Below are 43,614 nucleotides of genomic sequence, written 5' to 3' on the forward strand. Positions count from 1 at the left end.
GCGGCTGATCCGGTCCGACCGGGCCGCGCGGCAAGGAGATATATTGCCAGACCGGAGGGGCGCCGGGGGCGGGAATCTGGGTGTACACATTTCCTACACAATTTGGGATCCGACTAACGTTTGCCAGCCGTTAACTACCGCTCACCGAGCATCTCTTTATATAAGGCAGTCTCATGGTTAAAGCGGATACGTTCCCCTAGCTAAAGCACAGCCAGCATCGAGCAACTCATCACGTTCTTCCACCGAGAACCCCTCGGCGTAGACGCGCACCACTGGTTCGGTCCCGCTAGGACGGACCAGCAGCCACGTGTCATCCTCGAATGCCAAACGCAAGCCATCCATATGACTAACGTTTTGCGGCACCTTGCCACAAATCGACTTGGGGTTTACGCCCGGCAGCAGCGTTCGTAACGTTTCGGCATCTTCGGCCTCAAGGCGCAAATCGCGTCGACCGTAACTCGTCTTACCAAAACTGTCCTCGAGTTGGTCGACCAGAACGCCCAAAGGCGCGTCCGTCTTTGCCATAAGCTCACACAGAATCAGACAGGCGAGGATTCCATCGCGCTCGGGCATATGCGCGGCGATGCCGATACCACCGGCTTCTTCGCCGCCCATGAGGACGCCGCCCTTCTTCATCTCCGCCGCTATATATTTGAAACCGACTGGTTTGACGGTCACGCGGCAGCCAAGCGCCTCGGCAATGCGACGCACGAGCGTCGAGCACGAAAGATTGACGACGACGCGCCCCTCCAAATTACGAAATTGAACCAAGTCACCCAAAACGAGCGCCATGATCTGATGCGGATGTATATATCTGCCGCGCTCGTCAACCGCGCCGATACGGTCGGCGTCGCCGTCGGTCACCAGGCCAGCGCAAGCTCCGTCCTCGATAACCGTATGCTCGCAAGCGTCCACCCACGGCTCAACGGGGTCGGGGCAGATATCTTCTTGGTCAGGCGCCTGCCCGGCGTGAATCTCGTGCACCTCAACGCCAAGCTCGCGCAGCAAGTCGGCTAGATAGCCCTGAGCTGCGCCGCCCATGGGGTCAACAACCACGCGCAGGTGCGCGGCGCGGATGGCTTCGGCATCGACAAACGATGCCACCGCTTGCATATAGTCAGGAATGATATCCGCGGTGCGATATTGCCCCTCGATCCCCATTGGCTCGGGAGCCATGGTCTCTTCGAGCTCTTCGATGACATCCTGGTTGGCGGTCGAGCCGTCACCCATGCGAATCTTGAGACACAGATAACCCTGCGGATGATGGGACCCCGTCACCATGAGCGCGCCGCACGCCTCACCGTCATAAGCCGCCGCCCACGTAAGAGCAGGGGTCGGAACAGGTCGCGAAGCGAGCACGGCGTCTAGCCCGTGCGCTGCTAGCACACCCGCCGCAAGCTCAGCGAACTCGCGCGCCAGGGGCCGAGTGTCGAACCCTATATATACCGTTTTGCCCGGATTGGTCTTTTGCCACAACTCGCCGACGGCATCGGCGATACGGGCAACGTTATCGGCAGTGAAGTCCTCATCGACGCGAGCGCGCCAACCGTCAGTTCCAAAATGAATTATCGCGCACACGCGCAGACACCTCACAGTGTTTGGATCATGGTACGCATGAGGTATACCCGCGATACACACTCGGCAACCTGCCGGCACCAGCATTCACCATTTGGGCAAATGCTGCCGAAGACATGCAGGCAATAAAAAAACCGCCCCGTATGGAGCGGTTTTGCCCTTTATATATCGAGCGCCTCGGCCATCGCTGCCGTAGTGATTGCCGTGGTTCCACAGCAACTGCCCACCATTGCGGCACCGGCATGTCTCCATTCGATGCATGCGCGCGCGAAAGCTTCGGGGTTCTCGTGCCATACGGGGCCATCCTGAGTCTGGACCGGATCGCCCACGTTGGGACGCACCGTGACGGGAGTAGTCGCCGATGCAACCATCCTAGGCACCGCCGCGTTCGCGGCCGCAAGCGAACAGCAATTAACACCAACCGAGTTTGCGCCGTGTTTTTCGGCGTACAAAACGGCTGCCTCGATGTTGAGGCCATCGCCCAACAGGTCGCCCTTGTCATCAACGACAAAACTCACCAGGACAGGCATGCCGTCAGCGGCATCTCGAGCGCCGGCAAGCATGGGCTGCAAATTACGGATAGACGTCACCGTCTCGATCAGCAGACCATCAACACCAGCATTGAGCAAGGCGTGCGCCTGTTCGCGCGCAATGCCTCGGATCTCACGAAACTCGGCAGAGTCCTCGGCAAACCACTCAATACCGATCGGACCCATCGAGCCCAGCAGCAGCTGAGGGTGCGCCTGGCGGGCATCGTCGACGGCTCCGCGATTGACCTCCGCCACGGACGGCGCAATCTGGTCGTGCTTGAGGGCATAGCTTGATGCCTGAAAGGTATTGGTAATGAGCACCTGCGCACCGGCGGCGACATACAAGCGATGGATACGAGAAACGGTCTGCGGCTCCGCCAGATTCCAAAACGCCGGTGGAATATCGGCGGCGTCGTACTCACTCAACAGAACACTGCCCATGGGGCCCTGCGCCAACAAGGTCTCGCTCGACAAGCGGCGCGTAAGTTCCTCGGCACCAAAGCGGTTGTAATAACTCGTATCCATATATATCCCGCTATTCCTCGACGCTGATTCCCTGCTTTTCGAGATAGGCGAGCCAGCGGCTCATCGTGTCCTCGGATAGCGCATGCTCCATCATGCAGGCCTCGGAATCGGCTCGCTCAAATTCGACACCGAGCTCCTGAACCAAAAACGTGCGGATGAGGCGATGACGGTACCAGATAGCCGTGCCAACCTCGCGGCCGCGATCGGTCAGGATTACCTTGCCGTAGTGCGATTGCTCGACAAGCTCGGATGCCTTGAGCGCCGAAACCGCTTTATTGACCGATGCCTTGGAGACGCCAAGGCGCTGCGCGATGTCGACCGATCGCACGCCGTTGGTTTCCCCCTCTTCGCTTTCAATGCGAACCATGCACTCCAAGTAGTCTTCGTTCGCCACCGTCAGATGTAGTTCGCGCGAGCTATTTGTCGTATCCATGATCTTCCGTCCCTTCTGCATTCAATGGCTGATTCTACCCCATCCAAGCGTCGCGGTATGCCGTGGCATACCGTGCTAGAGTTCTTGTTGCACACGACGACCAAGATTGGAGCGGTCTTTATGGAAAACACCACCACGAACCCCGATGTCCTCGAGCGCTTTTTGCGCTACGTCCAGATCAACACGCAGTCCGAGGATGCAAACTGCGACCAGGTACCCTCGAGCGTCGTTCAGTTTGACCTTGCCAACGTGCTGGCTGAAGAGCTGCGCGAGCTTGGTGCGGAAGATGCCCACGTGACCGAGCATGCCTATGTCTGCGCGCATATCCCCGCAAGTGCGGGCGCTGAGGACAAGCCCGCCCTTGGCCTGATCGCCCATCTCGACACCACCGAAGTTGCACCGGGCGCCGGCGTGAAGCCGCACATCGTACACTACGAGGGCGGCGACCTGGTCTGCGGCACGGTTGACGGTAAGCCCGTTGCCATGAGTACCGCCAAGCTTCCCGCCCTGAACGACCTCGCGGGTGAGGACCTGGTCTGCAGCGATGGCACCACGCTGCTGGGCGCGGACGACAAGACAGGCGTCGCCGAGATCATGTCGCTTGTCGCGCGTATCGCTCAGGACCCTTCTCTGCCCCATCCCGCACTCGGCATTTGCTTCTGCCCTGACGAGGAGATCGGCCACGGAGCCGAGCTGTTGGATATCGATACCTTTGGCTGCAAGTATGCCTACACGGTCGACGGTGGCCCCATCGGCGAGCTGGAGTGGGAGTGCTTTAATGCCGCTGAGGCGACCGTCTGCTTTGAGGGCCAGTCCATCCACCCGGGCGACGCCAAAGGCCGTATGGTTAACGCAGGCAATCTGTTCTGCGACTTCAACGCGTTGCTCCCCTACGTGCAGCGCCCGGAGTATACGGAAGGCTACGAGGGCTTTTATCACCTTGAGGGTGTATCTGCAACCGTCGATCACGCCACAGCGCGCTATATAGTCCGCGACCATGACGCAGCCAAGTTCCAGCAGAAACTCGACCTTATTGATGCCGCCGCCTCGATGCTCAACCAGCGCTTGGGTGACAAGCGCGTGACGGTCGAGATTAAGCAGCAGTATCGAAATATGGCCGAGATCGTTCGTGACTATCCCGAGCTTATTGATGTTGCCAAGGAAGCCTACCTTGCCTGCGGCGTTGAGCCCCAAGTGCTGCCGATTCGCGGCGGCACCGACGGCGCGCAGCTGTCGTTCCGCGGTCTGCCCTGCCCCAACCTTTCCACCGGCGGCTATTGCTACCACGGCGTCAACGAGTTTGTCCCGGTCAGTTCGCTCGTCAAGATGACCGACGTCCTGCAGGAGCTCGTCGCCCGTTTCGCATAAGCCTGGCTGCATAAGCCCAAAAGACGAATCGCCCCGTCCTCTACAGAGAACGGGGCGGTTTTTGATACAAGGGGAGTAGTCAACATCGCAGGTTGAGCCAACGTCAGCGAGCGACGTCCAAGGCGAACAAGTTGGCATGAAAAAGGCAGGGCATTGACCTTCTGGTCATGCCCTGCCTTTTGAATGACAAATTGTCGCCTTGGGCGGCGCGCAGCGTCGAGTCGTTACGGCGTTTGGTAAAACGCCGTAACTTAGTAGTTGGCCTCGTAACCGTTGCCGTCGCCGGTGGGCTGTTCGTAGTAGTCCGAATCGCTCGAATCGCTTGAGCCATCGGAATCGTCAGAGCTGACCGATGAGGTTGCGGTGCCGTTTGCGTAGTCGTCAGACGTGTTGTTGCTGAGGTCGCCGATCGTAGAGCTGGAGCCGTCGGAAAGACCCATGGTGTTGGGACCCTTGGGATCCTTGCCGGCATCGACGCGCTCCATCATTTCCTTGAGCTCGTCCTCGTAGACAAAGACGTAGCTCACACCGTCAATCATGGTGCTGTCGTCGGCGTACGAAGGCAGGTTGGCCGAGTAGATACCGTCGACATCCATACCGCGCATGGCGTTGACCGTAGAGACGATATCCTGAACGCTCATATCGGTCACGAGCATATCGGACAGCGAATTAACCAGGCCAAAGATCTTCGTGGCATCGAAGTTATTGAGAATCTGGTTGGCAAGGGCGCCAAGCACCTGACGCTGGTGGCGCATGCGCGTGTAATCGCCGTCGGCATAGGTGTAGCGGCAGCGGGCATAGGTAAGGGCGGTGGCACCGTCCATATGCTGCTGGCCAGCGGTAATCTTAATATCCAGGTGCTCGGGGTCGTCAACATCATCGGTTGCGTTAATGTCGATACCGCCAACCGAATCAATCAGCGCCTGCATACCGTCGAAGCTAACCTCGGCATAGTGGGAAATCTGAACACCGCACAGCTCGTTGACCGCCTCGACCATGGCCTCGGCGCCGCCAACGGTATGGCAGGCGTTGATCTTCATGGTCTCGCCCTTGTACTCGACCTTGGTGTCGCGCGGAACGGAAATGAGCGTCGCCTGCTTTTGCGTGGGGTCGATGCGTGCCAGGATAATCGAGTCGGCACGATACGTATCCTCGCCCGGACGGCCGTCGGTGCCAAGAAGCAGCACGTAGAACGGATCCTTTGCCTCATCGGTGTCAACCAGAACCCGACGCAGATTGTCAGTAATGACATTAGAATCGCCGAGCTTGCCCATAATGGTGGCAAACCACAGGCCGGCAGCGGTAGTGGCACTCAGCAGCACGCCAAGCACGACAATGAGCGCGACGTGACGAATCGTGTGGCTACGGCGACGTTGACGAGCGCGCTCGGAATAGCGAGCCACGTTATCGCGACTGTAGATCTTGGCCTGCGCACCAGTTGAGGGTCTTCGGGTGGTGGTATCCGCGAGGGGCTTTTTATTAAACATAGGCAACCTGTATTAGTAGATGACGGGATCGGGGACGGTAGCATGCTCGACATGCGCGCCAAGCGCCTGCAGCTTTTCGACAAACTGCTCGTAGCCGCGCTTGATGTGATGGATAGCCGAAACCTCGGTCGTCCCGTCGGCGATCAAGCCCGCTACGACGAGGGCCGCTCCGCCGCGCAGATCGGGCGAGGTAACCTGTGCACCCGAGAAGCCCTTGACGCCATGAATCATGGCATGATGGCTCTCGATACGAATGTCGGCACCCATGCGCACCAGCTCAGAGGCAAACATAAAGCGATTCTCGAAGATGTTCTCGGTAATAACGGAACTGCCGCCGGAGAGGGCGGAGAGCACCATAATTTGTGCCTGCATGTCGGTCGGGAAGCCGGGGAACGGAAGCGTCTGGATGTCGACAGGCTTGATACGCTCGGCACGGTTCACATGGACGCCATCCTCGACGCGCTCGCAGTCGATACCCATGAGCTCCATCTTCTTGAGCACCATACCCAAGTGAATGGGACAAAAGCCCGTGACATCGACACCGCGATCGTCTGCCATCAACGCACCGGCGACGATAAAGGTACCGGCCTCGATGCGGTCGCCCACTACGCGATGGGTAACAGGATGCAGCTCTTCCACGCCCTCGATGGTCACGACAGGCGTACCGGCGCCAACAATCTTGGCACCCATTTCGTTGAGCATGTTGGCGAGATCGACGATCTCGGGCTCGCGGGCGGCATTGTCGATAACCGTGGTGCCCTGCGCGCGCACGGATGCCATAATGAGGTTCTCGGTCGCACCGACACTGGCAAACTCGAGCGTGACGGTGGTACCGCGCAGGCCCTGAGGCGCGCTGGCGTTGATGTAGCCGTGGGCGGTATCAAACTCGACGCCCAGGGCCTCGAGACCCAGAATATGCATGTCGATCTTGCGGGCACCTAAGTTGCAGCCGCCCGGCATGGCGATCTTGGCGCGATGGAAGCGACCCAGTAGGGGCCCCATGACGGCGGTGGAAGCACGCATCTTAGCGACGAGCTCATAGGGAGCCTCCCAGGAATCGACCTGAGAGGTATCGATCTCGAGCGTGTGCTCGTCGAGAACATCGATCGTAGCGCCCATGCCCTTGAGCACCTTGCCCATCACGTGGACATCGGAAATATCGGGCACGTTCTGCAGCGTCGTCTTGCCCGGCGCCAGAAGCGTTGCCGCCATGAGTTTGAGCGCGGAGTTCTTAGCACCCGAGACGGGCACGGAGCCTCCGATGGCGTGGCCACCCTCAACGCGGATAATATCCAAGGTCTACCCTTTCAAAAAGCATGCCCGGGGTGGCCAAGCCATCCCGGGCATGATGTGTTCGCAAATGGTCGAACGCTAAATCGTTTGACTATTGGGCAAGCTTGAGCTTACACCATGCGATTTCATTATAGAGGTAGGCGCGGCGTGCATCATCCTCCGACAAATTACCCAGCTTCTCTTCAAAACCTTGAATATCAGCTTTAAGCTTGTCGGCATCGACGGTCGCCAAATCGCAAGCGCGCTCGGCGAGAACGGTCACGACATCGTCCGCAACCTGGGCATAGCCGCCGGCCACGGCAAACGTGTGGTCGACAGTGCCCATGGCCTTATCGGAAACGCGAACGTAACCGCGGTCGATCGTGCAGATCTCGCTGGAGTGAGCAGGCAGAACGCCAAACTCGCCATCCGTGGACGGAATCGACACAAACGCAGCGTCGCCCTCATAGGCGCAGCTCACGGGGCACACGATGCGGATACGCATAACCTACTTCTCCCCCATCTTGCGGGCGCGCTCGCGCACGTCCTCAATCGTGGAAGCATAGCGGAAAGCCTGCTCGGGCAGGTCATCGGCCTTGCCGTCGACAATCTCGGCGAAAGAGCGGACGGTATCCTCGACGCGGACGTAGACACCGGGGTTACCGGTGAACTTCTCGGCGACGTGGAAGGACTGCGAGAGGAACTGCTGAATCTTACGGGCACGGTTGACCGTAAGGCGCTGTTCCTCGGACAGCTCGTCCATACCCAGAATGGCGATGATGTCCTGAAGGTCGGAGTACTCCTGCAGGAGCTCCTGGACCTTGACGGCGACACGGTAGTGCTCCTCGCCGACGATCGAGGGATCGAGAGCGTCGGAGGAAGACGCGAGCGGGTCGATAGCCGGGAACAGGCCGAGCGACGAAATACTACGCGAAAGAACCGTGGTGGCGTCGAGGTGCGTAAACGTCGTGGCAGGCGCCGGGTCGGTCAGGTCGTCTGCGGGGACGTAGACAGCCTGGACGGAGGTAATGGAGCCCGTCTTGGTCGAGGTAATGCGCTCCTGGAGGTCGCCCATCTCGGTTGCCAGCGTGGGCTGGTAACCAACGGCGGACGGCATACGGCCCAGCAGTGCGGAAACCTCGGAACCCGCCTGGGAGAAGCGGAAGATGTTGTCGATGAACAGCAGAACGTCCTGGCCGCGATCGCGGAAGTACTCAGCGGTGGTAAGGCCGGCCAGACCGATGCGCAGACGCGCTCCGGGCGGCTCGTTCATCTGACCATAGACCAAGCAGGTCTTGTCGATAACGCCAGACTCGCTCATCTCGAGGAAGAGGTCGGTGCCCTCGCGGGTACGCTCGCCGACGCCGGTGAACACCGAGGTGCCGCCGTGCTCCTGGGCGAGGTTGTTGATGAGCTCCTGAATCAGAACGGTCTTGCCGACGCCGGCGCCGCCGAACAGGCCCGTCTTGCCGCCACGGATGTAGGGCTCGAGCAGGTCGACGGCCTTGATGCCGGTCTCGAAGATCTCGGTCTTGGTGGTGAGCTCGTCGAAACGGGGCGCTGCATGGTGGATGGGGTAGAACTCCTCCACCTCGGGCATGGGCTTGCCGTCGACGGGCTTGCCCATAACGTTCCAAATTCGGCCGAGCGTCTTGGGGCCAACGGGCATCTTCATGGGCTCACCGGTATCGGTGGCGATGAGGCCGCGCTGCAGGCCGTCGGTCGAGGACATGGCGACCGTGCGGACGACGCCGCCCGGAAGCTGGCTCTCGACCTCGAGGATCGTGCTCAGATGACCGATCGGGGTCTCGGCCTCGACCGTGAGCGCGTTGTAGATCGGGGGCACCGCGCCGTCAAACTTGACGTCGACGACAGGGCCGATGATTCGCACGATGCGACCATCACCGGCAGTCGTCTTCTTGGTGGCTTCCTCGACCGCAAGCTTTACGGTGTTATTAGCCATTACTGTTCCTCCAATGCTGAGGCTCCGCCGACGATCTCGTTAATCTCGGTCGTGATCGAAGCCTGGCGCACGCGACTATACGTGCGGGTAAGGGTCGAGATGATCGCGGTGGCGTTTTCCGTCGCGGAGTGCATGGCCTTGCGGCGTGCACCCTGCTCGGCAGCCGCCGAATCGATCAGGGCCTGGTAGATGACCGTCAGGATGTAAGACGGCACAAGCTTGCCGAGAACATGCTCGGGAGAGGGCACGAACTCGAACGTGGACGAGATGCGCTTAGGGGCGTCGGTCTCGTTCTTACGCGGACCGTGGGCCATAGCGATCATCTCGGGGTCGAGCGGCAACAGATGCTCGACGCGAAGCTCCTGATCCACGCGGTTCTTGGCGTGGTGGTAGACAAGCTCGACACGGTCAAGCTCACCGGCACGATACGCATCGCAGATATGAGAGGAGATCATGCGGGCCTGATTGAAATCGGGCTCAGAGGAGTTGCCCTCAAAGTGCATGACAACGTTTGCGCGGTCACGGAAATACGTGGCCGGCTTACGCCCGCACGCGATGATCTCGCACTCGATGCCGTCGTTCGCCCAAGAAGCGGCGAGCTTTTCGGCCGTGCGCTCCACCGTCGTATTGAAACCGCCGGCAAGGCCGCGGTCCGAGGCAATAACGACAATCAGGCCATGCTTGACGCTCTCATGCTTCTGCAGCATGGGATCGGTGCCCGAACAGGAGGCGTCGCCGGCGACCGTCAACATGACGTCGGTCAGCGCCTCCTTATAGGGCTCGGCCTGCTTGGAGCGATCGAGGGCACGACGGATCTTGGCCGTAGAGACCATCTCCATCGTGCGCGTGATCTGCTTGGTCGTGGTAACCGAGGAGATTCGCTTCTTAATGTCGCGAAGGTTAGCCATGGGGCTTAGTTCTCCTCTGATCCAGAAACATCCGAATGGTGCTTGGCCATGAACTGCTGCTTGAAGTCGCCGATGACGCGCAAGAGCTCAGCCTTGGTGTCATCATCGATCTTCTTGGCGCGAACCTTGTCGAGCAGCGAGCCAAAGCCATTGTCCATGTACTCGATGAGCTCGGCACGGAAGGGCAGCACGTCGGCGATCTCCAGGTCATCCAGGAAGCCCTCGTTGCCAGCGAACAGCGTAACGATCTGCTCGCCAACCTCAAACGGCTTGTAACGCGGCTGCTTCAGGAGCTCGGTCATGCGAGCACCATGGGTCAGTTGCTTTTGCGTGGCCTCGTCGAGGTCGGAGCCGAACTGCGTGAAGCCGGCGAGCTCCTGGTACGAAGCAAGGTCCAGACGGAGGTTGCCGGCGACCTGCTTCATGGCCTTGGTCTGCGCATCGCCACCGACGCGGGACACGGAGATGCCCACGTCGACTGCCGGGCGCTGACCCTGGAAGAAGAGCTCGGACTGCAGGTAGATCTGACCATCGGTAATGGAAATGACGTTGGTCGGAATGTAGGCCGAGACGTCGCCGTCCTGGGTCTCGATGATCGGCAGTGCCGTCATGGAGCCGTAACCGTTCTTCTTGGACATCTTGACGGCACGCTCGAGCAGACGAGAGTGCAGGTAGAAGATGTCGCCAGGATAGGCCTCGCGTCCGGGCGGACGATGCAGCGTCAGCGACATCTGACGGTAGGCCACAGCCTGCTTGGACAGGTCGTCGTAGATGACGAGCACGTGGCCGCCGGGGTTGGTCTCGCTGGCGGGCTTGCCGTCCTCGCCGTTGTACATGAAGAACTCGCCGATAGCGGCACCGGCCATAGGCGCGATGTACTGCATAGGGGCGGAATCGGCAGCTGTGGCCGAAACGATGATGGTGTAGTCGAGCGCACCGTGCTGAGCGAGGGTCTCGCGGATGTTGGCAACCGTGGAGGCCTTCTGGCCGATGGCGACATAGATGCAGACCATGCCCTTGCCGCGCTGGTTGAGGATAGCGTCGATGGCGATGGCGGTCTTACCGGTCTTACGGTCGCCGATAATGAGCTCACGCTGACCGCGGCCAATAGGCACCATGGAGTCGATAGCGAGCAGACCGGTCTGAACCGGCTCGCACACCGGGGTACGATCGATGACGCCGGGAGCCTTGAACTCGATGGGGCGACGGTGCGTGGCGACGATGTCGCCCAGGCCGTCGATGGGCTGGCCGAGCGGATTGACGACGCGGCCGAGCATGGCACGGCTCACGGGGATATCCATAATGCGGCCAGTGGTGCGGCACTCGTCGCCTTCCTTGATGGAGTCGACGGCACCGAACAGAACGGCGCCGACCTCGTCACGGTCAAGGTTCTGGGCAAGGCCGAAGACGGTCTCACCGGTATCGGAGCTCTTGAACTCCAGAAGCTCGCCTGCCATGGCGCTCTTGAGGCCGGAGACGCGCGCGATGCCGTCGCCTACCTCGTCGACCGTTGAAACCTCATGCGTATCGACCGTCGCGGAGAGGCTCGTGAGCTGCTCCTGCAGTTTCTTGGCGATATCCTGGGCATTGAGGGTTTCGGACATTAGGCTTCACCTCCGTACGAATTAGCAGAGTTTGCGAGGGTCTCCTGCGCGATGCGCAGCTGCGTCTTGACGGAAATATCACGACGCTCGCCGCGGGCCTCGAGCACCAGGCCGCCCACGATAGACGGGTCGACCCGCTCGATAAGGAATACCTTGCGGCCGAAGTCCTGCTCGCATTTCTTAGTGATGGTTTGACGCAGCTCGTCGTCGAGCGGGATCGCCGTGGTGACGGTCACGCCCACTACATCCTCGTCTTCCTCGGCAACATACTTAAAGGCAGCTGCCACCTTGGGAAGAAGGTCGAGCTGGTCGCGCTTGGACATGGTGTCGAGCACGGCGATGATCTCGGGGCTGGCAGAAGCCAAGCGCTCGATCATCTCGAGGTCCTCGAACACATGGTTCTCGGCCTTAGCGGCTTCCAGAAGGGAGCGCGCGTAGGTCTCGAGCACCTTGTCCTGATAGCGGCTAGTCGGCATTCAGGCTACCTGCTTCCTGGATGTAGCGCTCGATGAGCTTCTTCTGCTCGGCATCGTCCTCGAGTGCCTCGCCTACGATCTTGGTGGCGACGGCAACGGACAGGTCGGCGATGGAGCTCGCGGCACCGGCGTAAATGGACTTGCGCTCGTCCTCGACGGTCGTATGGGCCTTGGCGATGATCTCCTCGGCCTCCTTGTGAGCAGCCTCGATGATACGGGCGCGCTCGGACTCGGCGTCCTTACGGGCCTCGAGAACGATGTCGGCAGCCTGACGACGGGCGTCGGTGACGATCGAGTCGGACTCAGCGCGCTTGGCGATAGCCTCCTGCTTGGTCTTCTCGGCCTCGTCGAGGCTCTCCTCGATCTTCTTGCCGCGCTCCTCCATGGTTTTCATGATGCCCGGCAGGGCGACCTTGGCCAGCACGATCCAGATAATCAGGAAGGCGATAAGCGCCGGGATGAACTCCGCCATCTTAGGGATGAGGATGTCCGCACCGGCAGCGCCGTCCTCAGCGAACGCGGAAACCGGCATGAGCAGCGCGGCCGCGGACGCGGAGAGTGCGATCGCGCTCTTCTGGGATGAAAGATTCATACTTGACGCTCCGTGCTATTTAACGATCAGCGCGACAACGAAGCCGATCAGAGCCAGAGCCTCGCCGAAGGCGGAGCCCATGATGAAGACGGTGAACACGCGGCCCTGGACCTCAGGCTGACGGGCCATAGCACCCGTAGCACCCAGAGCAGACAGGCCGATAGCAAGACCAGCGCCGATAACACCGAGACCGTAACCGATAACTCCCACGATTCCTCCTTTGTCGTGCGTGTCTTATTTCACGCAGGATAACCTTTTTTATAACTGCCGGGCTCCATGGGTACGGGCACCGGCGGTTTAACGAATTGCTTACCTTTAAGGCGCGAGCGGAAGGCTACTCCTCCTCCGCGACCTCCTCTGCCTCGGAGACATACACGGCGGTAAGGACCGTGAAGACGTAAGCCTGGATGGCGCCGACCACAAGCTCGATCGCATAGATCAGGATGAGGATGGCAAGCCAGGCTAGCGAAGGCAGGGCGCCAACGGCGTGGGCCGCGGAAACCTGCTGAAGCAGCGGCTGCATGAACATGCTCGCCATGATGGCGAACGAGCCCATGACCACGTGTCCTGCGAACATGTTGCAGAACAGACGGACGGCAAGCGTGATGAGACGCAGGAAGGTCGAGAAAAGCTCGACGACCCACACAAGCACGTTCATCGGGAAGCTTACGCCCTGCGGGGCGAGGCTCTTGATGTAGCCGATCACGCCGTGAGCCTTGCATCCGTAGTAGATGAAGTACACGAAGGCGAAGATGGCGAGCGCGGCGGTGGAGCCGATTGCGCCGGTGCCGGGCTTCATTCCCGGAATCAGGCCGATCATGTTATTGATCAGGATGAACAGGAAAAGCGAGCACAGGAACGGGAAGTGCTTCTTCCAGTTCTCACCCACGACGCCCTTGCCGATATCGTTCTCGACGTACTCGATGATGTACTCGAAACCGTTGACGAAGAAGCCCTTGGGGACCAGGGTCTGCTTCTTCTTGAACACGGCCAGGACGATCAGGAGCACGATCGTGGAGACGATCAGCCAAAACGAGTACTGCGTGATGCCGCAGCTCAGATCGCCCACGACAGGGGTGGAGCTGAACTCGCTGACCAGATGATTAATCTCATCAGGCAGCTTTTCAAAAATTTCCACGACTTACCTTTCGACCTCATGAGGATCTCGCAGCGCCTTGACGACACGAACCGTGCAGGCAGCCATAAAGGCCACGAAGCCGATCGCCTCGCCCAGGAGGAACATGCGAAATGCCTCTCCGAACAACACAAACACAACCAAGGTAAAGACGAGCAGGGCGATTGCCGAGACCGCCAGACTCACCATACCCTTGAGCATGTCCGCATTCTGTTTATCGTCAAGAACCGGCTTGAGCGTAAAGACAAAGGGAAGGAAGGCAATTGCGCCCGCGATGGCGCCTGCAACGATAGCGAGCAGATCGGCTATCTGAAACACTGGCGTCCTCACTTTCCTTTTTAACGCTTCACAGAACAGTTCCCGCCAAACATTGGTGACTATTGTACGAGCCAATCGCTAAAGTACAACCGAAAAAGCATCGGTTAATACGCACCTGTTCGTTTTCTTAAGACCTTCTTTATGCCGCAGGTACGGTAATACGTTTTTCTCGAACCCTGCAGGGCAAAACGTCCGTTAACAGAAGTGCGCGCGGTCGCCTTTTGTTCGTCCGCGCGCACCGTTTCTTCGTATTTGCAGCCGCGGCCGTTTAGCCCAGCGACTAGAGCGTGCCGTAGATGCGGTCGCCGGCGTCGCCGAGGCCGGGAACGATGTAGGCAGCCTCGTTGAGATGGTCGTCGATGGCGCAGGTATAGATATGTACATCGGGATCCTTCTCGGTCAGCGACTTGAGGCCCTCGGGGGCCGCGACGATGCACAGCATGCGGATGTCCTTGACACCGCGCCCGCGCAGGTAGCTGATGGCCATCTCGGCCGAACCGCCCGTGGCGAGCATGGGGTCGACAACCAGGCAGATGCGCTGGTCGATATCCTTGGGCATCTTGCAGTAATACTCGTGCGGCTCGTGGGTGACCTCGTCGCGCTCCATGCCGATGTGACCCACGCGAGCGGAGGGCACCAGGTCGAGGATGCCGTCGACCATGCCAAGGCCCGCACGCAGGATGGGCACGATGGCGAGTTTCTTGCCGGCAAGCTGTTTGAACGTGGCGGTAGTGATGGGGGTCTCGACCTCGACGTCTTCCATAGGCAGGTCGCGCATGGCCTCGTAGCCGTCAAAAAGCGCGAGTTCGCGCACGAGCTGGCGGAACTGGTTGGTGCCGGTGTTTTTGTCGCGCAGGATCGACAGCTTGTGCTGGACGAGCGGGTGATCGACAAGCGTCACACGGGACGCATCGTAGGTGACGGTCATGGATTGATTGCCCCTTTCGTTGCGGCCGCAAAACGGCCTTGCTGACAAGGCGCGCAGCAATGTTGCCGCCGCACGCCATGCATTAGTTTAGCGGTTTGTTGTATCGAGCAGCCCATCGCAGCCCTACTGTGAGGTGCTGAGCGAGCGCCTGACTGCATCACGCCAGCCCGCAAGGTTTTGCTCGCGGCGCTCGGCGGACATGTGGGGAAGGAAGGTCCTAACGATCTGGGCATTTTGCTCCAGCTCTTCCAGGTCTTCCCAATAGCCGACGGCAAGACCCGCCAAGTACGCGGCACCGATTGCCGTGGTCTCCACCGTCTCGCATTGCAGCACGGGGATATCCAGCAGGTCGGCCTGGAATTGCATGATGAACTCGTTGCGCGAGGCACCGCCATCGACAGACAGGCGCTCAATCGAAAGCCCCACGTCCTGCTCCATGGCGCGCAGCACGTCGTAGCTCTGATATGCCATGGATTCGCAGGCGGCACGTACGATGGTCGCACGGCTCGAGGCGCCGGTCAGACCGCACACGATACCGCGAGCATGCGGGTCCCACCAGGGAGCACCCAAACCCGCAAAGGCGGGAACGAAGTAGCAGCCCTCGTTGTCGCTAATCGAAGCAGCGAGTTGTGCCGACTCGCTCACGCTCGAGATGATGCCCATGTTGTTGCGAAGCCAGTTCATCGTTGAGCCGGCGGCAAAAATAGAGCCCTCGAGCGCATAGCTGACTTTGCCGTCCGCAGCGATACCGATGGTGGAGACCAGGCCATTCTTGGATTCGACGATCTCGTCGCCGGTGTTCATGAGCATAAAGCAACCCGTGCCATAGGTGTTTTTGGTCTGGCCGGGACGGAAACAGCAGTGGCCGAACAGCGACGCCTGTTGGTCACCCGCCACGCCCATGATGGGCGGCATGTTGGTCATGATGTCGCTCGCGACGCGGCCGTAGTCGCCCGAGCTCCAGCGAACCTCGGGCATCATGGAACGTGGAACGTCAAAGAGTGCCAGCAGGTCGTCGTCCCAATCGAGCGTATGGATATTAAAGAGTGCCGTGCGGCTGGCATTGGTGTAGTCGGTGGCAAAGACCTGGCCGCCGGTGAGGTTGTAGATGAGCCAGGTGTCGATGGTGCCAAACATGAGGTCGCCCGCCGCCGCGCTTTCGCGTGCGCCGTCGACGTTGTCGAGAATCCACTGCACCTTGGAGGCCGAGAAATACGGGTCGAGCGTGAGTCCCGTGCGGGAGCGCACCAGCCCTTCTGCGCCCTGCTCGACAAGCTCGTCGATCAAAGGTGCGGTACGGCGGCACTGCCATACGATAGCGTTATAGATCGGCTGACCGCTCACGCGATCCCAGACCACCGTGGTCTCGCGCTGGTTGGAGATGCCGATGGCAGCAATGCGGTCGGAGTGGATACCGCTCTTAAACTGGACTTCCATCATGACGGCGATCTGGCTAGCAAGGACCGCCATGGGGTCTTGCTCCACCCAGCCGGGACGCGGGAAGCTGGTTTTGACGCTGCGACGTGCCTGCGCGACGATGCATCCGTACTCGTCGACGATGGTCGCAAGTACCGAGGTGGTGCCGCAGTCGAGCGCCATGATGTAGGAACCGCCAAAGTCAAACGAGGCATCTTCCATGCCCAGGCTGCCCAGATTCAACGACATCGCTTAAACCTTTCTATTGCATCGGGTCGGACAGGACCCATTCGATCTCTGATGCGGGAAGTGCGCCTTGGCGCAGGATCTGGAGCTCGCCGTGCTGAAACGACACGATGGTCGAGGCGTCGCGACACGGGGTCTCACCGGCGTCGACGGCAACATCGACCCCCTCCAGGATGCGACCCTCCACCGTGATAAAACTTGCCGGCGCGGGCGCGCCATGCGTGTTGGCGCTGGTGCAGGCAAGGGGGCTGCCACAGGCGCGGATGAGCGCCTGCACCACGGGCGAGGCCGAAGCGCGAAGTGCCACCGTGTCGTCGGCGGCGCGCATGAAGGTCGGCACGCAGGGGGCTGCCTTGACCACGATAGTCAGGGCTCCCGGCCAGCATCGTCGCGCGAGTATGCGGGCATCTTCCGGGATATCCACGCCATAGCGGTCGAGTGCTTCGACGCCATCGACCAGCCAAGCGACGGTTTGCGTGAGGTCACGTTGCTTGAGAGTGAAGATACGGCGATAGCCGGTGCCGAGCGCAGGAACTGCGGCGCCATTGACGGCAGCCTGCGGATCGCGCGGCCACGATGGGAATTCGCTTGTATCTTGGGGCACGGCGTCCGAGAAGGCGTTGACTGCCACGGCGACACCGTAGACGGTCTCGGTCGGGATCAAAGCCAGGCCGCCGCGGCCGAGCACCTCGGCCGCGCGCTCGACGGCAAGCCGATGCGGCTCGCGCGTTCCCTCGTATACCCGATAGACCGTCTGCATGTGTATGCCAGCCCCTTACGCTCTGGTGCAAGTTTGTTTACTGTGGGGCATTCTCGCACGAAACGTTCAACCTATTTGCCCAGAGCGCATGTTGGTTTGGTGAGCGGCTCTAGTAGTCGGTGAAAGTGAGGGGGTTACTGGACTGCGACGAACTTCTTTGGCCTGCCGGCGTGGCGTTCTTGGGCGGCGTAGCGCTCGATGCTGTCTATCGTTATCATCCGACGGCCGTCGACGAGTTCAACATCGAGCTTTCCGGCTTTGACCAGCGCGGTAATCCGCGGAGCGGAGACTTTGAGGTCCAGCGCTGCGTCTTTAAATGTTCGGCACGCCGCTTCCCGAGCGTCCTCGTGGTCGATTTCGACTGAAAGGGCCACGACCTCGGCCGAGCGTTCGTACCCCGCCGGAGTCAAACCGTTGTTGAGGTCGTCGGCCAAAAACGCCATCAGTGCCTCGGTAGCATGGGCAATCGCTTCTTCGCGCGTATCGCCATCGGCAAAGGCGCCGGGAATCTGCGGGAAGCTAGCGCAGTAACCGTCGTCTTCTTTTATGAGAACGCAGTCATAGGTAAATCGCTGCCTCATTTTGCCTCCAACTACCATCCAGCTTGGCGACGAATACTTGCCCACGTGCCCTTCTTTGGTCGATCACCACCAGAGCCGTTCACGGTGACAACACGGTCACCAGAAACATACTTAGCATGACTACCGACTTGCGCGACCTTCACGAATCCATCGTGCTTGAGTAGGGCAATGATTTCCCGAAAGGTAGGAGGTTGCATGGGCCGACCTCTTTCAGCCGTCCTAATTATAAACTAATTTATAATTTTTGCTAACCAGTTAATAAATATTACTGGCGCTGTTTGGGCTCGGTGACGATGGCTCGGACGATGCGGGGGCGATCGGTGAGGTCGTGGACGATGCGCACGTCCGACAGACCCGCTTGGCGGCAGAGCTCGGCCGCAGCGTCGAGCGCGCCCTCGTAGAGCTCGCAGGCAAAGAGGCCGCCGGCACGCAACATGTAGGGCGCCGCGTTGAGCAGGCGACGGAAGATATCGAGGCCGTCGGCGCCACCCTCGAGCGCCAGATCGGGCTCAAAGTCCTTGACCTCGTGCGGCAGCGAGCGCATGACATCGGTGGGGATGTAGGGCGGGTTGGAGACGAGTACGTCAAAGGTGCCCCACTCTTCACGGGGAATGGAGCTCACCAGGTTCGTGAGGCTGAAGGCGACCTCATCGGACGTGAGGCCAAGCGCATCGCGGTTTTTGGTAGCAAGGTCGATGGCGCGCGGCTCGATATCGGTAGCAGTGCAGGTGACGTGGCCGCGACGCTCCCAGGCGATCGAGAGCGAGATACAGCCCGTGCCGCAGCCGACCTCGAGAACGCGGGCAGTGCGGGGCTCGGCTGGGGCAGACACAGCGGCATCCTGAGCTGAAACCGTCTCCTGGTCGGCGCCCTCGATGGCGATGTCGTATTCGTCGAGCTCGGGCTCGGCGGCTTTTGCGGCTTCGGCTTCTGCTGCTTGCGCGGCGGCTTCCTCGGCCTCGCGATCGGCAAGCTCCTCGGCATAGGCGCGGCTACCGAGCACGTCGCTACCCAGCGCAGCCTCATCGGCGGCCGTCAGGTTGGCAGCACGGCGCTCGGCGGTCGCGCGTTCGTCGGCCAGCGCCGCCTCAGCTTTGCGGGCCTGCTCGACCTCATCGTTCCAAGGCAGCTCAACACGCTGACGGGCAGCGGCCTCGGGGCTCAGCACCTCGGTATCCAGATAATTGAGGACTTCCTCGACGAGCATCTCGGTCTCGGGGCGCGGAATGAGCACACCGGGGGCGCACGCGACGTCGATCATGCGAAACTGCGTGCTGCCCGTGATGTATTGCAGCGGCTCGCCTTTGGCGCGACGAACGACGGCCGCGTGCATGGTCTCGAGCTGGGCTGCGTTAAGCGTCTCGTCCATGCGCATATACAAGTCGATACGCGCCAGGCCCGTGGCCGCGCACAGCAGCCACTCGGCAGAAAGACGGGGATGCTCCTCGCCGCGCTCGGCCAGGTACTCCTTGGTCCACTCGAGACAACGCTTGATGGTCCAAATCTCGTTTGCCATGGGGCCCTCCCCTCTTAAGCGCCGGGCGGCGCGCGAATGTCGGAGCAGATTGTAAGCGAGGCCAGCGCTTGGCAAGGGACGATTGAAGGCGATTATCGAGAATCAGCCCAGAATTTTGCACCGGGCTCGCTCAAAGTGTTCATTCGCCGACGTCTAGATTTGCATTCGTCAAGCTTTTGGCAAGGTTGCCCCAAAACTGACCAATATCTAACCAAATACTTGCCACATCGCTTGACGCGCGACGCACCAAAAAGGGCCCCGCGACTTCTTGGACGATTTTTTGAGCATTATTTTCGGTAGCGGATAGATATCGTTAATTGCTTTTAGCAGGCAAGCAGCTCAAAGGCCATCAGAACCGATTGAATAACATCTCAAAGCAATGTCACCAATGACTCCCTACGGATCATTTGACAACCAAGGAAACGCCGATGTTTTGGCAATGTCAGCGAGCGACGTCCAGAGCGAACAAGTTGGCATGAAAAAGGCAAGGCATAGACCTTCTGGTCATGCCCTGCCTTTTGAATGACAAATTGTCGCTCTGGACGGCGCGCAGCGTCGACTGGTCCGCCGTTCGGTAGAACGGCGGAACCTAAACCGCCTGTGCCAGCTTCTCGGCTCGCTCGGCGGCGGCGAGCGCCTCGATGACGGTGCCGAGCTGATCGCCCAGAAGGACGCCGTTGTAGGTGGAGTTGAAACCGATGCGGTGATCGGTCACGCGGTCCTGGGGCTGGTTGTAGGTACGGATCTTCTCGGAACGGTTGCCGTGGCCGATCTGGCTCTGGCGCTCGGCACCGAGCTCTGCCTGCTGCTTCTCGAGCTCCATCTCGTACAGACGGGCACGCAGCATCTGCATGCAGACTTCGCGGTTCTGGATCTGGGAGCGCTGTTCCTGCGACTGCACCACGGTGTTGGTGGGCAGGTGGGTGATGCGCACGGCGGAATAAGTGGTGTTAACGCACTGACCGCCAGGGCCGGAGGCGCAGTAGGTGTCGATGCGCAGGTCGGACTGGTTGATCTGGACGTCGATCTCCTCGGCCTCGGGAAGCACGGCGACGGTTGCCGTGGAGGTCTGGATACGGCCCTGGGACTCGGTCTTGGGAACGCGCTGGACACGGTGTACGCCGGACTCAAACTTCATGACGGAGTAGACGCGGTCGCCCTCGACCTTGAACTCGATGGACTTAAAGCCGCCGGCCTCGCTGGGGCTGGAATCGAGCACGGTGGTCTTCCAGCCACGCGACTCGCAAAAGCGCTGATACATCTTGTACAGGTCGCCGGCGAAGATGGCCGCCTCGTCGCCACCAGCGGCGGAGCGGATCTCGACGATGGTGTTCTTGTCGTCGTTGGGGTCGCTCGGGATGAGCATGTACTTAATGTCTTCCTCGAGCTGGGGAAGCTTGGCCTCGTTTTCGGAGATGTCCATCTGGAGCATCTCCTTCTCATCGGCATCGGTAGTATCGTGGAGCATTTCCTTGGCAGCCTCGATGTCATCGAGCGCGCCGATGTACTCGCGCGAGGCGGCGATGAGGTCGGACTGGTGAGCGTACTCCTTGTTGAGACGCGTGAACTCCTTGATGTCGGAGGCAACGGCCGGGTCGGAAAGCTTCTTCTCGAGCTCCTCATAGGCCTTGATGATCTTTTCGAGCTTGTCGCGCATGGCGGGACTCCTTTATATGCGTGAAGGTGAAAATCGGCAGAATTGATGGGGCGCATGGCGCCACTGCGGGGGTAAGCCCAGCTAGAGCATGTCGATCTTCAGATACATGCGCATCCCTTCGCGTGTGGGGTACATAGTTGCGATCTAACCCATACATGATAGCGTGCGCAGGCAAACCTGCATATAACCCGCACGGAATGAGTGGACGTAGCCGTTGGGTACGTTCCTTAACGACTAGTCGTTTAAGAGCGTCCCCAACGGCTAACAAAGGGACTGTCGCTTTGTCACATTCTAGAGCGTTTGAAGCAGAGCGACGAAAAAGCGTACGCCCTGGAGGTAGGCGCGGCGGGTGATGCGCTCGTTGGTGCCGTGGACACCGCGCTCGCACTCGTCATCGTCTACCACAAAGGCCGAGAAGCGAATGCACTCGGGGCAAATGCGCTGGTAGTTGGCAGCATCGGTCGCGCCAATCACGGTCGAGGGAACGATACCGATAGGAGCTCCGCCCGCCGCTGATGATCCGTTTTCCTCCGTCCCCTCTGGATCACGGAAATAGCGGGCGGCGATGGCGCGGACGGTCTCGAGTCCCGGTCCGCCGATGCGCGGAGACGGCGAGGGTTCGGAGCTGCCAGGACCGAGCTCGATCTCGACACGGTCGGCGAGCCCCGCCTCGGCAACGGCGACGCGGCAGCAGGCCACGACATCGGCCACACTCGTGCCCTCGAGCATGCGGAAATTGATATTGGCCCACATATCCTGTGGCATCACATTAGCGCCAGTGCTGCCGCCTTCGATCTGCGTGGGCGCGCAGGTGGTGGTCACGAGCGGATAGAGCTTCTTGCTGGCGAGGCAGTCGCGGACAATGACGCCCCCGTTGGCGGCAATCTCATCCGCCGTGTAGAGCCCCAGCTCGACGAGCTGTGCGGCAAGTAGATCGGTCACACGCGTCGGCCACTCGATATCGCAGATTGCGGCGATAGCGCGGCTCAGTACCTCGAGCGATGTGCCGCCGTAGGGGTTGGACGAATGCCCGCCCTCACTCTTCGTCTTGAGCACAATATCGGCGTAGCCCTTCTCGGCAAGGTCGGCATGCATAAGCCAGCCCTCGCCCGCGCCGTACTCGGCAGCCGAAACAATACGGTAGTCACCCTCGTCGATCAGGTATTCAAGTTCAACACCGCGCTCCTCGAGCACGCGGCCGATAGCTCCAGCGCCGTACTGCGTGGTTTCCTCGTCCTGGCCAAAGGCGAGCAACAGCGAACGCTTGTGCTCCCAGCCGTGCGCCAACGCATACTCAACCGCCTCGAGAATGCCTGCGACCTGATCCTTCATGTCGATAGCGCCGCGACCCCAAATGTAGGTGTCGTCCACCTGTCCGCTAAAGGGGGCGTGCGTCCAGTCGGCCTCGGTACCCGGCACCACGGGGACCACGTCCATGTGGCCCATGAGCATGACGGGTTTGAGGGCGGAGTCGGAACCGCCAAGCGTCACCAACAGCGAGTGGTCGATAAGCTCGACCTCGCCCGCCGCAAACACGCGCGGCCAGGCCTGCTGCATATAGGCGCGCAGGTCGTCGAAGGGCTGCCAGTCCACCGCCTCGGCATCCATGCTCGAGATGGTCGGAAACGACAGCACGCGGCCCAAGCGCTCGCACGCGCCGGCCTCGTCCATATCGGCAAAATCGTCCTCATGCGCAAAGAAGCGCCAAACCTCGGCCATGACATCCTTTCGATTGTGACGACAAAGGCCGCCCCACGGGAGCGGCCCTGCAACGCAGGCGTTTGCGCCGGTTATTTGTCCTCGAGATAGCGAGAGAGGAACTCGCGAGTGCGCTGATGTTTGGGGTTGCCAAAGAGCTCGGCCGGCGCGGCGTCCTCGAGCACCACGCCCTTGTCCATAAAGACCACGCGGTCGGACACCGTGCAGGCAAAGGCCATCTCGTGCGTGACGACAACCATGGTCATGCCGTCGGCCGCGAGCTTGCGCATGACCTCGAGCACCTCGCCCACGATCTCGGGGTCGAGTGCCGAAGTCGGCTCGTCGAACAGCATGATCTGCGGACTCATGCACAGGGCGCGAGCGATGGCCACGCGCTGCTTTTGGCCACCGGACAGGCGACCCACGGCGGCGTGCGCGAACTTTTCGAGTCCCACGCTCGCCAGATGCTCCATCGCGACCTTCTCGGCCTCGGCCTTGCTCATCTTTTTGAGCGTGACGGGCGCGAGCGTGCAGTTGTCGAGCACATCCATGTTGTTGAACAGGTTAAAGCCCTGGAACACCATGCCGATGTCCTCACGCAGCTTGTTAATGTTGCAGCGCTCGGCCGTAAGGTCCTGGCCGTGGAACCAGATGTGGCCCGCGTCCGGGGTCTCGAGCAGGTTGAGGCAGCGCAGGAAGGTCGACTTGCCCGAGCCCGAGGCGCCGATGATGGTGACGACCTCGCCGGGGTTAACGGACAGGTCGATGCCCTTGAGCACCTCGAGCGAGCCGAAGCTCTTGCGCAGGCCCTCGACGCGGATGAGCGGCTCATTGGTCCGTGCGGCGGCCGCGGTGCCGGTAGTGGCGGTATCTGCCATGATGATTCTCCTCGTCTTGAGCCTAGTTGGAGCTGGGCAGCGTGGCCGGGGCCTCAGCGCCCAGCTTTTTGCCAAAGGCCTCGAGCAGGCGGCCTGCCACGAACGTCAGGATCAGGTAGACCACGAGCGCCACGCAGTAGACCTCCATCTGGCGGTAGTACACGCCGGCGACGGTGGTGGTGGCGTACATGAGGTCGAACACGCCGATGACCGAGAGCACCGACGAGTCCTTGATGTTGATGATGAGCTCGTTGGTGAGCGCCGGGATCGCGTTTTTAATGCCCTGGGGAAACACGACTTTGCGCATGGCCTGCCACTGCGACAGACCCAGCGAGCGCGCTGCCTCGGCCTGGCCGGGGTCGATGGACTCGATGCCACCGCGCAGGACCTCCATCATGTAGGCAGTAGAGTTGAGCGAGATGGTGACGAGGCCCGCGGTAAAGGTACTCCAGATCTGGTTGGCCTGGGCGGTCTCGAAGCCCATACTGCGCAGAACGGTAAAGCCCGCGTAATAGATGAGCAAGCCCTGGACCATCATGGGCGTGCCGCGCACGACGGTGGAATAGACGGTCGCAAAGCCTCGGCCAATACTCTTAAAGAAACGCACCAGGTCGTTGTCGACGCGATCGAAGGTCTGGGTGCGCAAGAATACAAAGAGCAGCGCCAAGAAGAAGGCGATGACGGTGCCGAAGGTGGCAAGCGCGATGGTGATCTCGATGCCGCGGATAAAGAAGTCGCTGCTCTTGTAGGTCATGTAGACCAAGCTCGACAGAAAGTCGCTGGGATTGGAGTCCGAGACAATGCTCACCTGCACCAGGTCGATAAACGACATGACGCAGCGGTCGATAAAGAAGATCGCCGCGATGGCAACCACGACATAGCTGCCCAGGCGCGCGCTACGACGGAAGCGCTCAGATGCAAACGGCGACTTTTGGCGATAGTCGTTCCAATGCATGAGCTTGGTGACAAGCGCTGCCGCCGATACGACAATCCAGACCCACAGAATCGCCCAGAGGCAGTCCTGGAACGCGCCCGTGGGCGCCAGGAAGCTCAGCGGCGTGGGGTTGCGCTGGCTAAACGCCAGCCCGAGCGCCGCGATAACACTCGTGCCTAGATACACATAACGGTGGTCGGCCTTGATAAAGGAGGCCAGACGATTGATGGCTTTCATGCTGTCTCCCTATGCCGGCTGACGGTCGAGGCATGCGTCCCACATCTGGTCGCGCTCCTCTTGGCTAATGCCCTTGAGTGTCTTGTCGATGAGCTTAAGCAGTTTGTCCGAGCCCTTGCGGCAACCGACATTTGCCGTGACCTCCTGCTTAAAGCCCTCGCCCTCGGCAAAGTGGATGGGGACGATACCGGGATTTTGGGCCATATAGCCCTTTTCGTTCTCAGTGTTGTAGGTCACGGCGTCGCACGTGCCCTGCAGCAGATTCGAGAACACCGTGGGGACCGAATCGACCGGGTTCTTGTGCACAACGCCCGGAATCTCGTCGATGACGGTATCGAGCATGGTGTCCTTTTGGCCGAGCACCGTGGCACCGCTGAAGTCGCTGAGCTTGGTGGCGTTTTGGTAGGGCGAGCCCTCTTTTACGAACAGGCCAAAGTAGCCAATGAAGTACGGGTCGGAAAAGCCGACGGACTCCTCGCGCTCGGGCGTGGCGCTCATGCCGGCGATGATGAGGTCAATCTGGCCGTTGTTGAGCGAGTCGATAAGGCCCGAGAAGCTCTGCTTGACGGCAACGGGCTCACCGCCAAGGGCCTTGCAGACGATCTTGGCGATCTGCACGTCGTAGCCGTCGGCATAGGCGCCCTGCACGTTATCGATGGGGATCGTGAACTCGCTGGCCTCGGAAACCTGCCAGTTGTACGGGGCGTAGGCCGCCTCCATGCCAATGCGGATCTTATCCTTGCCGATAACGGAATCGGACAGGTCATCGCGACCGCCGCCCGTCGTGGGCTGGACCACCTTGAGTGTGGACGGACGCTGGCAGCCGGCAAGCGCGCCGGCGACAACGGTTGCGCTCGCAGCGAGGGCGCTACCCAAGAAGATGCGACGACTGCACACCGGCTGGGTCTGCGCGTCGCGCTGTAGTCGAGGTTGCATCTGATGCCTTCCCTATGTCGTTTTGCTGACAATAAGACAGGATATACGTCAACAACCAGCAGCGCGGCATGTGCGCGAAAAAATAATAGACACACGAAGACGATTGGCGCAAAGCAGCCTGCCCCCATGTACCACTTGGCATGAAAAAGGCAAGGCATAGACCTTCTGGTCATGCCGTGCCTTTTGAATGGCAAATTGTCGCTCTGGGTGGCGCGCAGCGTCGACCGGCCCGCCGTTCGTCAGAACGGCGGAACCTCTAGAGCAGGGTGACGCTAAAGCTGCGGACGTCCGTCTCGCCCGGCGCCAGCGTAATGGTATTGACCTTGTGCTCAAAGACATCGTCCTCGGTGTCCATGGTGGTGTGGCCGGTCCAGGGCTCGAGCGCCACAAACGGAGCGTCGTTGGCGGCAGACCACACGCCGATGTACTTAAAGCCCTCAAAGTCGATCTTGACGCCGTGGCCCGACTTGCGACCGCGCAGCGTGAGCGTAGAGCCCGGAGTATCGGTGAACATGATGGCATCGTTATCGAAACTGCGGTGCGCGATGGGCAGCACGTCCGAGTTATCGGGAGCCTTGTAACTACCCTCGAACGTCATAAGACCGTCGGGCGTGATGACGGGGGCCTCGTTAGTCCAAGCCTCGGTAAACGCCAGCTCGTAATCCTCGAACGCCTCGTCCTCGGCACCGGGAGCCGGTACGTTAAACGCGGGGTGGCCGCCCACCGAGAACGGCAGGTCCACGTCGCCGGTGTTGGTGACGGCAAAGGTCTGCGTGAGGGTGGCGTCGCCGGTCAAGGCATAGGTCATGCTGAGCTTAAAGTGGAACGGGAACGCCTTGAGCGACTCGGGCGTGTCGGTGATCTCGTACGTTACCGAGGAGCCGTCCTCCGAAACCTCGACCAGCTTGTGTTCGACGATGCGCGCGAGTCCGTGGCGCGGCATCTCGCAGGTGCCGGCCGCAGACGTCGCCGTGTTGTTGCGCAGCGAGCCCACAATGGGGAACAGGATGGGCGCATGCTTGCCCCAAAAGGCGGGGTCGCCCTGCCACAGATACTCGTTGCCGTTGAGGGCAAGGCTCGTGAGCTGGGCACCCATGGAATCGATGGCCGCGGTGAGGCCGCCGCGCTTGATGGTAGTGACGGTGGACATGCTACTTCCTCCAAAAGTAAACAACAGTGTCGAGGGCTATTGTCCCACTCTTGGCGGCGGGGTTGAGCGACAGGTGCAGTTATTGAGCAATAGCGTAAAGGTCAAACCCGCCCTGCGGCGTGCTATCGACCGTATCGGGCGCCTGTGAATTAAAACTCACCGGAACCATGCGCTTTGAGGCACGGTAACGCGTGCCGTCGGTGGCGACGGGCGGCTCATCGACCGTGAGCTCGTAGTCGCCGGGCTTGAGCTCGATGCCGTCACCTTCGGAATTGACGTATTGATACTCGTCGATTGCTTGTCCCTTGAGTGTGCGGCCCACGATATGGACGAGCATCTGGCTGTCGCCGCGCGCGGTGTCCCACGTCGCGCCGTCCTTGACCTCGACCGATACATGCACCGAGCGCGTGCGGCTGAGCGATTGCTCGACAGACATCTCGACCTTGGCGGCGTCTTTGCGCTGTTGTTCAACATGGCTCCAGACGTTTCCAATTACCGAGCATGCGATAACGCCGGCCATAAAGGCGATAAGGATGGGGCCAAGCGGAGAGCGACGTCCCGCATCTTCCTCGCGAGCCAGATCGGGGCGATGCGTGGGCGCAGGCGCCTGGGCACCCTGCGAGGGCACGTCGAGAATGCTGAAGGATGCCGTGCTGTCGGGATCGATAGTGTGACGCGGCTGCGGGGTCTTTGCCGGCGAGATGGACATGTCGGCTGGCTCACCCAGTGTGGCCGTGGCATCGGCCTTTGCCTCGTCGGCCTCAGCCTGGGCCCAAGCCTGCTCAAAGGTCAGAGGCTCGGCGGCATCGGAGGCGGCGTCAGGCTCGACAGCAGCATCGCTGCCGGTCTCGTCCTCGTCGCTCGACACGTCACGCGGCGCGGGCTCGTCCAACTCCTCGTCCGGAGCCTCGCCCTCGCTATACCACCATTCAAAGTTATCGATATCCATACGGGGCGCCCCTTAGGCCTCGCAAATAAAACACTTGCTAGCCTTATACCCCCAGACGGCGCTGGAGCTCGCCGGCACAGACAGGAAAACCGTCACAACATTCGACGCTTTTCCTCGTTTTCGAGATTTTCATCGAATGTTGTGATGGTTTGGGCGGCAGTCCCCTTGTCACATCTAGAGGGCGACGGGGATTTGGATGCAGCAGAAGTCCTCTTGGTGGGACTCGTCGTAGCTCGTGGTGTCCAAGTAGCAAAAATCGAAAGCGTTGCCGATGGGCTGGAGCGCATGTTTGTCCATGCAGGCGACGATGGCGCGGATACCCTCGGGCTCGTACGGCATGCCCCAGCGGCTCATGCATAGATACGTGCCCTCGGGCAGCACCTCGACGCCAATCTCTGTCAGCTCGGCAGGATCGCTCGGCAGCGTTTCCTCGGCACCGCGCGGCAGCACGGCAAAGGAGCCGGCGCCGGCGACGGGGTCGTCGGAATGCAGCGCCTCGCGACGCAGCATGGCGCCCCAGCCGCGCATGGGACGCGTGCCCGTCAGCGCACGCATGCGCAGGATTGCCCGCATGAGCGTGGGGTGAAGCATCGAGCGGCCGCGCTCTATATCGCCCGGAAACTCCTCAAAGACCACGTAGCGGCGCTCGAATTGCTTGAGCTCCGGCTTGCCCTCGCGCTCGCGCCAGTAAACCGCCTCGTCGTAAAAGCTTAGACGCTCCTGTACGCTCGCGCGCTCGGCTTTGAGCTCAGCGATCTGTTCATCGAGCGCCTGCACCCGCGAGCGCAGGTGATCGGTCATCTCGCCAATGTCGAACGTCGAGGTCAGACGGTCGATCTCGTCGAGCTCAAGCCCCAGGTCGCGCAACATGCAGATCAGACGCATAAGCGGGATCTGCGTGGGCGAATAGAAACGGTAGCCCTTCTCGTTAACCACGGCGGGCTTAAACAGACCGATCTTGTCGTAGTAGATGAGCGTTTGACGCGAAACGTTAAACAGGCTCGCCATCTCGCTAATCGCATACATGCCCGTCTGCATGGGTCCTCCCGACACACCAAAGCCCGCCGCCCACAGGGGCAGCGGGCTCAAACACTACTCGTATCCTACCCTAAAAGCGCCTATGACCAGCGCTTATAGTTTTCGCACGACACGCCAACGGCCTCGAGCGCCTTGGCAGCGATGTGATGCACCGCATCGTCGAGCGTTGCGGGGCCGTTGTAAAACGTGAGCATGGGCGGCATAAGCATGACGCCCGGCACGCGTGCCAGGCGCGCCATGTTGTCGACATGGATCGCACTGAAGGGCGTCTCGCGCACCATAAGCACCAGGCGGCGCTGCTCTTTCATTTGCACGTCGGCCGCACGCAGCAACAGATTTTCGCTGTAGCCGCTCGCGATGCCGGCGAGCGTCTTCATGGAGCAGGGCGCCACGATCATGCCGTCGACCGGATAGGTACCGCTTGCGATGGCGGCGCCGATGTTCTTGTTGTCGTAGACCACATCGGCGTGCGCGGCAAACTCGTCGAGTGTCATGCCAAGCTCCTGCTCGATGGTGATCTCTCCCCCGCGCGTGACGACAAGCGCCGACTCAGCACCGGCCCGGCGCAGGCATTTGAGGCACTCAAGGCCCAGCGCTGCACCGCTGGCACCAGAAACGCCAACGACAATGCGACGAGGACGGACAGAAGACTCAGGCATGACGGCTCCTTAACTACTTGGTAGGGCTACTTACTAGAAAGCAATCTCCTTGGCCCACTTGTCCTGGTCGATCTCCATGAACTGCGAGCGGATGAAGTTCTTCTTGAGGTTGAACGGGACCGTGCAGTCGAAGATGGCCTTGCAGGCGATACCGTGCTCGCGGATGCTCGGGTCAAACGCCGGGTCGTTGGACGGGTCGAGCACGTGGCAGTGGCAGCCGGGGATGGTGATGAGGTCCACGTCGGCCTGGAAGCGCGTGGTCATGGCCCACATCACGTCGCTCATGTCGAAGATGTCGACATCCTCGTCGACCAGGATCACATGCTTGAGCTCGGAGAATGCCGAGAAGGCGAGCATGGCGGCGTTGCGCTGACGGCCCTCGTCATTTTTGCTCGACTTCTTGAACTGCATGATGGCAACGAACTTGCCGCCGCCGCAGGGAGCAGCGTGGACGTTGAGCAGGCGGCCCGGGATAGCGGTCTCGACCATCTTGTAGATGGAAGCCTCGGTGGGGATGCCGGCCATGGACACGTGCTCGTGCGAAGGGCCAATGCAGCTCTCCATGATGGGGTTGGTGCGCGTGGTGACGGCGGTGATCTTGATCACCGGGCAGACCTTGGCACCACCGGTGTAGCCGGGGAACTCGGGCATGGCGTAGCCATGACCGTTGACATCCTCGTTGATGACCTCGTCGTGCATGAGATAGCCCTCGAGCACGTACTCGGCATTGGCGATGCACTTCTGCGGAACGGTGACGCAGTCGGCAAGCTCGACGGCATGGCCGCGCAGGGCGCCGGCGATCTGCAGCTCGTTGAAGCCGAGCGGCGTGGTGGGAGCCTCGAAGCCGCAGCACATGTACACGGCGGGGTCCAGGCCGATGGAGATGGAGATGGGCATATCCTCGCCGCGCTGGCAGTACTCGTCAAAGAACGCGCCCAGGTGACGGCTGCCCGGAGTGATCCACATGGCGAGCTTGTCCTTGTCGACACAGGAGAAGCGGTGGATGGTCACGTCGGACTGGGAGCCGTCGGGGCTCGTGCCGTAGGCGAGGCCCATGGTGATGTAGGGACCGCCGTCGACGGGCGTGTTGGTGGGAGCGGGAACGATCTTGCGCAGGTCAAAGCCCTCGTCGGTCGCCTTGTACACAACCTCCTGGCAGTCGATGTGCGCGCCCTCGGCGATCTGCTTGGGCGCGATCAGGCTCTCGAAGCGCTTGCCGATCTCGAGACCCAGGTGCTCCTCGTCCAGGTCGAGCAGGGCGGCAACGCGCTTGCGGCTGGCAAGCATTCCGATGCAGACCTTGGCATCGTCAAAACCCTTGACGTTGTTGAAGACCATCGCAGGACCCTCTTTGGTCGGACGCATAACGGTGCCGCCGGCACCGACGTGGCGATAGACGCCCGAGACCTCGGCGTCCGGGTCGACCTGGGTGTCGGTCTCGAGCAGCTGGCCCGGCATCTCACGCAAAAAGTCGAGCGCGGAGCGCAGGTCGTGGATCTGGGAAGCATCGGTAGTGGACATAGCGTGCTCCTTTCGGGAGAGTGTCCGGCGGCGGGAGTGCCGCCGGCTTGGTAACGTAATGGGGCCGCAGCGCTCATAGATGGGGCGCTCGGGCACTCGCAGTTCAAGCACTCGGCTAATTACAGCCAAGCACTCGACTGCTTACATCAGGCCAAAGAGGTGGAACCAGGCGGCCTCGACCAGCACGACGATAAAGACGACCGCGGTGAGGGGAATGCCCATGCGCATGGCTTCTTTGGAGGTGTAGCCGCCGGCGTCCTTGCCCTCGCCGATAAGGATCGGCAGGTTATGGAACGGCAGGATGTAGTGGATGTTGATGGACGTGAAGACGATGAGTGCCACGGCGAGCGGGCTCACGCTGGAGCCGGCCGCGAAGCTGATGAACGCCGGCACGCACACGCCGAGTACGGCCATGACCGAGCCCATGAACATGTGGATGATCATGGAGAGCGCAGCGACAAGCAGGGCGAACAGGAAGATGTTCTCGGGCACGGAGCTGGGAAGCACGACGTCGGCGATCCAGGCGTTCATACCGGTGGCACCGCCCACGGAGCCCACGGCCATGGCGGCCGTCAGGAACATGAGGGACTTGATGTCGACAGCATTCCAGCTGGCGGGGGTGAGGACCTCGCCGATGACGGGCATGGCGAGGCAGACGCCGATGGCCAGGGTGACCCAGCCGATGTAATCGCCCGAGACGGTGAGCCACAGCGCGATGGCGATGATAAGCCACACGATGGTGCGGATCTCCTTGACGGAGAGCTTGCCGAGCGCAGCCTGCTTGGCCACGATCTGCTCGCGATCGTAGACGAGCTCCTTGCTGGGCTTAAAGAGGAAGAGACCCAGGAACAGGGTGCACAGCAGCGCGACCAGCATGGGCACGCTCATGTACAGGAACCAGTCGACAAACGACGGGCTCATGCCGCCGGCCTCGGCGCTGTACTGCGCAACGAGCGGATTGAGCGTGGAGTCGCCCGTCAGGAAGAACATGGAGCCCGGGGCGGCAGCGGCAAACACGAGGAAGCCGAGCTTGCCGCGGTCGTCGTCACCGTAGCCGGCGGACTCGGCGATGACCGAGACGACGGCGAGGATGAGGAAGGCGCGGGGGAACGGATGCGGGATCAGCAGCGACAGCACGAAGGTGAGCGCGAAGATCGAGATGATGAGCGACTTGGCGTCGCGCACGAACTTGAGCATGAACGCATAGGCGATGCGCTCGCCCAGGCCCGACTCCTTGACTGCACTGGCGATGAGGTAGGCACCAATGACGAGCCACATGGTGGCTTTGGTCCACGAGCTAAACGTGGAGGCGACCGTCGCCGAGATGCTCGCGGCACCCGTGTCGTCCACGCACACCTTAAACAGAACGAGCAGCGCGCAGTAGAGCAGGCCCACAAAGCCCGGCTGTGCCACGCCACATGCCCAGAACACCACCGTGGCGAGCGTCAGTGCCAGACAGGTCTGACCGCCGACCGTAAGCTCGACCGTCGAGCTCAGCTCCGCCAAAGGAAGAAACTTCACTAGCAAAAAGACAACGATACCCAGCACAAAGCCAATTTCGCGCTTGGTGATCTTAAATGCCTTCTTTTCCGCTTCCATCTCCCCACCTTTCTTGTTGGGGGCGCTCCGGATTCGCAGCCACGTTGCCACTTAAAAAGGGGCGCCCGTTATCGGACACCCCTTACGTTGCGCTGTGTTGTTGCAATACAGTCAAGCGGATTTTTTTGGATGAGAAGCGATCCTCTGGGCAAAAACCGTCACAACATTCGACGCTTTTCCTCGATTTCGAGATTTTCATCGAATGTTGTGACGGTTTGGATGTGGCAAAGGGACTGTCTTTTGTTTCACATAGCGAGATCCGTACGGATGGATGGGTCGCTGAGGGCCTCGCGGAGCCAGGGGGCCAGCTGCTCGGGGTGACCCTGCAGGTAGCCTTTGAGCTCGGACGGAGCCACGCGGCGCACTTCCGAGATCTCCTCTTGGTTGATATGCAGCTCGCCCGGCTCAACATGGGCTGCGAACACCTCGCACCATTCGCACTCGCAGCGGCCGTCGCCATGGTCCTCGCGGTACACCACGTGACCGAGGTGCTTGAGCTGATCGGGCCCGCGCGTAACGCCAAGCTCTTCGTTGATGCGACGCGCCGTGGCGGCGGCAACGTCTTCCCCGGGGAGCGGATGGCCGGCGCAGCTGTCGGCCAGCACCCCGCCCCACAGGCGCTTGAGCGGACTGCGACGGCAGAGCAGCAGGCGCGCGCCCTCGCCCCGCCCCTCGACCAGAAGCGTCAGAAATGCCTGGTGCAGGACGCCCTCCCCCGTATGGGCTTCGATGCGATCGACGGGGCCAAGCGCCTCGCCGGTCGCGGCATCAACCGCCACGACTTCGGCGCCCGCGCCGCCCTCATCCCAGCCGGCGCGCAGAATGCGGGCGGCGGCTTCCTCGAGCGCGGCGATGAGCTCCTTGGTGGTGTCGAGCACGCGCTGCAGGTCGTTCCCGCTCGCCTGTTCAACATGAAAACCCGTGCTTGCAACTACCGGCACACTAAAGCGCGTGGCCAGCGCCGCCGCGATATCGTGCGCCGGGATCTCGTCTCGATGGCACGGAACGGCCAGGATGCTCACCGTCGCCGTACGGCCGGGCTCGGGACGCGGAATGGCCTGTGCCGTGGCGCCCAGGTGCGCAAATTCCGGCGAGCAGGCGTAGACCGCCATGCCTCGCGGTGTCACCGTCAGCTGGGCCTCGAGCGCAAACTTGCCCTCGCCCACTGCAACCTTTGTCGTGTGCATACCCATGGGATCTCCTGTCGCCCGCGATGTACCTGAGACCATTTTCACCTGTATTGCGACTATACAGGCAAGCGCAGCCTGCGACAAAGGAACTGTCCCTTTGCCACATTCTGTTAGAATTGCAGGGATTGAATCCCGCTTATTCATGCGACATTGGAGTGACAACCTTGACCGCCGCAACCACGCCTAAAAGCAAGTCAACCGCCGCCGCGCTCTCCCCCGCGCGCACCAAGCTCTGCCTAGCGCTACTCGTGCTGTTGGGATTCTCACTCGGCTGCTCCGAGTTCGTGGTCATCGGTATCGAGAGCGACTTGGCAACGGAGCTCGGCGTATCACTTGCCACTGCGGGCCAGCTCATCAGCGTGTTCGCGCTTGTCTACGCTATCGCTACGCCGGTGCTTGCGCTCAGCACGGGGCGATTCCGCCGCTACCAGCTGCTCGTGTGCTACAGCATTATCTTTGTGCTCGGCAATCTGGTCATGGCGTTAGCGCCCAACTTCCAGGTGCTGTTTATCTCGCGCATCATCCTAGGTTCCGTCTCGGGCGCACTGCTCGCCGTGGGTGTGACGTACATCCCCGAGCTGCTGTCCCCGCAGCAAACTTCGCTTGCCATCTCGGTGGTATATGGTGCGTTTTCCGTAGCAATGGTCTTTGTCACTTCGATCGGCAAGCTTGTGGCCGACACGCTCGACTGGCACGTTGCCATGTACGGCACGCTGGCCTTTGCCGTTCTGATCTGCGCCGCGCTCGTGGTGTTTATGCCGCGCGCCGGACAGACCGACGAACCCGCCACCTTCCGCGAACAGGCGGGTCTGCTGCGCGAACCGAGTATCATCACCGGCATGCTCATCTTTTTGTTTGGCGTAGGATCGGTCTATGTGTTCTACGGCTACGTGACGCCCTATCTTGAGCAGGTGCTGGGCATGGGCACTGTTCAGGCGAGCACCACGCTTATGGCCTACGGCGTGTTCTGCCTGATCTCGAACATCTTGGGCGGATGGATCGACGCGCGCTTTGGCATGAAGGCGCTGCTCGTGACGTTTGTGCTGCAGGCTGTGGCGTTACTCGGGTTGTTTGCTGTGGGCGGCACCATGCCGCTCGCGCTGGTCTTTGTCTTTAGCTTGGCGATGCTCATGTACCTGTTCTCGGTGTCGTGCATCACGCACTTTATGGACGTGGCACGCAGTCGCCATCCCAAGTCGATGGTACTCGCAAGTTCGGTTGAGCCCATGGCGTTTAACGTCGGCATCTCGTTTGGCACTGCAGTGGGCGGCGCCGTGGTAAGCAGCATTGGCATTGCGTACGTGGGCGCCGTGGGAGCCGCGTTCTCGCTTGTGGCCTGGGCGCTTACGCTGGTGACGATTAAGTTGGCTCGCTGGGAGCGCAAGCGGGCGAGGGCGAGGGCGTAGGCTTAGGCTTAGCTGCGATACTCGAGTTCGATGATGGCGATTGAAAGGAACCGCGCATGCAACGCGTACTGTTTATCTGCTATGGCAATATCTGCCGCTCGACGATGGCTGAGTCGGTGTTTACCGAGCTCGTGCGCCGCGCCGAGCGCGAGGACGAATTTGTCATTGACTCCGCCGCCACCTCGACCGAGGAGATTGGCAACCCGCCGCATCACGGCACTGTTGCCAAGCTTGCCGAGGTCGGGATTCCCGTTGTCGCACATCGCGCGCGTCAGGTACGCCGCGCGGAGTATAGCGACTGGGACCATATTGTCTATATGGATTCCGAGAACGCCCGCGGCCTGCATCGCATCTTTGGTAAGGATCCCGATGGCAAGGTCTCGCGCCTGCTCGATTGGACCGATCGCCCCGGCGATGTGGCCGACCCCTGGTATACCGGCAATTTCGATGCCACCTACCGCGATGTGCTCGCCGGTTGCACCGCTATGCTCGAGCAGCTGTAGGCAAGCGAGCGCACGGGCCGCGCTATCAGCATACATCGAGCGAGGATTTTCTCCCCCATACAAATCGAGCGTGGATTTTCTCCCACTTTGAGCGCGAAATAGCTCCAAAAACGGGAGATAATCCACGCTCGATATTTCGACGGCAGAAAATCCTCGCTCGATACTCACCGACGAGCTCAATGTGACAAAGGGACTGTCCATTTGTCACATTCCTAGACAGGTTTGACCTCCAGCTTTATCCCCTCGACACGGGAGTCGCCCAAAACATCCGGAAGGGTCCAAGTCGCATACAGAGGCAGATAGAGAACGCCCCCGTCACGCTCAACGTTGCCTCTCGAGAAAACAATCCCGCGCTTTACGCCATACTCGGCCGTTTCTAGCACATGGTTCAACGCGGCGTGCGCATGGTAATACGTCCCCAATTTAACCTCGATGGGCACAGCCGTCCCATCCGGGCCGTCAATCACGAAATCGACCTCGCCCCGTTTCTTGGTCTGGTAGTAATACAGCCCTCTTCCCTGGGCAGCCAGCTGCTGAGCCACCACGTTTTCGTACACGCCGCCGAGGTTGGGCTCCTTGCTGTCGAGGTACGCCGCCTGGGCGACCCCGATAGGATAACGGGCCATCAGCATCCCGATATCGGACTGGTACAGCTTGAACTGGGACGCCCGTGCCGTCTTAAGCAGTGGGGACTTGGGCTCGGTCACGATGTCGGTCTTGAGAGCGACGCCGGCATCGACAAGCCAGACAAAATCTCGCTGGTATTTCTCGTAATGCGCCTTGGGATCTATGGAGTTGAGCACGAAACGCTTGTTCTCGCCCTCCAGCATGACAGGAAGCTGGTCGAAGATACTCTGCACCTGGAGCGCGCGCCCGTTCGCGTATTTCGAGATATCCCGACGGTATTGCCCGTTCAGCTCGGACTGGAGCTGGCGGACAGATGCCAGATCACCCTGCGTGTCGAGGAAGCGCTGCACGATCTCCGGCATACCGCCGACGACGATATAGGTCCTGAAGTTTGCCATCATTGCGTCGTGAATATAACCAGGAACCGGCGTCTCGTTGCGGCACGCATCGCAAATCGAGCGCCGCGCCTCTTCGCTCACCCCGATTGCCCAGCTGAACTCCTCAAAATCCAGCGGGAACATCCTGAGCTCATGGACGTACCCCACGGGATAAGACCTGACGCCCTTGAATTGGGTCCCAAGCATGGACCCCGAGAATGCCCAGCGACAACGGCCGTCCTCGACAAGGAACTTGGCCATCGTCATGATGTCCGGCGCCTCCTGCACCTCGTCGATAAACACGAGGGTCTCGCCCGGCGCTATCGACTTTCCCGAGAGAAGCGTCACCCTGCTAATGAAATCATCGGCATCTCGCGCCTCGAGGAGAGCGTCCCTTGCCTGGCGATTTTCCATGAGGTTGAGCTCGATGTAGGTTGCGTAGTTCGACTTACCGAACTCGCGAATCGAGTAGCTCTTGCCGATTTGGCGAGAACCCGTGACGAGCAGCGCCTTTCGTTCGATGAATCTCTGCCAACGATTAAGCTCGTCTGCGATTTTCCTGCGCAACATAAGCTCTCCCTTCGCCACGATAAATGAAATTCAGAAATTTATATCGACTATTATCAATGAAATGCAGAAATTTTTAGTACCGAAATTGGATGAAATGCAGAAATTTGACCTTACTCGCATACAGAATATAGACGAGAGCGCCTAAGCATAAGCGAGCTCATGATTCCCATATACAAATCGAGCGTGGATTTTCTCCCACTTTGAGCGTTCAATCGCGCCCAAAACGGGAGAAAATCCACGCTCAATGTTTCAATGGGAGAAAATCCTCGCTCGGCTACTCGTCGACGATCTCGGCGAGCCAGACGTTTAACGTATCGACCTCGGGGCAGCAGAACTTTGCCGTACCAGGCTCGTTGCCAGGTACGGTTCCGCCATAGCGCAGGATATCGATATAGGGAAAGCCCACATGGCAGGCCATGGCGCACATCTTGCCGCGGTCTCGGTCAAAGTCAAAGACGTCGCCCGGCTTGTGACCATGGTGGCAGCGGCACGTCCCCAGCTGGTCCACGCAGCTCACGCGGATACGCGGCCGCTTGCCACGCGGCGCGCCGAGCGGCCTGTTCTCGCCCGCAGGCTTGACGCCGCCCTCGCCAGCGTTACTCATGGTCAATCACATCCAGGCAGGCCTCGATGGGAAGGCCGGCCGACTTGTCCTCTTGGTCGGCATTGCGCTCGATAAGCTCAGCCACCACACGCATGGCATCGGACGTCGCGCGCTGCAGACTCCAACCTGCCATAACGCGGCCCATGAGCACCGCCGAGAACGTATCGCCCGTGCCCGGGAAATAGACCGGAATGAGCTCAAAGGGAATCGTGAAGTACTCCCCCGCCACATGGTCGTAACCGATAACCGCGTTCGTGCCATTTACCACGGCGCTCGTAATGACCACCGACTTGGCACCCAGCTCGCGCACGGCGTCCACAAGGGCGCGGGCCTCATCGGGCGTGATCTGCTCTGCAATAGGCGTATCGGCGAGCAGACAGGCCTCGGTGTAGTTGGGCACCGCGTAGTCTGCGCACTCCAGCAGGTGCCGCATAAGGCCAATCGTGGACTCGGGCACACCGGCATAGAGCTTGCCGTTGTCGCCCATGATGGGATCGACGAACACCTTGGTGCCCTTTTGCGCGCGGCGGTGGCAAAAGTCCGAGATGATACGCGTCTCTTCCTCGGTCACGATAAAGCCGGTCGAGATGGCGTCGAACTCAAAGCCGAGCTCCTCCCAGATGGCGAGGCTCTGGCGCACGTACTCGGTGGTGTCGTGGATGTAGAACTTGGGATAGTTGAGCGTATCGGACACAAGTGCCGTCGGCAGGTTATGGATACGGTAGCCCATGTGCGACAGCACCGGCAGCATGGCGGAAAGCGCGACCTTGCCGTAGCCGCACATATCGTTAATCAGCAGCAGCTGAGTATTCTTCATGAGGGTCTCCCTTGTTTCGGGCGCGGCGCGGCAGCGCCACAGTGCGACTAAGTGTAGCGCAGGGGACGTTGTGAACGGGCGCTGGCACCGCAGAGGACGAATTGTTGCGGAAAGGTTACGGGAAGGAGGAAGTTAGTCGTTGGGGACGTTCTTAAATGACTAGTCGACACAAGGAGTGTCCCCAAATGCCGGCACATAAGGAACGTCCCTAAGTGCCGCTCGAACATAATAAGTTTGGTACCTTGACATTTATTTACCGTGCTCCTAAATTGGTTAGGCACAAAACAATTCAACTACCTAACTAAAGAAAGGAGCGAAGCTTAGATATGTGTGTTGAACCACTCGTCCTTCCGCATGAGCCCAGCGGTGACCCGTCGCAACCGGTAGACATACCCGAAGCGGTCAGCGCCGAAGACAAACTCGCCAAGCGCATCCTGAGCGGCCTGGGCTTTTGCGGCCATTACATGCATTTTCATGGCGGAGGCGTGTCCGGCAAGGCGCCCATCATCTGCCTGCTGGCCAAGCAACCCGGCGGCGAGATGTCGCAGCAGGAACTCGGCATGCACTTTGACCTCAAGCCGGGGTCGCTTTCCGAGATCCTGTCCAAGCTCGAGCTCAACGGCCTCATCGAGCGCAGCCGTAACCCCAAGGATCGACGGCAGCTCACCATTCGCCTGACCGAAACCGGCCGGGAAAACGCCCGCATCGACCAGGCGGCCCGCATTCGCTTTAGAGAGCAGGCCTTTAGCGCGCTCACCCATGACGAGCGCGAGGACCTCGCCGAAATGCTCGATAAAATCCGCGTAACCTGGGAGGAACTGGATGATTAAAACCCTCATGGGCAGCATCCGCGACTATATGAAAGTCACCGTTGCCACGCCGTTGCTCGTGCTTGGCGAGGTGCTCTGCGAGATGCTGATTCCATTTATCACCGCCAACCTGATCGACGCCATCAAAGACGGCGCCACCGTAGCCGAGATGCTTCCCACCGCGGGCCTTTTGGTGCTCATCGCGCTGACATCGCTTGCTTTTGGCGCCGCGGCAGGCGTCACCTGCAGCCATGCGAGCTGCGGCTTCGCCAAGAACCTGCGTCACGACCTGTTCTACAAAATCCAGACGTTCAGCTTTGCCAACATCGATGAGTTCTCGAGCTCCTCGCTCGTCACGCGCCTGACCACCGACATCAACAACGTGCAGCAGGCCTTTATGATGATCATCCGTATCGCCGTGCGCGCGCCGCTGGTATTGATCTTCGCCTTTACCATGGCATTTATCATGGGCGGCAGCGTTGCCATGGTCTACCTGGTCATCATTCCGCTGCTGGGCTTTGGGCTGTTCTTTATCATCTTTAAGGTGCGCCCCATCTTCTCGCGCGTGTTCCACAAGTACGATGCCCTTAACGAGTCCGTCGAGGAAAACGTCACCGGCATGCGCGTGGTTAAGAGCTACGTACGCGAAGACTTTGAGAAGGAGAAGTTCGCGGCCGCCGCGCGCGATGTCCAGACGGACTTCACCCGCGCCGAGAAGCTGCTCGCCTTTAACAACCCCATGATGAACATCTGCGTCAACGGCGCGTTTGTCGTCATCATCTACCTGGGCTCCAAGCTCATCATCACGAGCCAGGGCACGCTGTTCGACGTGGGCCAGCTCTCCTCGACCTTTACCTATGGTTTCCAGATTCTCATGAGCCTGATGCAGCTGTCGATGATCTTTGTCATGGTGACCATGGCCGACGAATCGGCACACCGCATTGCCGAGGTGCTGGCCGCCGAGCCCACGATCGCCGATCCCGCCGAGCCCGTGCTCGAGGTTGCCGACGGTTCCATCGACTTTGACCACGTGAGTTTTAAGTATTCCAAGCATGCGAAGCGCCAGGCGCTCGACGATATCGACCTGCACATTACGAGCGGCGAGACCATCGGCATCATCGGCGGCACCGGCTCGGCCAAGTCCACGCTCGTTAACCTCATCGCCCGCCTGTACGACACCACCGAAGGCGCTGTGCGCGTGGGCGGCGCGGACGTGCGCGACTACGACCTGGACGCGCTGCGTCACCAGGTCGCCATGGTGCTGCAGAAAAACGTGCTGTTTAGCGGCACCATCGCCGAGAACCTGCGTTGGGGCGACCCGAACGCCACCGACGAGGAAGTCCGCGAGGCAGCGCATCTGGCCTGCGCCGACGAGTTTGTCGACGGTTTCCCCAAGGGCTACGACACCTGGATCGAACAGGGCGGCTCTAATGTTTCGGGCGGTCAGAAGCAGCGCCTGTGCATTGCACGCGCCCTGCTGCGTCGCCCCAAGATCTTGATCCTGGACGACTCCACCAGCGCCGTCGACACCAAGACCGACGCAAAGATCCGCGCAGGACTGGCAAGCTATCTGCCCAACACGACCAAGCTCATCATCGCCCAGCGCATCAGCTCCGTGCAGGACGCAGACCGTATCATCGTCATGGAGGGCGGCCGTATCGCGCAGATCGGCAACCATGACGAGCTGCTTAAGACAAGCGAGATCTACCGCGAGACCTTCACCTCGCAAAACAAGATGAGCGCCGAGGGCGAAGGGGCCGTCGAGGCCGACACCGAGGCATCCGCAACGCAAGCTCAGACTCAGGAAGGAGGCGAGGCCCATGAGTAAGGCAACGACCGCCGAGCGCGCGCTCAACCGCAAGGGCGGCACCATGTCGCGCCTCATCAAGACGCTCTTTGGCTTCTATCCCGTGCTTTTGCCCCTCGTCGTCGCCGGCGTGGTGCTCTGCGCCATCATCAACTCCATCGGCGCGACCTTCCTGCAGAGCGCCCTGCAAATTATTGGCGAATCGTGGCAGTCGGGCGATTGGGAAGCCGCGCAGCCCAAGATCGCACAGCTCGTGACCACCCTCGCCTGCATCTACGGCGTCGGCGTCCTGTCCTCGCTCTTCTGGAACCGCGCCATGGCTATCGTCACGCAGGGCTCGCTGGAGAAGCTGCGCGAGATGATGTTCAACCGCATGCAGGACCTGCCGATCCGCTACTTCGACACGCACCAGCGCGGCGATGTCATGAGCCACTACACCAACGACATCGACACGCTGCGTCAGATGATCAGCCAGTCGCTGCCCAACCTGCTCATGACGATCATCATCATCGTCACGGTGTTCTTTATCATGCTGTACTACAGCGTGTGGATGTGCCTGGTCATCATCGCCGGCGTCGCCTTTATGACCTTTATGACCAAGCTGCTCGGCTCCAACTCCGCGCGCTTCTTCATTGCGCAGCAGACCGAGCTCGGCGTGGTCGAGGGCCATATCGAGGAGGTCATGAACGGCCAGAAGGTCGTCAAGGCGTTCTGCCACGAGTCTGCCGCCGAGGCCGATTTTGACGAGCGCAACGAAAAGCTCTTCGAGGTCTCCCAGAAGGCCAACATGTACGCCAACATCCTCATGCCCATCCTTATGAACCTGGGCAACCTGCTCTACGTGCTGGTCGCACTGGCGGGCGGCATTTTCCTGGCGCTGGGCGCGCCCAACCTGAGCATCTCGGGCATGGCGCTGTCCATCGCCGTCGTGGTGCCGTTCCTCAACATGACCAAGCAGTTCTGCGGACAGATCGGCCAGATCTCGCAGCAGATCAACGCCGTGGTCATGGGCCTCGCCGGCGCCGACCGCATCTTTGAGCTCATCGACGAGAAGCCCGAGGCCGACGAAGGCTACGTGACGCTCGTCAACGCACAGGTGAACCCCGAAACCTGGGAGCTCGAGGAGGCCGACCACCACACCGGCATGTGGGCATGGAAACATCCGCACCGCGCAACCGGCGAGATCGAGTACGTGCCGCTGCGCGGCGACCTGGTCATGGACAACGTCGACTTTGGCTACACGCCCGACCACGAGGTGCTGCACGGCGTGTCCGTGTTTGCCAAGCCGGGCCAGAAGGTCGCGTTTGTCGGCGCCACCGGTGCCGGCAAGACGACCATCACCAACCTCATCAACCGCTTCTATGACATTGCCGACGGCAAGATTCGCTACGACGGCATCAACGTCAATAAGATCCGCAAGGCCGATCTGCGCCGCTCGCTGGGCGTCGTGCTGCAGGACGTGAACCTGTTCACCGGCACCGTGATGGATAACATCCGCTACGGCAACCTGGATGCGACCGACGAGGAGTGCATCGCGGCGGCCAAGCTCGCGGGCGCGGACGACTTTATCACCCGCCTGCCCGACGGCTACGACACCATGCTTACCGGCAACGGTGCCCAGCTGTCGCAAGGCCAGCGTCAGCTGATTTCGATCGCGCGCGCCGCCGTCGCCGATCCGCCGGCAATGATTCTGGACGAGGCCACGAGCTCCATCGACACCCGCACCGAGGCCATCGTGCAGGCGGGCATGGATAAGCTCATGGAGGGCCGCACGACGTTTGTCATCGCGCACCGCCTGTCCACCGTGCGCAACTCTGACGCGATCATCTGCCTGGATCACGGCCGCATCATCGAGCGCGGCAACCATGATGAGCTGATTGCCAAGCGCGGGTATTACTACCAGCTGTACACGGGTGCGTTTGAGCTGGAGTAGGAACGGTTACTGACGGAGGGTGCCCCGGGGCGGCGGGGTAATTCCTCCGTGCTCAAACATTCTCGCTTCGCTGCGAAACTGC

At 60.6% G+C, this 43,614-nt stretch carries 41 protein-coding genes; 6 read left to right on the forward strand and 35 right to left on the reverse strand.

The annotated features are described in order from the left end of the window. Positions 1 to 177: 177 nt before the first annotated feature. From PMW67_RS07145 to PMW67_RS07155, 3 genes are all read right to left on the reverse strand, one after another. Positions 178 to 1,578: a phosphoglucomutase/phosphomannomutase family protein gene (locus PMW67_RS07145; RefSeq protein ID WP_055252637.1), complete on the reverse strand. Its 1,401-nt coding sequence runs from the start codon at positions 1,576 to 1,578 to the stop codon at positions 178 to 180. A gap of 158 nt (positions 1,579 to 1,736) precedes the next feature. Further along, entirely contained in the window at positions 1,737 to 2,630 is an 894-nt protein-coding gene (locus PMW67_RS07150) for a homocysteine S-methyltransferase family protein (RefSeq protein WP_055252635.1), read from the reverse strand. Between the two features lie 10 nt (positions 2,631 to 2,640). Further along, a complete protein-coding gene (locus PMW67_RS07155) occupies positions 2,641 to 3,063 on the reverse strand; it encodes a metal-dependent transcriptional regulator (protein WP_040359600.1) in 423 nt (140 codons plus the stop codon). A gap of 120 nt (positions 3,064 to 3,183) precedes the next feature. Between PMW67_RS07155 and pepT the strand changes: the two genes are divergently transcribed. Continuing rightward, on the forward strand, positions 3,184 to 4,431 hold the full coding sequence (gene pepT, locus PMW67_RS07160) for a peptidase T (RefSeq protein WP_271739290.1): 1,248 nt from the start codon (positions 3,184 to 3,186) through the stop codon (positions 4,429 to 4,431). A gap of 251 nt (positions 4,432 to 4,682) precedes the next feature. Here pepT and PMW67_RS07165 read toward each other — a convergent pair whose 3' ends face one another. The 29 genes from PMW67_RS07165 to idi form a co-directional block, all read right to left on the reverse strand. Further along, positions 4,683 to 5,918 (reverse strand): LCP family protein, encoded by a 1,236-nt coding sequence (locus PMW67_RS07165; RefSeq protein ID WP_117655380.1) that lies wholly within the window; start codon positions 5,916 to 5,918, stop codon positions 4,683 to 4,685. A gap of 12 nt (positions 5,919 to 5,930) precedes the next feature. Further along, positions 5,931 to 7,214, reverse strand: a complete 1,284-nt coding sequence (murA, locus tag PMW67_RS07170) for a UDP-N-acetylglucosamine 1-carboxyvinyltransferase (protein WP_117766713.1) — start codon at positions 7,212 to 7,214, stop codon at positions 5,931 to 5,933. Between the two features lie 88 nt (positions 7,215 to 7,302). Next, a complete protein-coding gene (gene atpC / locus PMW67_RS07175; protein WP_006235718.1) occupies positions 7,303 to 7,695 on the reverse strand; it encodes an ATP synthase F1 subunit epsilon in 393 nt (130 codons plus the stop codon). Between the two features lie 3 nt (positions 7,696 to 7,698). Continuing rightward, positions 7,699 to 9,153 (reverse strand): F0F1 ATP synthase subunit beta, encoded by a 1,455-nt coding sequence (gene atpD, locus PMW67_RS07180; RefSeq protein ID WP_006235717.1) that lies wholly within the window; start codon positions 9,151 to 9,153, stop codon positions 7,699 to 7,701. Further along, complete coding sequence (gene atpG / locus PMW67_RS07185) at positions 9,153 to 10,061, reverse strand: ATP synthase F1 subunit gamma (RefSeq protein WP_006235716.1); 909 nt, start codon at positions 10,059 to 10,061, stop codon at positions 9,153 to 9,155. Before atpG ends, atpD begins: the two co-directional genes overlap by 1 nt. A 5-nt stretch (positions 10,062 to 10,066) precedes the next feature. Then, complete coding sequence (atpA, locus tag PMW67_RS07190) at positions 10,067 to 11,665, reverse strand: F0F1 ATP synthase subunit alpha (RefSeq protein WP_035138794.1); 1,599 nt, start codon at positions 11,663 to 11,665, stop codon at positions 10,067 to 10,069. After that, a complete protein-coding gene (locus PMW67_RS07195; protein WP_117779406.1) occupies positions 11,665 to 12,141 on the reverse strand; it encodes a F0F1 ATP synthase subunit delta in 477 nt (158 codons plus the stop codon). The genes atpA and PMW67_RS07195 overlap by 1 nt, the downstream gene beginning before the upstream one ends. Further along, the gene (atpF, locus tag PMW67_RS07200; protein WP_006235712.1) at positions 12,131 to 12,733 is read right to left on the reverse strand and encodes a F0F1 ATP synthase subunit B; all 603 of its coding nucleotides are present in this window, start codon (positions 12,731 to 12,733) and stop codon (positions 12,131 to 12,133) included. The genes PMW67_RS07195 and atpF overlap by 11 nt, the downstream gene beginning before the upstream one ends. A gap of 15 nt (positions 12,734 to 12,748) precedes the next feature. Next, positions 12,749 to 12,943 (reverse strand): ATP synthase subunit c family protein, encoded by a 195-nt coding sequence (locus tag PMW67_RS07205; RefSeq protein WP_022094262.1) that lies wholly within the window; start codon positions 12,941 to 12,943, stop codon positions 12,749 to 12,751. Between the two features lie 124 nt (positions 12,944 to 13,067). Beyond that, complete coding sequence (gene atpB / locus PMW67_RS07210) at positions 13,068 to 13,871, reverse strand: F0F1 ATP synthase subunit A (protein WP_022094263.1); 804 nt, start codon at positions 13,869 to 13,871, stop codon at positions 13,068 to 13,070. Between the two features lie 3 nt (positions 13,872 to 13,874). Further along, the gene (locus PMW67_RS07215; RefSeq protein WP_117564996.1) at positions 13,875 to 14,186 is read right to left on the reverse strand and encodes a hypothetical protein; all 312 of its coding nucleotides are present in this window, start codon (positions 14,184 to 14,186) and stop codon (positions 13,875 to 13,877) included. Between the two features lie 280 nt (positions 14,187 to 14,466). Beyond that, complete coding sequence (gene upp, locus PMW67_RS07220) at positions 14,467 to 15,114, reverse strand: uracil phosphoribosyltransferase (RefSeq protein WP_035138786.1); 648 nt, start codon at positions 15,112 to 15,114, stop codon at positions 14,467 to 14,469. A gap of 123 nt (positions 15,115 to 15,237) precedes the next feature. Continuing rightward, complete coding sequence (gene glpK / locus PMW67_RS07225) at positions 15,238 to 16,779, reverse strand: glycerol kinase GlpK (RefSeq protein ID WP_089573103.1); 1,542 nt, start codon at positions 16,777 to 16,779, stop codon at positions 15,238 to 15,240. 13 nt (positions 16,780 to 16,792) lie between these two features. Beyond that, positions 16,793 to 17,536, reverse strand: coding sequence for an L-threonylcarbamoyladenylate synthase (locus tag PMW67_RS07230; protein ID WP_271739292.1), 744 nt, complete (start codon positions 17,534 to 17,536; stop codon positions 16,793 to 16,795). Positions 17,537 to 17,670: 134 nt separating this feature from the next. Continuing rightward, entirely contained in the window at positions 17,671 to 18,162 is a 492-nt protein-coding gene (locus PMW67_RS07235; RefSeq protein WP_128620077.1) for a type II toxin-antitoxin system HicB family antitoxin, read from the reverse strand. Further along, the gene (locus tag PMW67_RS09780) at positions 18,129 to 18,314 is read right to left on the reverse strand and encodes a type II toxin-antitoxin system HicA family toxin (protein WP_089573106.1); all 186 of its coding nucleotides are present in this window, start codon (positions 18,312 to 18,314) and stop codon (positions 18,129 to 18,131) included. Before PMW67_RS09780 ends, PMW67_RS07235 begins: the two co-directional genes overlap by 34 nt. A 68-nt stretch (positions 18,315 to 18,382) precedes the next feature. Next, the gene (locus PMW67_RS07240; RefSeq protein ID WP_271739294.1) at positions 18,383 to 19,633 is read right to left on the reverse strand and encodes a N5-glutamine methyltransferase family protein; all 1,251 of its coding nucleotides are present in this window, start codon (positions 19,631 to 19,633) and stop codon (positions 18,383 to 18,385) included. A gap of 589 nt (positions 19,634 to 20,222) precedes the next feature. Continuing rightward, positions 20,223 to 21,290, reverse strand: coding sequence for a peptide chain release factor 1 (prfA, locus tag PMW67_RS07245; RefSeq protein ID WP_055252487.1), 1,068 nt, complete (start codon positions 21,288 to 21,290; stop codon positions 20,223 to 20,225). Between the two features lie 291 nt (positions 21,291 to 21,581). Beyond that, positions 21,582 to 23,009: a M20/M25/M40 family metallo-hydrolase gene (locus PMW67_RS07250; protein WP_271739296.1), complete on the reverse strand. Its 1,428-nt coding sequence runs from the start codon at positions 23,007 to 23,009 to the stop codon at positions 21,582 to 21,584. A 71-nt stretch (positions 23,010 to 23,080) separates the two neighbouring features. Then, complete coding sequence (locus tag PMW67_RS07255) at positions 23,081 to 23,866, reverse strand: amino acid ABC transporter ATP-binding protein (protein WP_271739298.1); 786 nt, start codon at positions 23,864 to 23,866, stop codon at positions 23,081 to 23,083. Between the two features lie 22 nt (positions 23,867 to 23,888). Beyond that, positions 23,889 to 25,037, reverse strand: coding sequence for an amino acid ABC transporter permease (locus tag PMW67_RS07260; protein WP_271739299.1), 1,149 nt, complete (start codon positions 25,035 to 25,037; stop codon positions 23,889 to 23,891). 9 nt (positions 25,038 to 25,046) lie between these two features. After that, entirely contained in the window at positions 25,047 to 25,973 is a 927-nt protein-coding gene (locus tag PMW67_RS07265) for a transporter substrate-binding domain-containing protein (RefSeq protein WP_271739301.1), read from the reverse strand. A gap of 256 nt (positions 25,974 to 26,229) precedes the next feature. After that, positions 26,230 to 27,123, reverse strand: coding sequence for an aldose 1-epimerase family protein (locus tag PMW67_RS07270; RefSeq protein ID WP_117582988.1), 894 nt, complete (start codon positions 27,121 to 27,123; stop codon positions 26,230 to 26,232). 79 nt (positions 27,124 to 27,202) lie between these two features. Continuing rightward, positions 27,203 to 28,072 (reverse strand): hypothetical protein, encoded by an 870-nt coding sequence (locus PMW67_RS07275; RefSeq protein WP_118376855.1) that lies wholly within the window; start codon positions 28,070 to 28,072, stop codon positions 27,203 to 27,205. A 174-nt stretch (positions 28,073 to 28,246) separates the two neighbouring features. Continuing rightward, positions 28,247 to 29,110, reverse strand: a complete 864-nt coding sequence (locus tag PMW67_RS07280; protein WP_117773882.1) for a MerR family transcriptional regulator — start codon at positions 29,108 to 29,110, stop codon at positions 28,247 to 28,249. 80 nt (positions 29,111 to 29,190) lie between these two features. After that, positions 29,191 to 29,769 (reverse strand): UbiX family flavin prenyltransferase, encoded by a 579-nt coding sequence (locus PMW67_RS07285; protein ID WP_117773881.1) that lies wholly within the window; start codon positions 29,767 to 29,769, stop codon positions 29,191 to 29,193. Positions 29,770 to 29,802: 33 nt separating this feature from the next. Beyond that, on the reverse strand, positions 29,803 to 31,290 hold the full coding sequence (locus tag PMW67_RS07290; protein WP_271739305.1) for a UbiD family decarboxylase: 1,488 nt from the start codon (positions 31,288 to 31,290) through the stop codon (positions 29,803 to 29,805). A gap of 141 nt (positions 31,291 to 31,431) precedes the next feature. Then, positions 31,432 to 32,889 (reverse strand): SLC13 family permease, encoded by a 1,458-nt coding sequence (locus tag PMW67_RS07295; protein WP_271739307.1) that lies wholly within the window; start codon positions 32,887 to 32,889, stop codon positions 31,432 to 31,434. Positions 32,890 to 33,134: 245 nt separating this feature from the next. Then, the gene (gene idi / locus PMW67_RS07300) at positions 33,135 to 34,076 is read right to left on the reverse strand and encodes an isopentenyl-diphosphate Delta-isomerase (protein ID WP_271739309.1); all 942 of its coding nucleotides are present in this window, start codon (positions 34,074 to 34,076) and stop codon (positions 33,135 to 33,137) included. A gap of 158 nt (positions 34,077 to 34,234) precedes the next feature. On the opposite strand from idi, the gene PMW67_RS07305 reads away from it, so the two are divergent. After that, positions 34,235 to 35,485 (forward strand): MFS transporter, encoded by a 1,251-nt coding sequence (locus PMW67_RS07305; protein WP_271739311.1) that lies wholly within the window; start codon positions 34,235 to 34,237, stop codon positions 35,483 to 35,485. 56 nt (positions 35,486 to 35,541) lie between these two features. Next, the gene (locus tag PMW67_RS07310) at positions 35,542 to 35,988 is read left to right on the forward strand and encodes a low molecular weight protein-tyrosine-phosphatase (RefSeq protein ID WP_271739313.1); all 447 of its coding nucleotides are present in this window, start codon (positions 35,542 to 35,544) and stop codon (positions 35,986 to 35,988) included. Positions 35,989 to 36,200: 212 nt separating this feature from the next. Here PMW67_RS07310 and PMW67_RS07315 read toward each other — a convergent pair whose 3' ends face one another. The 3 genes from PMW67_RS07315 to PMW67_RS07325 form a co-directional block, all read right to left on the reverse strand. After that, positions 36,201 to 37,562: an ATP-binding protein gene (locus PMW67_RS07315; RefSeq protein ID WP_117773878.1), complete on the reverse strand. Its 1,362-nt coding sequence runs from the start codon at positions 37,560 to 37,562 to the stop codon at positions 36,201 to 36,203. A gap of 274 nt (positions 37,563 to 37,836) precedes the next feature. Next, complete coding sequence (locus PMW67_RS07320) at positions 37,837 to 38,166, reverse strand: TIGR04076 family protein (protein ID WP_197032192.1); 330 nt, start codon at positions 38,164 to 38,166, stop codon at positions 37,837 to 37,839. After that, entirely contained in the window at positions 38,159 to 38,983 is an 825-nt protein-coding gene (locus PMW67_RS07325) for a PfkB family carbohydrate kinase (RefSeq protein WP_117773877.1), read from the reverse strand. The genes PMW67_RS07320 and PMW67_RS07325 overlap by 8 nt, the downstream gene beginning before the upstream one ends. Before the next feature lie 326 nt (positions 38,984 to 39,309). Between PMW67_RS07325 and PMW67_RS07330 the strand changes: the two genes are divergently transcribed. From PMW67_RS07330 to PMW67_RS07340, 3 genes are read left to right on the forward strand one after another with little or no spacing between them, the layout of a single operon-like run. Next, a complete protein-coding gene (locus PMW67_RS07330; RefSeq protein ID WP_117773876.1) occupies positions 39,310 to 39,813 on the forward strand; it encodes a MarR family winged helix-turn-helix transcriptional regulator in 504 nt (167 codons plus the stop codon). After that, on the forward strand, positions 39,806 to 41,620 hold the full coding sequence (locus PMW67_RS07335; protein ID WP_271739317.1) for an ABC transporter ATP-binding protein: 1,815 nt from the start codon (positions 39,806 to 39,808) through the stop codon (positions 41,618 to 41,620). Before PMW67_RS07330 ends, PMW67_RS07335 begins: the two co-directional genes overlap by 8 nt. Further along, entirely contained in the window at positions 41,613 to 43,532 is a 1,920-nt protein-coding gene (locus PMW67_RS07340) for an ABC transporter ATP-binding protein (protein ID WP_117773874.1), read from the forward strand. The genes PMW67_RS07335 and PMW67_RS07340 overlap by 8 nt, the downstream gene beginning before the upstream one ends. Positions 43,533 to 43,614 lie beyond the last annotated feature (82 nt).

This window comes from Collinsella aerofaciens (genome assembly GCF_028209395.1).
Classification (GTDB): domain Bacteria; phylum Actinomycetota; class Coriobacteriia; order Coriobacteriales; family Coriobacteriaceae; genus Collinsella; species Collinsella aerofaciens_AZ.

Excerpts from the sequence above, each read along its gene's own strand:
- PMW67_RS07150 (WP_055252635.1), bottom strand. The coding sequence starts at position 2,630 with ATGGATACGAGTTATTACAACCGCTTTGGTGCCGAGGAACTTACGCGC.
- PMW67_RS07155 (WP_040359600.1), bottom strand. The coding sequence starts at position 3,063 with ATGGATACGACAAATAGCTCGCGCGAACTACATCTGACGGTGGCGAAC.
- pepT (WP_271739290.1), top strand. The coding sequence starts at position 3,184 with ATGGAAAACACCACCACGAACCCCGATGTCCTCGAGCGCTTTTTGCGC.
- PMW67_RS07165 (WP_117655380.1), bottom strand. The coding sequence starts at position 5,918 with ATGTTTAATAAAAAGCCCCTCGCGGATACCACCACCCGAAGACCCTCA.
- atpC (WP_006235718.1), bottom strand. The coding sequence starts at position 7,695 with ATGCGTATCCGCATCGTGTGCCCCGTGAGCTGCGCCTATGAGGGCGAC.
- atpD (WP_006235717.1), bottom strand. The coding sequence starts at position 9,153 with ATGGCTAATAACACCGTAAAGCTTGCGGTCGAGGAAGCCACCAAGAAG.
- atpG (WP_006235716.1), bottom strand. The coding sequence starts at position 10,061 with ATGGCTAACCTTCGCGACATTAAGAAGCGAATCTCCTCGGTTACCACG.
- atpA (WP_035138794.1), bottom strand. The coding sequence starts at position 11,665 with ATGTCCGAAACCCTCAATGCCCAGGATATCGCCAAGAAACTGCAGGAG.
- PMW67_RS07195 (WP_117779406.1), bottom strand. The coding sequence starts at position 12,141 with ATGCCGACTAGCCGCTATCAGGACAAGGTGCTCGAGACCTACGCGCGC.
- atpF (WP_006235712.1), bottom strand. The coding sequence starts at position 12,733 with ATGAATCTTTCATCCCAGAAGAGCGCGATCGCACTCTCCGCGTCCGCG.
- upp (WP_035138786.1), bottom strand. The coding sequence starts at position 15,114 with ATGACCGTCACCTACGATGCGTCCCGTGTGACGCTTGTCGATCACCCG.
- glpK (WP_089573103.1), bottom strand. The coding sequence starts at position 16,779 with ATGTCGTTGAATCTGGGCAGCCTGGGCATGGAAGATGCCTCGTTTGAC.
- PMW67_RS07230 (WP_271739292.1), bottom strand. The coding sequence starts at position 17,536 with ATGCAGACGGTCTATCGGGTATACGAGGGAACGCGCGAGCCGCATCGG.
- PMW67_RS09780 (WP_089573106.1), bottom strand. The coding sequence starts at position 18,314 with ATGCAACCTCCTACCTTTCGGGAAATCATTGCCCTACTCAAGCACGAT.
- PMW67_RS07240 (WP_271739294.1), bottom strand. The coding sequence starts at position 19,633 with ATGGCAAACGAGATTTGGACCATCAAGCGTTGTCTCGAGTGGACCAAG.
- prfA (WP_055252487.1), bottom strand. The coding sequence starts at position 21,290 with ATGCGCGACAAGCTCGAAAAGATCATCAAGGCCTATGAGGAGCTCGAG.
- PMW67_RS07250 (WP_271739296.1), bottom strand. The coding sequence starts at position 23,009 with ATGGCCGAGGTTTGGCGCTTCTTTGCGCATGAGGACGATTTTGCCGAT.
- PMW67_RS07255 (WP_271739298.1), bottom strand. The coding sequence starts at position 23,866 with ATGGCAGATACCGCCACTACCGGCACCGCGGCCGCCGCACGGACCAAT.
- PMW67_RS07260 (WP_271739299.1), bottom strand. The coding sequence starts at position 25,037 with ATGAAAGCCATCAATCGTCTGGCCTCCTTTATCAAGGCCGACCACCGT.
- PMW67_RS07265 (WP_271739301.1), bottom strand. The coding sequence starts at position 25,973 with ATGCAACCTCGACTACAGCGCGACGCGCAGACCCAGCCGGTGTGCAGT.
- PMW67_RS07270 (WP_117582988.1), bottom strand. The coding sequence starts at position 27,123 with ATGTCCACCGTCACTACCATCAAGCGCGGCGGCCTCACCGCGGCCATC.
- PMW67_RS07275 (WP_118376855.1), bottom strand. The coding sequence starts at position 28,072 with ATGGATATCGATAACTTTGAATGGTGGTATAGCGAGGGCGAGGCTCCG.
- PMW67_RS07280 (WP_117773882.1), bottom strand. The coding sequence starts at position 29,110 with ATGCAGACGGGCATGTATGCGATTAGCGAGATGGCGAGCCTGTTTAAC.
- PMW67_RS07285 (WP_117773881.1), bottom strand. The coding sequence starts at position 29,769 with ATGCCTGAGTCTTCTGTCCGTCCTCGTCGCATTGTCGTTGGCGTTTCT.
- PMW67_RS07290 (WP_271739305.1), bottom strand. The coding sequence starts at position 31,290 with ATGTCCACTACCGATGCTTCCCAGATCCACGACCTGCGCTCCGCGCTC.
- PMW67_RS07295 (WP_271739307.1), bottom strand. The coding sequence starts at position 32,889 with ATGGAAGCGGAAAAGAAGGCATTTAAGATCACCAAGCGCGAAATTGGC.
- idi (WP_271739309.1), bottom strand. The coding sequence starts at position 34,076 with ATGCACACGACAAAGGTTGCAGTGGGCGAGGGCAAGTTTGCGCTCGAG.
- PMW67_RS07310 (WP_271739313.1), top strand. The coding sequence starts at position 35,542 with ATGCAACGCGTACTGTTTATCTGCTATGGCAATATCTGCCGCTCGACG.
- PMW67_RS07315 (WP_117773878.1), bottom strand. The coding sequence starts at position 37,562 with ATGTTGCGCAGGAAAATCGCAGACGAGCTTAATCGTTGGCAGAGATTC.
- PMW67_RS07320 (WP_197032192.1), bottom strand. The coding sequence starts at position 38,166 with ATGAGTAACGCTGGCGAGGGCGGCGTCAAGCCTGCGGGCGAGAACAGG.
- PMW67_RS07325 (WP_117773877.1), bottom strand. The coding sequence starts at position 38,983 with ATGAAGAATACTCAGCTGCTGCTGATTAACGATATGTGCGGCTACGGC.
- PMW67_RS07330 (WP_117773876.1), top strand. The coding sequence starts at position 39,310 with ATGTGTGTTGAACCACTCGTCCTTCCGCATGAGCCCAGCGGTGACCCG.
- PMW67_RS07335 (WP_271739317.1), top strand. The coding sequence starts at position 39,806 with ATGATTAAAACCCTCATGGGCAGCATCCGCGACTATATGAAAGTCACC.
- PMW67_RS07340 (WP_117773874.1), top strand. The coding sequence starts at position 41,613 with ATGAGTAAGGCAACGACCGCCGAGCGCGCGCTCAACCGCAAGGGCGGC.